This window comes from Streptomyces sp. NBC_00576, assembly GCF_036345175.1.
Lineage (GTDB): Bacteria > Actinomycetota > Actinomycetes > Streptomycetales > Streptomycetaceae > Streptomyces.
Genome location: NZ_CP107780.1, coordinates 919432 through 977102, shown reverse-complemented (window position 1 = coordinate 977102; position 57671 = coordinate 919432). Strand labels below are relative to the sequence as shown.

The following is a 57671-nucleotide window of genomic DNA, read 5'->3' as shown; positions in this document are numbered from 1 at the left end:
CGGACAAGAAATGGTGGGAGGTCAATCGCGAGACCCACCCGGGCGGGAACTTCCTCGACAACGGCATGGAGTTCTACCCCGAGGCCGTCTACGACGCGATCAAACTCGTAGGCGATGAATACGGCTGGACGGGACCGGTGTACATCACCGAGAACGGCACCATCGACGCCGAAGGCGCCGACCCGTTCGACGACCAGGAGCGCATCCGCTACGTCCGCGGCTTCCTGCAGTGGATCGCACGCGCCATCGACGAGGGCGCCGACGTGCGCGGCTACTACCTCTGGTCGCTCCTGGACAACTACGAATGGTCCGCAGGCTTCAGCAAGCGCTTCGGCATCGTCCACGTCGACCCCGACACCCTCGACCGCAAACCCAAGGCCTCCTTCGAGTGGTACCGCGACGTCATCGCGCGCCGCGAACTCGACGTCTGAGCTTGTCCTGCCTTCTCAGCGGGAGTCGGGGACGATCCTTCGTAAGACCGTCGGCCCAGGAGATCCGGGCATTCGTGTCCTGAACGTCGATGGAGCTGGTTGTAGGAGCCGTTCTTGAAGCGAAGCTGTGCTGAACACAAAGGTTGTTGGCCCTGACTCGACGCCTCCCAGGCAGCCGACGACCTCGCCGCCACATGTGCCGAGAATTTCACCGAACACCAGGACGCGGAGATCACCCACCCTCCCCAGCCAGGGTGAACCCACACCCTCTACCAACCCAAGCCCGGACAAGCCCACAGAACACCTCCCGAAGAACGCACAGGAGTTCCCTTGGCCCCCGTACGCATTGGACTGATCGGCTATGGCTTCGGCGGACGTGTCTTCCACGCCCCGCTGCTCGCTGCCGCCCCGGAATACGAGTTCCTGGGCGTGGTCACCAATTCCCCGGAGCGCCGAGCCCAGGTCGCCCAGGACCTGAGCCGGCCGACCTTCGACTCACTGGAGGACCTGGCCCGCGCCGGCGTCGAGGCGGTCGTCGTCTCCACTCCCGCGGCCACGCACGTGACTTTGGTGCAGCAGGCGCTGGAACTGGGCCTGGCTGTCGTCTGCGACAAACCATTCGCACTCGACGCCGCCTCGGCACGTGCGACTGTCGAGCTCGCGGAGAAGCAAGGTCGTCCGCTGACGGTGTACCAGAACCGCCGGTGGGACTCCGACTTCCTCACCCTGCGGACGCTACTCGACACCGGCGGAATCGGGACCGTGCTCCGCTACGAGTCCCGGTTCGAGGTCTTCCGACCCGAGGCAGGTCCTCCTGTCGCGGGCGGTGGCACCCTTGTCGACTTCGGCAGCCACCTGGTCGACCAGGCCCTGGTGCTGTCCGGCCCGGTGGAGCGGGTGTACGCGGAGATGCACCACCGCGAGGACGAGGAAGGACTCGACGACGACGTCTTTGTGGCCCTGACCCACCGCAACGGGGTCCAGTCCCACCTGTGGGGCAGTGGACGGCAGGGTGCGCCAGGACCCAGCCTGCGCGTGACCGGGACCACGGGCACCTTCGTCATCGACCACAAAGACAGCCAGGACCGCGCGCTGATGACCGGTGCGACCCCGCAATCCGACGGCGACAGCTGGGGTACCGTGCCCGAACACCTCTGGGGCCGGGTGCGGCGCGGAGACACCGCCGAGCCCGTCATCTCGAGCCGCGGCAGGTGGGACCTGTTCTATACAGCCTTCGCCGCCGCGGTCCACGGTGAGGGACCTGTTCCCGTCGACCCCTGGGACGCGGTCGCCACCGCCACCGTCCTCGACGCCGCGCGGTCCAGCGCCCGCAACGGCCGGGTGGTGCGCCTGCCCTGACCGCGGAGTGCCTCCGACGTCCGGCCCATACGGTCCGGTTTTCGAGCAACAGGGAAGGCACTAACTTGATCTTTAACCAGTGCGGCGTGGTCGTGGGGTAGTTGACTTCTTCGTCCGCTGTTTCGCAGGTTGTGTCCTGTGGGGTGTGTGCACGTCGTGGCGGGGAGTGGGCCGGGTGTTCTTTTGGCCCGGCGGCCGTCCGGGGCCCGGACGAGAAGGTTTCGGTGCTTGGGCTGGGCAGACCGCTTGTGGGCGGATGTGCCGGAAGTCGCGGCGGACTCGGGCGGGGGTGAGCCTGTCCGGGGAACTGGGTTTCTCCCAAGGGCGACGCCGGTCGGCTGCGAGTGGGCGGGCGAGCCGAAGTTGGGTGTAGGCAGCGAGGATCAGCCAGGTCCATCGGTCGGCTGCCTCGGGGGTGCGGATCTTCGGGGAGGTCCAGCCCAGGGTCTGCTTGAACAAGCGGAAGGTGTGCTCGATGTCGAAGCGTCGCAGGTATGCCTGCCAGAGACGGTCGGCGTCCGCCGGGGTGGCATCGGTGTCTGACCACCACAACCAGACCGGCTTCGGTGTTGCTCCGCTGGGCAGGTGGTCGATGTCCAGGCGGATCACCGTCCCCTCGACGATCGGGAGGGTGCCGTCGGTGGCTGCCCAGGAGGAGCGGTGGGTCAGCTTGGGGTGCAGCCGGTTCCAGGACCGGGCCCTGGCGGTTCCGTAGAGGCGTGTGTCGGTGACCGTTTCGGTGTCCGGAGTGCCCCAGGTGTCGGACTGCCCGAAGACGAACTCGCCGCCGTGCCGGGGCGGGCGGCCCTGGGTGTGCGGCAGTCGGGGCGGGACAGCTCTGCGCAGGACGCGGTCGGATCGCATCCTGGCCAGCACCTGGACCGGCAGGTCTTTGAGGAGAAAGCCGAGGCGGGGTGCGTCGTATCCGGCGTCCGCGACGATGAGGATGTCGGGGTCACCCGCCTGCCACTGCCCCGCTGCGATCAGTCGCTGAAGCAGATCGCGCAGTTGCCGGGCGGTGACGGTGGCGGTGTCGTCCCCAGGCGTCAGACGCAGTGCGTCCAGGGGTGCGGTCCATGAGCTGCGGCCGGGTTCGAGTGCGCAGATGATCGAGTAGGGCCAGCCGGGGACGGGGATGTGCTGATCCTTGCCTCTGCCGTACGTGTGGCACAGGATCCGCTGCGGTGAGGTGTGGGCGTCGGGCCGCAGCCAGCAGGTGACGTCGATGGCTAGGACCAGCCGCCCGTCGGCAGCCCGCGGCAGCGGTACTTCGGCCAGTGCCCGCCGCAGTCGGCCGGCATCGATGCTTCCACGGGCCACCGCGGCATAGAGCCCTCCATGGCCTCGGCGGTGCTCACCCACCAGTGACAGCTCGGCCAGCGACCTCACCGGCCCGTCGCCGCACAGAACAGCATCGGCCAGCTCGAACAACGCGTCCGAACGAGCGGTCAGGCAGGCGTAGAACTCGCCCCGGAAGCATGACAGTTGCGCCAACGGCTCTCGCCGGGCGTCGTGCTGCAGCAGACTCATCCTCACGGCCTTCGTGCTGAATGTGTGTGTTCCTTGGTCGGAGCACATGTTCAGCCGAAGGCCGCCTCCGTGTATGGCAGTTACCGAACCGGGTGATCAAGTTCGACGAACCATTCGACGTCGGACGTTAAAGATCAAGCTAAAGCCTGTTGCAGAAGGCCGTGGTCAGGGCATTTCACTGGCATGGCTGGGGCGTTGAGGGCTGAGGGGGTGTGGGTGGAGACGTTCACCGGATTGCGGGCCGAACAGTTCGGACAGCTGCTGAAGGCGGTCCGTGAACGCGGCGGTGAAGGGTGCGGATGGGTTCCTCCGTGGCGGCTGCCGCTGACCGAGCAGGTACTCCTGGTGGACATCTACCACCGCACAACCTCACGATGCGGCAGCCCGCTAAGCTGTTCGGCATCTCCCCGGCGACTGTGTGCCGGGTGATCCAAAGGCTCGGCCTGCTGCTCGCACCCTTTCTCGCAGAGCGGCTGGACGGACTGGCCGACGAGCCCCGGCCTGGCCGGCCGCCCACGATCGATCAGTATCGATAATGGGGAAGCGGTCGTGGTCACCACGCTGGAACAACTGCCGAAGAACGCCACCCACTGGTGCTGGACATCGATGGCGCAACACAGTGGTCTGTCGAAGTCCACCGTCGGCTGGATCTGGCGGCAGTTCCAGGCTGACCGCCGACCTCCAGAGTTTCGGCGCGCGCCGGTCAGGCGGATTCCCGGACACGGAGCAGGAGCTCGTCGCGGAGGGGTTCGGCGGGAACCTGCTGGCCGTCCAGCGTGTCGACGACCCGGCGGGCCAGGCCCCGCGCGATGGCGTCGGTGTCGCGTACGACCGTGGTGAGCGGTGGGTGTGCCAGCGACGCGCCTGGGATGTCGTCGACGCCGATCACGGCCAGGTCCCGCGGAGCGCGCAGTCCGAGGTGACTCAAGCCTGCGAGCACCGCGAGGGCGACATTGTCGTTGAAGGCGCAGATTCCCGTCACTGGTGGGTCGGCGGCGAGCCACGCCTTCACCGTTTCGGCGGCGCCCGGCGCATCGAAGGGTACGGTCCGGACATCCGGCTCCGGTAGGTCCAGCTCGGTGCACACCTTGCGGACACCGTCCAGCCGCGGTTGGGCCAGGACGTCGAGCCCCGGCAGGTCGGGGTAGGCGTAGCCGAGCCGGCGGTTGGGTGCGGCGAGGTGCCGCGCCTGCAGTGCGCCGATCGGCTGCTCGGACACCAGGGGAGGCCGGGGCTCACCTTGTATCGACCCGTGCATCGCCATGATCACCTCGATGCCCGCTGCCCGCATCGCCTCGGCTTCCAGGTCGTCGAAGCCCTGGAGGGCCAACACCGCCGCAGGGGTCATGGCTTTCCAGATGTCCCGCAGGGGGCGCTTGGGGTGAGCCGACGAGTGCACCACGAAGGTCAGCCCGTTCTCGGCGAAGGCATTGGTCAGCTGCTGGATGAGGCGTCCGAGGACATGCTCGATCGGCCAGTCCGGCAGCAGCCCGAGCACGATCTCCGAGCGTCCCGTGCGCAGGGCACGCGCCGCGGCCGAGGGTGCGTAGCCCAGGCGGGCGGCCGCGTCCCACACCCGTTGCCGAGTGGCATCGGGGATCTTCTGATGAGAAACGGCATTGAGGACATAGCTCACCGTCGCACGGGAGACTCCGGCCTCCTGTGCCACATCCGCGCTGGTCACCCGCCTGCCGTTGGACACCCCGGTCACCCGCCTCGCCTCGGTCGGACCTCCTTTTGAAGGCACACGACCGCGGTTAGCTTAGCGGCCGGATCGCCAAACTGGCACGCGTAAGTGGAACGAGTAGGTGCCTCTCACCCGAGCAGTGCCTGCTCACCGTCGCCCGGACGGTCGGCAGGTGTTGCTGCCGCTGAGACAGCGGTGGCCGTGATCCCCAATCGGTCGGCCACGGGCAGTCCGCAGATTCCAAAAATCTCAGTACAGCTCAACCTGGGCGGAACAGACCTTCCTGTGAACCTTCGGGCAATATGGCGCCGAATCACACACCGGCGCGAGCGAGGGGGAGGTCTTCCCCTCCGCCACGGTCGCGGCGGTTTGCTCGACCGCACAGACAGTCAGGGCCTCGACCGGCTCCTCCCGCGCGGCTTCCTGGGTTTCAGGTTGGGGACCTGGAGGAGACGCAGTTGGTCGCTGATGTGCCGGATCCGGTGGTCGCGGGTCCTCACCTCCCGGGCGGGGGCGGTGCGGTACGGACCTGGAGGCAGTGGAACCGCCGGCGGGGCCGGGACGGTTGTGCCGTCCCGGCCCCGCCGTGGTTTACCGCGCCCCGATGGCGGGCTCGCTGTCGGTGGACGGTGTACCTGCCACCTCGGCTGCGGTCACTGGACCGGGTTCCAGCCGTCGGTGCCGGCCAGGTACTTCTGGGCGGTGTAGTCCTTGGCCTGGGCGTCGGTCAGCTGCGGCCGCTTGGAGTTCACTCCGGCTCCGGCGCCCGAGTTGTGGTACTCGAAGAACCGGGCCTGCTGCCAGGTGTAGTCGGGGACCATGTTGGTCCAGGGCTGTGCGGTCGTGATCCCGGCGGGCAACTCGGTGTCCCGGATCACCGCCTGGGGCGAGGCGGTTGTCGTGTTGTGCCATGGCCGGCCGAGATAGAAGGTGTTGGCGGCCGACGAGGAGATCACCTTGCTGTTGGTGATGAGGAGTCCGTACTTCCTCGCCTGGTCGGTGTTGGGTGCCACGATCGTGCCGCCGACGTGGGGCCAGACGTGCAGGGTGGCCTGGTCGAACACCGCGGTGGCGTTACCGAAAAGGAAGTCGATACTGCCTGCGATGTAGACGTTGCGGAAGTACTGCCGGGTCTGGTCGGTGGCGACCGGCGACTTGGCGAGCACGGTGTCCTGGGTGCTGATGATCCGGACATTGGTGTACACCTGCCGGTCACCCGTGGCGGCCAGTGCGACGGCCTGGGTTTCGTACGGGCTGATCTCCGGGTGGGCCGCCGGGTCGAAGGTGTTTTGGATCGTGAGGCTCTGGACCGCCAGGTTGGGGGCCTTGAAGCTGGCCACGGCGCTGCCCTCGGTGCCGTACTGCGTGCCGTCGGGCTTGAGACACCCATGGCACCTGTCGTACTTGATGACGACGTCCGCGGCGTTGCCGGTGGCACCCTTGATCGTCAGGTTGGTCAGGGTCTTCGGGACGGTGACGACCTCGTTGTAGGTGCCCTTGTTGATGAGGATGGTGTGCGGGTTCCCGTCCGCGGGGACGGCGTTGATCGCATTCTGCACGGTGCGGTACTGGGCGGAGCCATCGGCCGCGACCGTGAGCGACGGCGACGGCGAATTCGATATCGCCATGAAGTTCACCGCGACGAAAGGCATCGCGCCTGCGCCGGGGTCGCGGTCATACCGGAAGTTCAACCGAGCCGAGCTGTTCTTGCAGTTGCTCGTGGTGAACGCGGGGGTGTATACCCCAAAGTCGCCGAAGTCGTCGCCGTCTCCCACGCAGGTGTTTTTGCCGTATGGCTGGATCCGTACCTGCCCGGTGTCCTTCCAGTAGTCCAGTTTGAACCAGTAGGGGGACTGATCGGGTTTGCACGGCGTTACGATCAGTTGTTCATGGGTGGCGTTCCAACAACTCTTGGTTCCATACGGGTTCGTCAGATTGTTCTCAATCATGTAATAACCGGGTTGGTAGCCACTTTCTTCGAGGTGCCAATGAACGTCGGACGTTTGCTGGGTGGATGGCCGGTCAATCACAGTCTCCCCACCGTCAACGATCTCCCCGCCCGTACCGAGGGTTTGTTCGTCGTCGTAGGGAATGAAGATCTGCACATCCGCCCTGGCCATCAGGCGGAAGTAGAAGACCGCGCGATGGTCGGACGAGAGGTCCCGGGAGCCTGAGGAGAGGCCCGGAACCACCTGGTTGGCGACCATGTAGTCGAGTTCGTTGTCGTTCCCGTTTCCGCCGTAGTGAGTGGCCCGGCCAGTCCGGTAGATGTGCATGTTCTGTGCGGTTGACAGCAGTCGGGGCTCACGGTTGAAGTCACCCAAGGCGGCCCAGTGGTCGTTGCCCGACGCCGTGTCGATGTTTTCGAGGAGCTGGCGGGCGTCGTTTCCTCCCCCGGACAGCGCGTGAACGGTCCAGAACCAGGTGTCACCGATCTGGATGCCCAACGACGGCCGTGAGCTGGCGAAGCCGTATCGGTTGGTGAAGGCGGGCCGGGCGACACTGACGAAATCGGCTCTTTGCCTGGAGACGATGGCGAGATTGACCCGGCCCTGGCCGTTGGCGTTGCCGAAGTCGGTTTGCATGTAGTAGATGTTCCAGGTCCCCAGGCGCGCTCCACCCGGTCGATAGTCGTACCGCTGCACCGTCCAGCCCAGGTTCTGGCCCGTGGCCGACCTGCCCCTCAGGCCGAGATGGAAAGCGCCGAAGTCGTGGGCCACTGCACGAGCCCCATTTGCCTCCCTCATCACCATCTGATTGAGGTTGGAATCCCATCGTCCCGCGCTGGCAGGCGGTTCCCCGGTTTCCTGCAGGGCGATCACGTCGTGGTTCTGCTGCATCAGCCCATGGACACCGCTCCCCCACTTGCTGTCCAGCGTGCCCTGGCCGCCCTGCATGTTCCAGTTCGCGGGTCTGAAATCGTCGACCGCGGCGGAGGCCGACTGCACCGTTGCGAAGAAGACCGCGCAGATGACACTGGCGACCATGGCGACGGCAGCCGTGAGGCTGACGAATTTCTTCCTTTTTCGCGCGTGGCGGCCCGCACTGAACAGGCGAATGTTCATCGGTTTTCCTTTTCTGCTGCGCTGCTGAACAGCGCGGATTTTCAGGGTCGTCCTCGCCCGCTGTGGGGGCTGCGGAACGCCCTAGCTTTCGGCTTTTGCGGCTTCCGCGGGCGCGCCTGTGGGCGCCGTGTACGGCTTGATGGTGATCTTGCCGGGGTGGGCCGTCAGTAGCGGGTCCGTGGCCGAGGACGGTGCGTCGGTCTCCACCACCACCCGGTCCGACATGCCGTCGTAGTAGGTCGACACGCCGTACGACACAGCACCTTCGGAGACACCTTCGGGCGACAGCTGTCGCATGACCGCGCTCTGGACGTCCATCATCTGAGCGAGGGTGAACTGGGCGCTGCGTGCCGTGGCCGGCTTCGGCCAGGCCGCGGGCTTCTCCCCGAACGGGGACGTCCAGTCCGGGGGGTTGGCCACGGTGAGGTCGGTGCGGTCCGAGGGGAAGACGAGGACCGGCCCTATGGTGGGGTCGTCGAACGCGGCCAGGGCGCAGTTGTAGTCGCGCAGGGCCTCCACTTGCTGCCACTGCAGATGGGTGCGGTCGTCGGTCAGGCCCCCAGCCGGGGTGGGGGTGAGCATCGACACCTCGGTTGCGGTCCGGGTCGTCGCAGTGCATTTGTCCGCCGGAGCGGTATTCGGGAGCCCCTCGATCACCACTTGGTCCGGGTACGCCGTCTTCAGCGGGTCGGTGACCGATGCGGGGGCGTCGGTCCGCGCCACCACCCGGTCGCGCTTGCCGTCATAGAAATAGTCCAGGTGGTAGGTGGTGTCCTGGATCAGCGTGTCGGAGGTGGGTTGCACCTTGTCGACGATCACGTCCTCGATGTCGTTGATCTGCTGGAGGGTGAACTGGCTGCGGTCCATGATGTCCGGGCTGGGCCACTCGGTGGCTTCCACCCCGTACTGGGACGTCCACTTCGTCGGGGCCACCAGGCAGGAGCCGCACATCTTGTCGCTCGGGGTGTCGGCGGGGAAGCGCATATACGCTCCGGTCCCGCCGGAGATCCCTGTGTCCGCCTGCCACATGGCCAGTGCGCCGTTGTCGTCGGCGAGGGTCTGCAGCTGCTGCCACCGCACCTCGCGCCGGTTGGCCGTCTCGGCCACCTCGTTGGCGGCCAGGGCCCGGTCGTAGAGGCGGAAGTCGCGCATCCGGCCCTTGAAGTACAGGTCGGTGGAGTACAGCGACCGTCCGATGTAGTCGGCGGTCGTCGTTCCGTTACCGATGGCGCTCGGGGTGATGGTGACGTTGGTGTTGCGGGCCTTCTCCACGCCGTTCTCGTACAGGATGCCGGTGCTGCCGGTCTGGGTGTACGTGACGTGCTTCCACATGCCGCGTGCCAGTTGGTACGAGCTGTCCGGCCGGGTCTGCTGCTCGGCGTGGTAGTCGCCGGTGGTGATGCCGGTGCGGAACTGGTTGCCGGTGGAGAACAGGTAGCCGTTGCCGTTGCCGTTGCCGGAGTTGCCCAGCCCGTAGAGGAAGTACGGCTTGCCCATGGCCGGGTCGATCCACACGTCGAAGTCGACGGTGATCGAGTTCAGCCCGGCCATGAGGTTGTCGGGCATCTTGATGTAGGTACTGGAGCCGTTGAAGGTCAGGCCTTCCTTGCCGCCCCAGTTGACGGTTCCGTTGACGGTGCCGTCGCGGTGGTGGCCGGAGGCGTCGGTCGCCACGTTCCCGGTGAACTCGTCCAGCCGGTACTCCAGCATCAGGCCGTTGGAGACGTCTGCCTGCGCCGACGTGGTGGCGCTGAACGTCAGCGCAGCGGCCGTCGTCAAGACCGACAGAGCGGCACCGACGCCGGCGGCAACCCGCCGCCGACGCGGTGAGCTCAGCTCGCGACCGAGTGCGGCCACCATACGGGCACTTACGGCCCCGACCATGATCCTTCTTCGCATGTTTTCCTTTTCCTTTTCTGCGCTGCACAGCAGTTCCTGCGCGGAGCCCGGGCCCCGACCCGTGTTCAGGACTTGAGCCGGAGCACGCCGCCGAGTCGCACGCCGACATGGGCTTCCCGTCTACTGCCGGATTTAACGAACTACCGGTAGCCGGTTTCTCCTGCGCTCGCGGACTGCGCGTGCGCCGCGACGCGGCTGAGGTGGTGAGCGCCGTAGGCGTTGGCTTCGGCTATCCGGCGATGGCTTTGGTCGGAGGTGCCGTCGCGGGTGTCGAGGGCGGCCTGGAGTGTTCGGACGTGGATCCAGCCTCCGAGGACCAGGCCCCACATCTTGAGATAGGGGACGCCGCCGGCGTAGGCGTCGCGTCGGCGGCCCTCGGCTGCGTGGTCCAGCAGAAGGACGGTGACGTCTCGAATTGAGGCGAGGGACCGTGTCATTCGCTCGGACGTCGTGACGGCTACCGGGTGCTCGGCTTCGGCCAGGTGCCGGACATCGGTCTCGATCATGTCGAGCACGCGGGAGGCGGTGCCGGCTCGATCTCGGAGAATCTTGCGGCCGAGGAAGTCGTTGGCCTGGATCGCGGTGGTGCCTTCGTAGATTGCAGCGATGCGGACGTCGCGGTAGTACTGGGCGACGCCGGTGTCCTCGATGAAGCCGGCGCCGCCATGGACCTGGACGGCGTCGGAGGTGATCCCGATGGCTTCCTCGGTTAGCCAGCCCTTCACGACGGGGGTGAGGAAGTCGGTGAGCTCGAAGCTCTCGGCGTCGCCGGCGAAGGCTCGGTCGAGGTGGATGCTGGTTTGCAACATCAGTCCACGCATGGCGGTGATGATGCCGGCCGACGAGGACAACAGGCGCGCTACGTCGGGGTGGCGGGCGATGGGTGTGCCTTCGGGCTCGTCCAGGACTCTGCCCTGGACACGATGGTGGGCGTAGTGATGGGCCGCCTGGTGGGCGCGGTCGGCGATGCCGAGGGCCCAGATGCCGGCGCCGAGGCGGCTGAGGTTCATCATCACGAACATCGCCGGGAGCCCCTGGTTCAGCTCCCCCAGGAGAAAGCCGGTTGCGTCCTCGTACTGCAGGACGCAGGTCGGGCTGCCTTTGATGCCCATCTTGTGCTCGAGTGCGATGGGGGTGACCCCGTTCGCGTGGCCCGGGCGGCCATCGGCGTCGGGAAGGAATTTGGGGACGATGAACAGTGACAGTCCTCGCACCCCTGCCGGTGCGTCCGGTGTTCGAGCGAGGACGAGGTGCACGATGTTCTCGGTCAGGTCGTGGTCGCCCCAGGAGATGTAGATCTTCTGACCGCTCACACGCCATGTCTGATCGTCCTGCGGTCGAGCGAGGGTGCGGATTGCGGCGAGGTCCGTGCCGGCCTGGGGCTCCGTCAGGTTCATCGTGCCGGTCCAGCGGCCTTCGACCATCGGCTCGAGGTAGACGGATTTCTGCTCGGGTGTGCCGGACCAGGAGATTGCGGCGACGGCGCCTTGGGTCAGTCCGCTGCACATGGCGAATGCAGGGTTCGCAGCGCTCCACAGTTCGGTGAGAGCTGCCGAGACGATTCGGGGAGCGCCGCCGGCTTGGACCGGTGCACCTACGCTGCTCCATCCCGCCCCGGTGAACTTCGCGTAGGCCTCGCGCATGCCGGGTGCGGTGACGACCTGCCCGTTCTCGATGCGCGCTGCGACCCGGTCGCCGGAGACGTTGGTGTCCTGCAGGACCTCGGCGGCCAGTTTGGCGGCCGGCCGCAGAATGGCCACGACGTCGTCGATGTCGTATTCGCCGTTGGTCACGTCGGCCAGGTGCTCGGCGCCGTTCATGACGCGGCGCAGGAGGAACTCGTACTCATTGATCGGTGGGGTGTAGCTCATGGCGGTTCTCACCGTTCTCGACGCGTGGACAGGGGCGGTTGGGCACAGCGCCGCACCGTGGGGGAGGTTTGTTCAGGGACCGTGGTGAACCGCGGGCCGGGGTCAGAGCCGGGCGGCGAGCTCGGTGGCCTGCCGGATGGCTCGCTTGGCGTCGAGCTCGGCGGCGACGTCGGCGCCGCCGATGATGTGGACCGGGCGGCCCAGCGCTGCGAGCGGTTCGATCAGGTCACGGACCGACTCCTGGCCCGTACACAGGATGATCGTGTCGACGTCGAGTACCCGTGACTCGGTGGTGCCGTCGCCGACGGCGACCGTGATGTGCAGGCCGTCGTCGTCGATCCGGTCGTAGGTCACACCCTTGACCATCTCGACGCCGGAGTCCTTGAGGGTCTGGCGGTGGACCCAGCCGGTCGTCTTGCCCAAGCCCTTGCCGAGCTCGGTTGTCTTGCGTTGGAGCAGTGTGACCTGTCGGCGGGGCGGCGTCTTGACCTTCATGGTCAGGCCACCGCGCTCCACGGACGGGTCTGTCACTCCCCAGCGCTGGTTCCAGTGCTGCACCGACTCGCCGACGTCGTGCAGCAGGAACTCCGACACGTCGAAGCCGATGCCGCCTGCACCCAGCACCGCGACCCGTTCCCCGACGGTGGCGGTGCCGCGAAGGACGTCCTGGTAGCCGACGACCGATGGGTGGTCGACGCCTGGGATGGTCGGCACGCGCGGCTCGACGCCCGTCGCGACGACAATCTCGTCGAAGCCGGTCAGGTCGTCGACGCCCGCGCGGACGCCGAGGTGGACTTTCACCCCGTTGATCTTCATCCGGTGCGAGAAGTAGCGAATCGTCTCGCGGAACTCCTCCTTGCCGGGTATTTCCATGGCGAGTCGGAACTGTCCGCCGATTTCATCGCGCGCTTCGAAGAGCTCGACGGTGTGGCCGCGCCCGGACAACTCGGTCGCGGCGGCGAGCCCGGCTGGACCTGCGCCGACGACCGCGACGCGCTTGATGGCCCGAGTCGGCGACAGGACCAGCGTGCTCTCGTGACCCGCGCGGGGGTTGACCAGACAGCTCACGCGCTTGTTGACGAAGCCGTGGTCGAGACACGCTTGATTGCAGGCAATGCAGGTGTTGATCTGGTCGGCACGCCCATCGCCTGCCTTCTGGACGAAGAACGGGTCGGCCAGCAGCGGCCGGGCCATCGAGACCATGTCGGCCTGGCCCAAGGCGATGATCTTCTCGGCGACCTCGGGAGTGTTGATCCGGTTGGACGCGACGACAGGAACCGTGACCTCGGCCTTGAGCTTGGCGGTCACCCACGCGAACGCCGCCCGGGGCACGGACGTCACGATCGTGGGTATCCGGGCCTCGTGCCAGCCGATGCCGGTGTTGATGAGCGAGACGCCGGCGGCCTCGATTCTGTGGGCCAGCTCGACGGTCTCTTCCCAGTTCTGCGCGTCGTCGACCAGGTCGAGCAGGCTCATCCGGTACATCACGATGAAGTCGTCGCCGACAGCCTCGCGGACTCGCTCGACGATCTCGACCGGGAAGCGCATCCGGTTGGTGGCGCCGCCGCCCCAGCGGTCCGTGCGGTTGTTGGTGCGCGCGGTCAGCATCTGATTGATCAGGTAGCCCTCGGACCCCATGATCTCGACGCCGTCGTAGCCCGCGCGGCGGGCGAGGACCGCCGAGGCGGCGAAGTCGTCGATGGTCCGGTCGACTTCCCTGGTCGACATCGCCTTGGGGGCTCGGAACGGAGTGATGGGTGATTTGATGTCCGACGCCGCCCGCTTGAACGGATGGTAGGCGTAACGCCCGGCGTGGAGGATCTGCATCACGATCTTGCCGTCGTGCTCGTGCACCGCGTCGGTCACGATGCGGTGCTTGTCGGCAGACCGCCTCGACGTCATCTGCGCTCCGAACGGGAGCAGCCAGCCGTGCCAGTTCGGTGCATAGCCACCGGTCACCGACAGGGCGACGCCACCCTTCGCGCGCTCGGCGAAGTAGGCCGCGAGTTCGGGCAGATGCTTGGCGCGGTCCTCCATGCCGGTGTGCATCGACCCCATGACGACGCGGTTGCGCAGCGTCGTGTGGCCCAGGTCGAGGGGTTCCAGCAAGTGCGGGTACGGGTTCACGGTGCTCACTCTCGGGCGGGTGTCGTGCTGTGGAGGCCGGCGATCGCTTCGGCCTGGATCTGAGGAAACTGGGCGCCCATGGCTGCGGCGAGGGTGGTCGCCGCCGACAGAGGCCGCACCATGACGGTGAACTCGCTGATCAGTCCGGCGTCGTTCGTGCGGATCAGGTCGATGCCGTTCAAGCTCGTCCCGTCCGCAGACGTCTCGAAGAGCAGCGCCCCGCCGTGGCCGTCGGAGTCCTCGAGTTAGCGGACACAGTGGAAGTCGGTGAAAACCCGGCCGACCCCACGCAGGATCGCCGCGACGATCGGCCTGCCCTCGTAGGGCTTGAACGCAACGGGGCTGCGTAAGACGACGTCCTCGGCGAGCAACTCGCCCAGCGCGACGAAGTTGCCGACCCCGACGACGGCACGACAGGCGCACATCGGGTAACTGGGGATGGAACAGCCTTGGGTTTGCCGGTCCGTATCGTGCTGATCGCACTGACGGTCCTGACCTGCCTGAGTACCCTGCTCCGGGGCGTCGGGGCTCATCGGTCCGTCTCCTCGGGCGCCAGCCGCTGCAGAATCTCGTTGCACCAGGCCAGCCCGGTCTCCTCGGCCAGCATTCCCCCGCGCAGCACGAGCCAGGCACCCATCTGGTCCGGGCGCAGGGCGTCGGGGTCGGGATAGAAACGCGCGGCGCTCTCGGCGTAGTAGGCGAGGCGTTGTTCGTGCACCAGGCGGCGGGTGCGGACATCTTCGACGATCGCAGTCGGGTTTCCGAATGGCAGGGCACGCAGTTTGATCGCGAACTCGCTGCGCAGGTTCTCGACCGGCGTTGGCTTGGATGTCCACACACTCAGCTCATCGCGACCAGCCGATGTCAGAACGTAGACCTTCTTGTCGGGTCGCCCGTCCTGGGCCACGGTCTCGAACTCGACCCAGCCGGCGCGCTCCATCCGGCCCAGCACCTTGTAGATCTGCTGGTGGCTGGCCGTCCAGAAGTAACCGATCGATGCGTCGAACCGACGTGCCAGGTCGTATCCCGTGGCGGACTTTTCCGCCAAGGACACAAGAATCGCGTGCTCCAGAGCCATGGGCGCACCGTAATATGCAAATCGATGCTGTGCAACTAGATGCACATGGTGATGTGTGAGGTAGAGCCACGATGCTGGAGCCGGTCTGGAACACGTCCACCGGGAAGTGCTCGAAGGGAGTCGCCCCGGCGGCCTCGGCGAGGATGTTGCGTGCCACGGCGAGCCATTCGACGTTGGGCCGTGCCCCGATGCCGACCACGACGGGGCCGGCGGGCACGGTGCGTCCGTCGCTCGGCTGGACGCCGGCCGCCCGATGTCCTTCCGTGAGCGCACCGCTGACGAGCTCTCCGGGTTACGACGCGTACGCCGTTCTCCCGCAGGATCCGTGTGCCGCGGAGCCGGCCGGCCGGTGTTGCCCTCAGAGCGGCGGGCAGGGTTCGCGGACGTCAGCCGATGGTTCCATGACCGTGCCCACCCCGTAGGTCTCCCCTTCTTTCCCGAGGACCTCAACGGTCCCGGAGGTCGGGGACTCGATCTCGGTCTCCGTCTTGTCGGTGGCCAGGACGTACAGCACCTGTCCTTCCTGCACTGCGTCGCCGGTCTCCACCAGCCACTCGGTGATCTCCCCCTCGGTCATGGTCACGCCGAGCTGGGGGATGCGCAGTTCATGGCTCATGTGCGGGGTGTTCTCCTCTACTGGTGGCGCGGGTCAGTAGCCGATGACGTCGCGCACCGCGGCCTCGATGCTCGGTGGCCCGGGCAGGAAGGCCTCCTCCAGGGACTTCGCGTACGGGACCGGCGTGTCGGGGGCGGTCACCCGCCGTACCGGCGCGGCCAGGTCACCGTGCAGTTCCTCATGAAGCGTGGCGGCGAGTTCCGCCCCGAAACCGCCTCGCCGTACCGCCTAGTGCACGATGACGGTCCGCTTCGTACGTGCGACCGAGGACAGTACGGACTCCGTGTCGAGCGGGTGCAGGGTCCGCAGGTCGATCACTTCGGCGTCGACGCCGTCGGCCGCCAGCTTCTCGGCCACTGCTAGACAGTCCACTACCTGTCGCCCGTACGTCAGGAGTGTTACGTCACGGCCGGCCCGTGCGATACGGGCCTTGCCGAGGGGCACCCGGTAGTCGCCTTCGGGGACCTCGCCCTTCGCCGAGAAGTACAGGCCGCTCATCTCGACGAAAACGCAGGGGTCGTCATCAAAGATGGTCGAGAGGAGCAGCCCCTTGGCGTCCGCCGGGGTGCTGGGGACGATCACCTTCAGGCCCGCCGCGTGCACCAGCGGCCCTTCGAGCATGTCGGAGTGCTGTGCTCCGAAGCCGCCCCCCGTGCCGGTCGCGGTGCGTACCGTCAGCGGGACCGGGGTGCGGCCGCCGGACATGTAGCGCAGTTTCGCCGCGTGGTTGATCAGCTGATCCGCGCAGACATGCACGAAGTTCATCAGCATGATCTCCGCCACGGGGCGCAGGCCGGTGATGGCGGAGCCGATCGCCGCGCCCATGATGGCCTGTTCGGAGATGGGGGTGTGCCGGATCCGCCGCTCCCCGTACTTCTTGCCGAGGCCCTGGTGGACATGGCGTCGCGATATGGCGTACCCGAAGGCAGTTCGCTCGCGGACTGGCCCCTGACCTATGACGATCTCGAACGGCACTACACACGCGCCGAGCAGGAGTTCGGTGTCTGCCGGGACGGACAGGCACACCGGTGCCAAGGCTTTCGCAGCCGTGAGTACCCGATGCCCGCTCAGCCATCGACACGCGAGGCCGACGTGCTCCGCAAAGGCGCCGAGGCCCTCCGCCTCAGCACCGGGCCGGTGCCGCTGCTGCTCAACTCCCGCCCACGTGACGGACGCGCCGCCTGTGTGCGCTGCGGTGAGTGCGTCGGCTTCGGCTGCCCGGTCGACGCCCGCGCCGGTGCCCACAACACCGTCATCCTGCTTGCCCTGAAGACGGGCCTGTGCCGCCTCGTCAGCGGGCATCGGGCACAGCGAGTCCTGGTCGACGGCACCGGACGTGCCACCGGTGCGGTGGTGCGCGACATGGACACGGGTGCTCGGGTCGAAGTGCGCGCCGGGGCCGTGGTCCTGGCTGCCGGCGCGATCGAGACCGCTCGGCTGTTGCTGGCCAGCGCCACCGACAAGGCTCCCGAGGGCTTGGGAAACCGCTCGGGCCAGGTCGGACGGCACCTGCAAGGGCACAACTACACCGGGGCGTTCGGGTCGTTCGAGGAACCGGTGCAGGATCTCCAAGGTCCGGGGGTGTCGATAGCGACCTGCGACTACATGCACGATCTGGGCGGCGACGTGGTGGGGGGCGGGGTACTGGCCAACGAGTGAAGATACCCGTGCTGTTCCGTGCCTGGGCGATGCCACCGGACGCACCGCGTTGGGGGCACGCGGCAAAGGGCTGGATGCGGGACTCCTACCTGCGCACCTCGCACATCATGGGCCCGATCCAGGAGATCCCGAATCCGGCGGCGAGGGTGACCCTCGCCTCCGGCGGTGACACCGTGGTCCGGCTCTCTGGGGTGCAGCATCCGGAAAGTGTCCGGGCCGCGGAAGCGTTGCGCGAGCGGGCTCTGGCCTGGATGCACGCATCCGGTGCGCGCCGAGTGTGGACGACGCCCGTGGCAACGGGGCTGTCCGCGGGCCAGCACCAGACGGGGACCGCCCGCATGGGTGCGGACCCGGCAACCTCGGTGACCGATCCCTTCGGGCGAGTGCACGGCCATCCCGGCCTATGGGTCATGGACGCGTCCCTGCATGTCACTAACGGCGGTGTGAACCCGGTACTGACCATCCTGGCGCTGGCCTACCGCTGCGCCGAGGAAATGGCACTAGCCGGCACGTAACAGCGCGGGCCACCCGCCCGGAGCGTCGCACACCCCGGGCCGGCGGGGCTGATAACGGTGGCGATCTGCCCCACCCGGAGGACGCCGAGCGCCATAGCCTGGCGGACGAGGGTACGGGCTGCCAGTACGGTCTCGATCTCCGTGGGGCAGCCGTTCTCGCCGCCCAGGGTGATACGTGGCAGCGCGGTGCCGACGATCGTGGGTCGAGCATGGCCAGGACCATGCCGCCCACGGCCCCGCGTCCGGATATGAACCCGCCAAGGTGTTCGACGACCCGGTCAACCACGTGGGGAGGCCAAGCACAGTCAGATTGATCCTGAACCGGCCAAGACGAGACCGCACTGCGCGCCTTCCTGGTCTCCGTCCTCGAACCACGCCCATCGACCCCCTCACGCGTGCGGAGGCGGACCGGGACGGGCACCCGACTGCGAGAACTGGAGAAGCTGCAGGCAACAGTGGCCGCTCACCAACCCCCGGGCGGCCCGTCCTTCGGGGCTACGCGCTGGATCCGGGCCATCCGCACCGCCCGGATGATGCGGCAGTGGGCGCTCGACACCGCCGACGCCTGGGAGGAGCGCGGCACCGACTGACTCGCTGTGCGGCGCAATGAGCTATCCGAATGTCTGGTCGCCCGATCACGCCTGGGGATCGGGACGGCAGGCCAAGCCAACTTGCACCTGACGTTGGCGTCAGGTTTTAGCGTGGCTGCTGTTGGCGCTCCGCAGCTCGCTGCGGACCTCACTGCCCTGCCATCAAAGATCTTCCGCGCACGTGGTCGAGGTCGCCGAGGTCGACAAGCCAGTTCCGGGCTTGAGCGAGATTCGCATCAGGGTCCAGGCGGCCACGCTCAACCCGGCCGATGCGGCCGCCTGGAGCCGGGGCTACTTCCCCGCCCCCCTGGAGGGGACGGCGTACGGCCTCGGCTGGGACGTCGCGGGCGTGGTCGACGCGGTCGGCCCGGGCAGCCACTGGACGCCCGGACAGCCGGTCATCGCGTTCAGTCACGGCTTGCCTCTGGGGCTGAACCGGGGGCAGGCCGAGTACATCGTGGTTCCTCCTCAGGCGATCGCCGCCGCGCCCGCGGGTGTCGACCCCGTCCACGCCGCCACCATCCCCCTCAACGGCCTGACCGCGGCCCAGTCCGTCGAACTGCTCGGCATCCAGGCGGGCCAGACCGTGCTCATCACCGGCGCGGAGGGGGCGGTCGGCGGCTACGCGGTGCAGCTGGCCAAGCGCCGGGGAGCCGTGGTCATCGCGAGTGACCTCTCGCCCGACGGCGCGTTCGCGACCAAGGTGGCAGGCGCCGATGTGTACGTACCGGCGTCGCAGACGCCGGCCGAGGCCGTCCGCGAAGTACGCCCCGAAGGGGTCGACGCCGTTCTGGACACGGCCAGGCTGGGGCAGGCCGTCATCGGGGCGGTGGCGGACGGCGGCAGGTTCGTGACCACACGGATTGACGCTCTGCCACAGGCCGAGCGGGGCATCCGGGTTCTGCTGACGCAGGTCGGCCCGGACGGAGCAATGCTTTCGACGCTGTCCGACCTGGCCGCTGCGGGCGACCTGGCGTTGCGCGTGGCCGAGACCTACCCGCTGCAGGAGGCCGCGCAGGCTTACGCGCGCATGATCAAGGGCGGGCTCCAGGGACGTGTCGTCCTCACCATGGAGTGAGCACGACGCCCTCTCGTACGCCTGTGACGCGACCGACCGGGGCGCAGTCTGCGCCCCGTTCGGTCGCACCATCCGCGGCGGGACCGTGCGGTTGCGGACGAGGCGCCAGCTCGTACGACCCTTCGGCCACGGTGAGGTCCGTCGCTGAATCGGCCTGCCGCACACTGCTCGTGAGCAGTGTGCGGCAGGCCGATTCAGCCGGTACTGGGTACCGATCCAGGCGGTGCTGGCGGCGACGCCGGCGCGTACGGGGTGGCTGTGGTGCGGGTGGCTGGGGTCCGTCGCCACCGCGATGATCTCGTCGAGGCGGGCGCGCACTGCCGTCAGGTCGTTGATCTGGCGGTTGATACGGGTCCGTTCGGTGATGAGGCTGTCGGTGAACGGCTGTCCACCCGACCGGTGGACCAGAGCCTGGCCGCAGTCCCTTCCGACCCGGTCGCACGCGAGCGGCGACGCCGTCAGACGGTCGCCGGCGCCTACGCACTGCGGCAGAGCGACCAGCCCGCGGTCACCTTCGCTGTCATGGGCGCCATGGTCCCCGAGGCCCTGGCCGCCGCCGACCGCCTCGCCGCACTCGGCCATCCGGCCGACGTGGTCTGCGTGACCAGCCCCGACCTCCTTTTCCGGGCCCTGCAGAGCAGGCGGGGCCAAGAGGAGGCCCCCACCTGGATTCTCGAGCAGGTCTTCCCCGCCGAGCGGGCGACGCCCCTGGTCACCCTGGTCGACGGGCACCCACACACGCTGGCCTTCCTGGGCACGGTGAACAACGTGCCGGTGACAACGCTGGGCGTGAGCCGCTTCGGCCAGTCAGGATCACTCCAGGACGTGTACCGCCACCACGGCATCAACACCGACAGCGTCGTACGAGCCGCCCTCGACCTCATCGACTGAGAAACCCGCGTCAACCGCTGGCCGAGCCCTGTCCTGCCCGACACTCGGCTGGCGGTTCCACACCCGTGAGAGCAGATGCAGCCTCCGGCCGTAGGGCTTCGCGCGTGAGGCATACAGTGCCCTGCCGCCAGCGTGAAGGCACTGTCATTCGGTGGGCACATGGGACGGTGCCACCTCCCGACGACGACGACCGGGTATCGCTCTCACAGCGCATGATCACCGGACAGGTTGCGCCGCCGTCGTGCAGAGCGTCGAGGACATGGCCCCCTGCCTCGAAGTCACCGCGCCGGACGCGGTCACATGCATCCGCCGCATCGAAGATGTGCCGTCAGCACCGCATGGCGCAAAGCGTAAGTCGAAGAGGTGTCCGACGGGACGGCGGCGCCCGATGCGTCAGCATCCGGCATCTCCGTAGCCATTCAGCACCGCGCCGACTCGCAGACCCTGGAGACGACGGTAGTGATCAACAAAGACGTCGAGCCCTGATCTTCGACCTGGTCGACTACGGCGTGGTCGACGACCTTTTCGAGGTCGTCCCGCAGCTCACCGAGGAGATCAGACCCGTAAGAGCTGAGATGGTCGGACCGGCATCTCGCCTGGTGGCGTCGCCCGGACCGCAGAACTGGAGCGGTTGGCCGCAGCTCTCTACAGTTGACGCATGAGCACGCTGGCTAGCTCTGCTTGCGGACACGGACCACGGGATCACCGAGCCCGAAATTCTCCGGTTGGGCCTCCTGCACGCGGTAGCCGAGCTGGGTGCTCTGGGCGGCGCCGTTCATCTGCACGCGGCTATGTCAGTCCTGCGCCTTGCATCATCGGCCGGCCTGCCCCCGGCGCTGATCCGCTCCTGGGAACTCGTCGACCAGGATGACCCTGTCGTCCCGGCAGTCGCCTTGCGCCACGCTCGCGGCACGTGGGTACCGCCTCAGCCCTCCGGCGCCCCCGGGCGGCCCGCAGGGCTCTGGCCCGGAACCGGCCTCGCATCCGTTCCGGTGTTCGGGAAGGAACACACGACAGGTGCACTCACCGTGCTGATGGGCGGCGGGAGCGAGCCGACCGCGGAGCAGTGGACGTTCCTGCGGGCTGTGGCTGACTGGATCGAAGAGCGATTGCGCGAGGTGCCACCGCCCGCCGCCCCCGAGCCGCAGGAGGAACTAGTCGGGAATCGCCTCCGAGAGGCGATGAAGGGCGTCCCGGTCGGCGCATGGGAGTGGAACATCCCCACCGGCGAGCTGACGTGGGACGAGGCAGCGCTGTCCGTTTACGGCTCCGCACTGGCCGAGTACGGGTTCCGGATCGAAAGCTGGATGAATGCCATCCACCCCGACGACCTGCCGTCGACGCTCGCGGCGGTCGAGAAGGCGATCAGCAACCGGAGCGTCTACGAGGCCGAGTATCGGTTGCGGCGACGGGACGGCAGCTACGGCTGGACGCACGCCCGGGCATCGGTGATCTTCGACGAAAGAGGGGAGCCGGTACGGATGGTGGGCGTCGTGTGGGACGCAGACGAGTCCCGCAGCGTCCGGGACGCGCTCAGCCGCGCCCTACGCCATATGAGCGACGGATTCATCCTGGTGGACGACAACTGGCGGATCACCTTCGCCAACCTGGAGGCCGAACGCACACTGGGCAGCACCGAAGAGGAGCTTTTCGGGCGCGTGCTGTGGGAGCTGCCCGCCGTTCAACGGGTCCCGGACCTGGAGGCCCGCTGCCGGAGGGCCGCCGGTACCGCGCCCGTGGGCTTCGACGTACGGATCGCGGCTGGGCGCTGCCATCACCTGCGGATCGTCCCCGGGCCAGACGGAGTCACCCTCTACCTCACGGACGTGACCGAGAAACGGCGGGGCGAGGCCACGCGTGCCGCCGTCGAGCGAGCCGCGTCCGAGCGCTCGGCCCGGATCGCCGAGCTCACCACGGCGCTCGCCAGAGCGAGGACCTCTCGCGATGTGGTGGACGCGGTCGCCCAGCGAGTGCTCCCACCGTTCGGCGCCTCCGGTTTGGCCGTGATCGCCGTCGAGGGCGACCGGGCGCACGTGGTGGGAGCTGTGGGCTACCCGCGGGCCGTGCTCGACGAGATCAACGGCCACCGGGTCATGGCGGGTGATCCGGTCGGAGATGCCGTCCTGACCGGCACACCGCTGTTCGTCTCCTCCACGCAGGAGTACACGCTGCGCTACCCGCACCATGGCCACAGGCCGGGCCTGGCCGGCAAACAGGCCTGGGCGTTCCTGCCGCTGACCGTCTCCGGGCGCACGTTCGCCGTCTGTACCGTGTCCTTCGACCAGCCACGTCGCCTCTCCCATGACGAGCAGACTCTCCTGACCGCGATCAGCGCCCTCGTCGCACACGCCCTGGAGCGGGCCAGGCTCTACGATGCCGAGCACACACGCTCTCAGGAACTGCAGCGCGGCCTGCTCCCCAGGCGGCTGCCCGAATTGCCCTCATGTACGTCCGCCGCACGCTTCCTCCCCGCAGGGCACGGCATGGACGTGGGCGGCGACTGGTACGACGTGCTCCCGCTCTCCGCCGACCGGGTCGCGATCGTGGTCGGCGACGTGATGGGCCACGGCCTGGCGGAAGCGGCCACGATGGGGCGGCTGCGCACCGCGGTCACCACGCTTGCAGATCTGGAACTGCCCCCCGAGGAGGTCATGAGCCACCTCAACGACATCGTCGGCGGCCTGGGAGAGGACTCGTACGCCACCTGCCTGTACGCGCTCTACGATCCCACCACCAGGGTCTGCACCATCGCCGGGGCCGGTCACCCGCCGCCCGCCGTCGTCGAGCCCGACGGCACCGTGTACTTCCCCGACCTGTCCCGGGACCCACCGCTCGGCGCGGGCGCACCACCGTTTGGAACGCTTGAACTGGAGCTGCCGGACGAGAGCCTCCTCGTGTTGTACACCGACGGCCTGGTCGAGTCCGCGCACCGCGAGGTCGACCAGGGCATGGCCGATCTCGAACAGCTCCTGCGCACAGCCGACCGCACGAACCTGGAAGGACTGTGCGACACCCTGACGGCCGGCCTGCTTCCCCATGGGCAGCCCACCACCACCGATGACGCGGCCCTCCTCGTCGCCCGTGTCCACTCGCTCGCCGCCGACCGGATGGCCTCATGGCAGCTCCCCGAGGACCCCCGAGCGGCCGGGCAGGCTCGTCGGCACATTCGGCAGCAGCTCCGGGTCTGGGACCTCGACGATCTGACGATGACGACGGAGATCATCGCCAGCGAGCTGGTGGGAAACGTCGTACGGCATGCGAAGGGTCCAGTGCACCTTCGGCTACTACGCAGCACGAGCCTGATCTGCGAGGTCTCCGATGGAAGTCTGACGACGCCCCGCATCCGCCGCGCAGCGGAGACGGACGAGGGCGGCCGTGGTTTGCAACTGATCACAGCGCTCTCCCAGCGGTGGGGTACGCGCTACACAGCGGCGGGGAAATGCATCTGGACAGAACAGGCGCTTTCCGGCGACGCGAACGGTCTGCCGTTCAACCCCGCAGACCTAATGGGCATCGCCGAAGTCTGAGCCCGACCCGGGCAGGTACTGAACGGGCAGATCCTTCGGCTTACCGCTGCACTCTGCACCACCGCGAACACTGCTGGCCTCAGCAAGGACAGGCTCCATCGCGCGGCTGCTCGAGCCGCCTGGGAGGCCGAGGTCACCTTGCACCAGGGCAGCAGCAGTGACCGTCCCCGCCAAGGAGGTCATCAAGTCCGGCGGAGAGTAGATCTCCTCGGCGGAGCTGGAGAACCACCTCACGGCGCATCTCGACGCCGCCGTGGTCGCCGTGCCCGACGAGAAGTGGGGTGAGCGCCCGCTGGCCACTGTGGTGTTCCAGAAGGGCGCCCGGCGCACTTCTGGAACTGCGAGCCTTCCTCGCCGACCGGATCGCGTTTCCTGGTCCGGCGCTATGCCTATCAGCGCGGCGACGCTGGAAAACCTCGTACGGGGCGGGGCCCACGGCGCGGGAACGGACCGTGTGGAAGGGCGACCCGTACACGCAGGCATACACCGCTTGTACCGGCACTACACGCAGCTGAGTGTGGTCAGCTTGGCCTGCGGTAAGCCGGGACGCGGCTGGGGCGGGGACGCTGCTCCGATTCGAGGAGGGGGAGGATGCGGGGAGCGACGACCTCGGACAGGGCCATGACACTGGTGGATCGGACGACGACTGGGATGTGGTTGACCCTGACCAGGGCTTCCTGCAGGTGCTGGTGAGAGCGTGCGGCCACGCGACAGTGGATGTCAGCGTCACCGGTGGTTCCGTAGGCATCAAGGACCTCGGGGATCTGGGCGAGCTCGTCCGCGGCCGCGTGGAGGCCGCCTTGCGCGATCTGCAGGTTCACGAAGGCCAGTACGGGATAGCCGGCAGCGGCCAGGTTCAAGTCCGGACCATAGCCGGTGATCACCTCGGCCGTCTCCAGACGTTGGATGCGCGCCTGCACTGTGGCACGTGAGACCCCCGTTTGCCGTGAGAGTTCCAGGAATCCAACGCGGGGATGGTCCCGCAACGCCCTGATCAGCAAGGTGTCCAGCTGGTCCATGCTTCTGTGCTGTTCCGCCATCTCTGCACCCTCTTCCTGCGGTGAGCTATGCGGATTGCACAGCTGGACTGAGAGTGATTGTCGGAGTGTGAAGGTTGGTTGTCTACTGGCGTTTAATCCACACGGTGGTCCGAGCAGTGAGGAAGCAGACGATGGTCCAGTCCGGCAATGAGATCGCCCCGAATCCCCGACGTGAGGTCCAGCCCGACGGTGCGCCTCAGGAGCCGGGCGCCCGCACGCCAGACGGGGATTCGCCAGGAAGCGTCGGCCTGCCCGGCTCCGGCCCGTCGACCACCATCACTCCCGTCGTATCGGACCTCGTCCCGGCACCCTCGATGTTCTCGCAAGCGATGGCCGTCGGGCCGCTGATCGTCACCTCGGGACAGGTCGGGTTGCTTCCCGGCGTCGGAGAAGTCCCTGTGGACTTTGCCGCGGAGGTGCATCAGGCGATCGACAACCTGGAAGCTGTTCTCGCTGCGGCGGGGAGCAGTCTGGACCGGGTGGTCAAAACCATGTGCGTCATTACGGATCTGGCACACGTGGCAGAGTTCAATGCCGTCTACGAGCAGCGGTTCGCCGCCCCGAGGCCAGCGCGGAGCACCGTGCAGGCGGGACTGGCCGGTCCGTTCCGCATCGAGATCGAGGCCATGGCGGTGTTGCGATGAGTTCCAGGCGGGTCGCCGTTGTCGGAGCGGGCATTGTCGGGCTGAGCATCGCCCACGAATTTTCCCTGGCCGGCGACACTGTCACGGTCATCGCTGACCGGTCCGCCGCGGAGAGCGTGTCCGGGGTTGCGGCCGCCGTGTGGTTCCCGTATCGGAGCGGGGCGTCTGTGTCGCTGATGTCCTGGCTCGTCCAGTCCCGGACGCGTTTCGAGCAGCTCGCTGCCGACCACGCCACCGGGGTCGATCTACGGCAGGGCGTGGTGGTCGAGCGTCACCCGGGTGCGGACCGGACCTGGACCGCAGCGGTTCCCGATCACCGCGAGGCTGACCCTGGCGACCTGCCCCTTGGCGCCGTCGCGGGCGTGAGAGCGACAGTGCCGGTCATCTCCATCTCCCACTACCTGCCCTGGCTGCTCAAGCGCTGCGAGGATCTGGGCGTGACGTTTGTCCGCCGCACGGTCGCCCGTGTCGACGACCTGGCAGGGGCGGCCGATCTTGTGGTGGTGGCCGCCGGCCTGCGTTCAGGAGACCTTCTGGACGACGACACGATGTTTCCCGTCCGGGGGCAGGTCGTCCGGCTCGCCAACCCCGGGATCACCGAATGGGTCACCGACGACGACAACCCACATGGCCTCACCTACGTCGTCCCCCGGCGCGATGACGTTGTCTGTGGCGGTGTCGCGCGGGTCGGCTCGTGGGACACCGAGGTGGATCCCGAGACGGAACGGGCGATTCTGCGACGCGCGACAGCGCTCATGCCCGCATTGGCAGGGCTGCCCGTGCTGTCGCGGGATGCCGGACTGCGACCGGCACGGGACACGATCCGCCTGGAACACGTTGAGGAGCATGCGGTCCCGGTCATAGCGTGCTACGGCCACGGTGGGTCCGGTGTCACTCTGTCGTGGGGCTGCGCCGAGGCGGTCGTCGACCTCGCGGGTCCCGCCTGACGTCGTCGACTCTCACGTCGGGACAGCCACGTCTGTGCCACGCTCCAGGCGGTCAGTTGTCCGGCTCCTGGGATGCGGCCGAGAATCACGCGCCGGGCCAGGAAGCCCGGAGATGCGCACTGCTTTGCGGAAGCGTGATGCGGATATGAGCCCCGGACAGTCGTTTCGCCGGACTCCTACGCCGTCGGCACGCTGGTTTGCCGGGATGTTTCCTGGGCCCCGCTGTGGATGCTGTAGGTCGCCACCCCCCACTGCTGATCGACCACGAGTTCCATCCCGTGGCCCGAGAGGGCCGGCAGCAGCCGCTTGATGCGCGCCCTGAGCGCCCGCAGGGTCATGGGAAGGGCGGGGGCCCCAAGGAGCAGACGCAGGTGATGACAGCAGACGGCGGTCCGCCTTCTGGCGAGTACGTCGAACAGCAGTCGCTGGCTCGCGGTGCCCGGGGTGTACGTAGCGGCCACCGGTGCCGGTGAGCAGCGTCGGCGGTCAGCACGGATGCGCCAGGCCAGCTCGACGATGGGTGCCTGGGGATCGAGGACGTCGTATGCCCCGGCGTCGAAGACGACCACGGCGTCGTTGCCGTCGGGTCGCAGGACGGCAACAGGAGCGATGAGCGAGGCGGCCCTGACCAGCCGGGTCATGGTGTCGGTGTCCACCGTCGGCGCAGCCAGCAGAACCATTCCCGGCCTGTGCCGCAGTATGGCCGCGAAGGCCGACTCCCTTCCCCAGCCCGCTGCGCCACCGGGCGCGAGGCCGACTCGTTGAAGGCGTGCCGCCAGCGCCGGCTCCGGATCCCCGGCCGCCAGAAGCAGCGGCGCGTGAGCGTGGGCCGACGGAGTCGGTGGACAGAGGGCTTTCAAGGAGTGAATATGCATACTCTCCTCTCCTTGGTTGGGCCGCGCGGCGCGGCGTGGTTCCTCCTGGTCTGGCGCCGCGCGGCGGGTGGCCGTGCAGGCCGGTTCCTTCGATGCCGCACGCCAGCACGCTGCCGTGCGAGCGCAGCCAGTCCAGCAGTCCCCGGTAGCCGTCTGGGGTGGTCTCGAACTGCTCGGTCGCGAGGTGACGGCCGATGCCGTCGATGACGGCGGCCTGGTGGAGATCAGTGTGGGTGTCGATCCCGCCGATCACCGCTATCTCGTCTGTCATGCTGTTCCGCCATGCCTTTCCGCCTGTCGCGTGCGGGAGGGCACGTGCCGGTCGGGCAGACGGACGAGACAGTGATGGGACCTCTAGCCAGGCTCCTGACTTGTTCAATCGAGCCCAGACGCGCGGTCTGCAGCCGTAGCGTGGCACCGCCCGGCGGGCCGACAATTCCTGCCAAGGACAACCGGAGCGTCCGTCAGGTCACGAGTCAGACCCCCGAGCGGTGCCATGGCCAATCCTCACTGTCAGGTCAGGTCGATCGCGAATTCCGGTTCGGTCCTCATCCGCACCTGGTGCTCCGTCACGTCGGGAGCGAGTTCGCGCAGGAGGAGACCGGAGTTCGTGATGTCGAAAACGCAGAGGTCGGTGATGATCCGCTGGACGACTCGGCGACCCGTCAGGGGCAGTGAACATTCCCGGACGATCTTCGGGGTGCCGTCTCTGGCGGTGTGCTCCATGAGCACGATGACCTTCTTGGCCCCGTGGACGAGGTCCATCGCCCCACCCATACCCTTGATCATCTTGCCGGGGATCACCCAGTTGGCGATGTCACCGTCGGCGGAGACCTGCATCGCACCGAGTATTGCCGCATCGATCTTGCGGCTGCGGATCATTCCGAACGATGTCGCCGAGTCGAAGAAGGAGGCACCCCGGCGTACGGTCACGGTCTCCTTGCCTGCGTTGACGAGGTCCGGGTCCTCCTGCCCTTCGTAGGGGTAGGCGCCGACGCCGAGGATGCCGTTCTCGGAGTGCAGCACGATCTCGACATCGTCGGGGACGTGGTTCGGCACGAGCGTGGGCAGTCCGATGCCGAGGTTGACGTAGGCGCCGTCGCTGAGTTCTGCGGCGGCCCGGGCGGCCATCTGGTCGCGGGTCAGAGGCATGGCCCAGGTCTCCTCGTCTCGGTGGCCGCGGGGACTGCCCGGTGCTCAGCCGTGTCCGCACCAGGTCGGCTGCGGGTGGTGTGGCGCTCGATGCGTTTGGCAGAAGCCTGTCGGGGTGTCAGTGGCAGCACACGGTGGACGTAAATGCCGGGCAGGTGTATGGCGTCCGGGTCGAGGTCACCCGGTTCCACCAGGTGCTCGACCTCCGCTACCGTCACCCGCCCCGCCATGGCGCACAGCGGATTGAAGTTCCGGGAGCTGCGGCGGAAGACGAGGTTGCCGTGCCGGTCGCCCTTCCACGCACGGACCAGGCCGAAGTCGGCGGTGAGGGCCTCTTCCAGGACGTAGCTGCGGGTGACTCCGTCACGGCGGAAATCTCTGGTCTCCTTGGGCGGCGATGCCACAGCCACCCGGCCGTCCGGGTGGTAGCGCAGCGGCAGACCGCCCTCGGCGACCTGTGTGCCGGCTCCGGTCAGGGTGTAGAACCCGGGAATGCCCGCGCCGCCGGCCCGCAGGCGCTCGGCGAGAGTCCCTTGCGGAGTCAGTTCCACCTCCAGTTCACCTGCCAGGTACTGGCGGGCGAACTCCTTGTTCTCGCCGACGTACGAGGAAACGATCCGGCGGATGCGCCCGGCGTGCAGCAGCACGCCCAGGCAAGGACGTCAGGGCCTCGGCCGGCCGGGACGTCGCCGATCTGGAGGTGATCGGCGGCACCCAGGCTGTCCTCCCCGACGACCACCGGCCTGCCAACCTCACACCGCCAGCCCGTCCTTCACGGTTTGACCCGCTGCGCCGGCGCTACGAGGTGCGGCGTCGGCACCACGTCGGGTGCGACGTCCGGCCTGGGGCGTCACGCGCCGTCGGCCGATCGGGCGTCTGTCTGGGAGTGTGAGCGGGCAGGTAGGGTCGCAGTCATGACCGTTTCCGCCGACGCCGCGAAGAGCCGAAAGCCACGTAAACGCATGCACTACGGCGAGGGCCGCGAAGCCCTGCTGAAAGCCGCTGTACGTGTGGTGGCGCGGGGCGGTCTGCGCAGCCTCACCTATCGGGCTGTCGCGGAGGAGGCCGGGGTTGCCCACAGCCTCGTCGTGCACCATTTCGGTTCGCGCGCCGCGCTCATCGAGGAGGCTCTCGCCCATACGGTCCAGACGTCGATGAGTCACAGTATCCTCGAACCGGGCTTCGGTGAGGGAGCGCATGACTCGCGCGGATTGTCCGAGATGGTCTCGGCGGATCCGGACGCCCGGGTGTTCAAGTACGAGCTGCTGCTCGAGTCGCGCCGCAGGCCGGAGCTACAGCCACAGGTCCGCGCGATGTACGACGAGTATTTCGCAGTCGCGCAGCGTGAGCTGAGCCATATGCTGGGCGCTGACGTTGACAAGGCACTTGCTCGGCTGGTCTTCGCCGCACTCGAGGGGCTCGTAATGCATCAGCTCGTCCTCGGTGAGCCTGAAGCCACCGACGCCGCCTTGGAGAGTCTGCGCTCCCTGCTGAGGCACTTCGACGCCGTCAGCGACAAGGCCGGCGAATAGCTGCTGACGCGTAAAGGTGACCTGGTCAGACACCCCATGTCGTTTGGTGTCAAGCTGCATGGGGTTCGGGGTGTGCGTGGTGCGACCAGGCGGTCGCTTCGTCGTAGAAGGTTCGGGTCTTGAGGCAGCCGTGGAGGATGCCGACGAGGCGGTTGCCGACCTGGCGTAGGGCGGGGTTGTAGCCGGCCTCGCGGGCGCGCTGCTTGTCGTAGTAGTGGCGGGCGCCGGGTGAGGCGTGCAGGGCGGAGAACGCCTGACGCTGGAGGGCGTCGGCGAGCCGGTTGTTGCGGATGTAGCGGGCCTGGACGGTGTGGCTCTTGCCGGAGGCGCGGGTGACGGGGCTGGTGCCGGCGTAGTTCTTGCGTGCCTTGGCGGACGCGTAGCGGGCGGGGTCGTCCCCGAACTCGGCGAGCACCCGCGTGCCGGTGATCACCCCGATGCCGGGCATCGAGAGGTAGATCTCAGCGTCCGGGTGCGCGAGAAAATGCGCCTTCACCTGCGCTTCCAGCTCGGTTATCTGCTCGTTCAGGGCGACCAGCAGCTTCGCGTGGGCGGTGGCGGTGGCCGCGTAGGCCGCGGTCACCGGCTCAGGCAGGCCGAGGTGCTGCTCGCGCATCGCGGTCTGGATCGTGGCGGCCTTGGCGCTCCGGTTGTGTCGGCGGTAGCGGGCCAGGACGACGGTGATCTGCGCGCAGGTCAGCTTCGCCGCTGCGGCGGGTGTAGGCGCCTTGATCAGTAGCTCCAGTGCGTCCGGGCTGGTCAGTTCCAGGTCCGCGTAAGCGTTCAGGGCGGCGGGAAAGTACTCGCGCAGCGTGTTGCGCAGCCGCTGGAAGGTACGGGTGCGTTCCCAGATGAGGGTCTGGTGGGCGCGGGCGACGACCTTGACGGCCTGGGCCTGTTCGCTGTCCCCGGCGACCGGCCGCAGCTGGTCGCGGTCGATGCGGACCATGTCGGCCAGCGCATGCGCGTCACCCTTGTCGCTCTTGGCCCGGAGGTGCCGTACCGCTCCTTGAACCGCGCGGCCTGCCGGGGGTTGAGGGCGTAGACCTGGTAGCCGGAGGCGAGCAGGGCCTGTACCCAGGGGCCGCGGTCGGTCTCGATGCCGACGATCACATCGGTGGCATCGAGGTCGTCGCCGCCGTGCCTCGCGATGAGTTCGTGAAGCTTGGTGATGCCCTCCACGCCCTCGGGCAGTCTCGCGGCGGCCAGTTTGCGGCCGGTCGCGTCCTGGACCTCGACATCGTGGTGGTCCTCGGCCCAGTCGTCGCCGATGAGAATCAACTCGCCCTCCCGGTCAGGTAGTTCACTCGGGCAGCCTGCGGAAGACGCGGCACGCTCCCTAATGGATCCAGTGCTCACGCTCTGCTCGGCGGGCACGCCACCCCATCAGCGGTCTGGCCTTCCGGCCGACCGGCAGGGGCACGGTCTGACCACAGAAGTCGGATGCTTCCGGGCTTGTGAGTGCTCACCTGTCGGCGGCTACGGCACCGAGTCTCTCCGACTCGGCAGCTCCCATTAGGGGCTGTATAGGAGTGAGATGCACCCGGTGGCCGTAGTGTTGCCGGATATCCGGGTTCCCGGAAGCCGCGGGGTCAGGGATGCTCGGCGGGATTGAGAATGATGGCGTGGCCGAGCCGGCTGAGGGCTTCGGGGGCGCGTTCCGCAGTGGGCCTGGCCCCGCCAGGTTCCTGGTCAGGGCGTCGGCGCGGACCATGACGGGGCCACGGTGGTCAGGCGTGCGGATCCGCTTCTTCCAGCTCCGCCAGAATCTCCGCGGCGTCGACACCGCGGCCTGGGCGGAGGTCGGCCACCAGTCGTGAGACGAAGTCGGCGACACTCCGGTCCAGATTCGGCACGGCAAGCTTTACCAGGGCCCGATCGTCGGCGAATGTCACGCCTTCGATGCTCTGGAGGAGCTTCACCAGGCGAGTCCATGAGGGTTCGTCGTCGATGAGACTTCGTACGCTCGTCGTCCGCTGGAGCTGTGCGCCGGCGCCGACCGGGTACGGCACCGACCATGAGTACCGTCCGCTGCCGACATGCTCTGGGACTCGGTCGTCCGGAAGCCAGATCTCCGCTGTGCAGCCGGGTGGCACGACCACGGAGAGGTGGAAGGCGCCGTCGTCCAGCCGCCAGGCCACCTCTGCCTCACCGTACGGTGTAAGGTGCCGCGCGGAAGCCCGCGTGAGGTATCCGGGGAGCGGGCGCACGCGCAGGGAGCGGTAGCCGGGAGCAGCGGGGGCCAGACCGGCCAGGGACCGGTGCATCCAGTCGGCAACCGCGCCGAGGGCGTAGTGGTTGAACGATGTCATCCCATCGGGGTTGACGGAACCGTCCGGCAGGAGGCTGTCCCAGCGCTCCCAGATGGTCGTCGCTCCTCGGGTGACCGGATCCAGCCACGACGGTGCCTGGCGCTGGGCCAGCAGCCTGTGGGCCAGATGTGCTTCCCCCGCCTCTGTGAGAGCGTCCAGTATGAGCGGTGTTCCCACGAATCCGGTGGCGATCCGGAACCCGCCGGAGCGCACGAGGTCCGCGAGTCGGCGGGCGGCATGGCGGCGTTGCTCCGGGGTGGGCAGCAGGTCGAAGTGGAGAGCGAGGGCGTAGGCAGTCTGTCCGTCGCCCAGGATCCGGCCGGACGCCGTGACGTATTCACGGGCGAAGGCCGCGCGGGTCCGTTCTGCCAGTTCGGTATAGCGACGGGCTGTCTCCAGTTCGCCGAGCGTCTCGGCGGCAAGCGAGGTGAGTTCCGCCGAACGGACGAGGTAGGCGGTGGCGACGACTTCCGGGGGCGTGCGGCCTGCGCTGGGGGCGTCGGCCGGCGCGGCCGGGTCGAGCCAGTCGCCGAACTGGAATCCCGCACGCCAACAACCGGTTTCGTCCGTTTCCCGGGCCGCGCAGTCCGTCCAGGCAACCATGCTGGGCAGCTGGCGGGCCAGCAGCCCCCGGTCGACGTACCGTTCGTGCAGTACCCACGGGACGACGGTGGCGGCATCGCTCCACGCCGCGGTGGGCGGGCTCGGTGTCGGCATGAGGTCGGGTACGAACCAGGGGACATTCCCGTCCTTACCCTGATCCGCCGACAGGTCTCTGAGCCAGGAGGCGAGGAATCCTCCGACGTCGTAGAGGAAGGCGGCGGTGGGCGCGAACACCTGGATGTCCCCGGTCCAGCCGAGGCGTTCGTCGCGCTGCGGACAGTCGGTCGGCACGGCGAGGAAGTTCCCTCGCATGCTCCACACGACGTTCTCGTGGAGGCGTTCCAGCAACGGGTCCGAGCAGCTGAACCAGCCCGTTCTGCGCAGGTCCGATCCGATGACGACGGCTTCCACGTCGTGTATGGCGAGTCCGGGCGGTCCGCTGATCTCGGCGTAGCGGAATCCATGGAAGGTGAAGCGGGGTTCGAGGACGGTCTCGCCGGTTTCGGCCAGCGTGTAGGTGTCGGTGCTGGTGGCGGTCCGCAGCGGCCTGGTGGCGAGTTCACCGTTCTGCAGCACCTCGGCATGACGAACGGTCACCTCGGTACCCGGCCCTCCGCTCGCTGTGATGCGTACCCATCCGACGAGGTTCTGGCCGAAGTCGACCAGCGTTGTGCCCGATGAGGACTCGGACAGGGATACGGCGGGCAGGGTCTCGGTACGGCGGATGGGGGGACCGTCCGGGGCCGTGAGGATCCGCGGGTCGGTGTCGAGTACGTCGGCCGCTTGCCAGCGGGCGGCATCGTGGCCCGCTCGGTCCCATCCGGCTGGTTCCTTCCGCAGGTCGGCATGCTCACCGCGATACAGGTCGTCGGTAAGCACCGGACCGGGCAGCCAGGACCAGTCCGCGTCGGTGACGACGCGCTGTTCGGTGCCGTCGGCGTAGCGCAGTTCGAGTTGTGCGAGGAGCGCTCGCTGGTCCCCGTAGAGTGCGCGTGCGCCCCAGTAGCCGAGGTACCCGCGGTACCAGCCGTTGCCCAGCATGGCTCCGAGGGCGTTGGCACCGGGCAGGAGCAGTTCCGTGACGTCGTACGTCTGGTAGTGCAACCGGTGGCGATAGCTGGTCCAGCCGGGTGCGAGAACATGGTCGCCGACACGTCGGCCGTTGATCCGCGCCTCGTACAACCCCTGTGCGGTGATGTAGAGGCGGGCGGAGAGCAGGTCCTTGCGGACGGTGAACTCGCGTCTGAACAACGGGGCGGGGCCGTCGGGTTCGCCGGGACCGTCGGCGGTGATGAAGCGGGCGTCCCAGTCCCGCGGTGCCAGCAAGCCGGTTTCCAGCGTGGTGGCCGGACTCCAGGGACTCTCCACTCCATCCTCGCCGGTCACCCGTACGCGGATCTCCACGCGTTCGCGTGCCGCGAGCGGAGCGAACGGCCAGTCGACCAGAACCTGTTCGGCTGAGTCGATCCACCCGGTGGTGTCGCCGTGCTCGGCACCCCGAGCCGTACCGCCGCCCACCCGCCTGATCGCCAACTGGTAGCGCTCCTGGACCCAGTTGCGTGCACCGGTCGTGACACGCCAGGAGAGCCGAGGCCGCTCCTCGCCGATGCCCAGCGGTTCGTCGTGGTGTTCCACCGTGGGGGCCGTCGTACGGACAGCGCCGAGAGAGACGTCGGCGAGCTGCGTCTGTGATGCCCTTGGCGTTGCCGACGCGGGTGGGGTGATGGGGTTCGTCATACCGGGGCACTCCGGATGTGCGTGGGAAAGAGGACGGACGGAGGATGGCCTCGTCGCCCGTCCTCCAGAGCGGACACGGTGCGCTCGTCAGACGACCGGATTACTGACCCGCACTCTTGGCGGTGAGTACAGCCGGCCGGTCGGTGAGGATGCGGAGTCAGCGCACGGACTTGATGGGGATGATCACGACAGCCGCGAGCAGCGAGGCGATCATGCCGCTGACGAAGAGTCCGGGATAGCCGCCGAGCGAGCTGATGAGGACGGCTCCGATGGCCGCGCTGAGCGCCTGAGGCCCCTGGGTGGCGACATTCAGGATGCCGAGGTCCTTTCCTGCCGCTCCTGACCGGTCCGGAAGGAGCTGGATCATGAACGCCGCGTCAGCCGCCATGTACAGGCCGAAACCAAGGCTGCTGATCATCAACATGGTGGCCACGCCGGCCAGGTTGGGCATGATCAGCGGGAACACGTAACTGATCAGCATGAAGAACGACGCGGCGTAGATGAAGGGCTTGCGCCGGCCGACCCGGTCGCTGAAACAGCCACCCAGGAGGCCCAGCGCGGTGGGTATCAGGGCGATGAGGCTGAGGATGGCGATCTTGCTGTTCGCGGAGCCGATGTCCATCTTCACGTAGTCCGTGAGGATGTACAGCTGGAAGGTGAAGGGCAGGTAGAAGCACAGGACGAACAGGAAGCGCGCCACGAAGACCAGGGCGAACTCCGGATGCTTGCGCGGGCTGATCCAGAAGCCCCTGAGGAACGCACGCCAGTCGAACGGGACGCGTTCGAGGTCGGCGGTCGATTCCTCTCTGTTCAGCAGGACGAAGAGAAGCAGCACCACGGTGATGAGGAGGCCGAAGACGGCGAACGCCACATCGAGCTGCGCTGCGAGACGCGCCGCGGCGACCATGCCGAGGACCGCGCCGACGTTGATGCCGAGGCCGATGACGCCGGACGCCGCTCCCAGCCGCGAGGCTGGAATACGGTCCGCCGGCACGGCGGACAGCGGCGCCCCGGCGGCAGCGGCCGTGAGCTGGAAGATCGTCATCACGATGGTCACGGCCAGCACCGACCGGATGCCGGTCATGGCCAGCAGTGAGCCGCCGGCAAGAACCGCGCCGACGACGATCCACGGAGTGCGACGGCCGAACCGGCTTCTGGTGCGGTCGCTCAGAGCCCCGACCAGAGGCTGGGCGAGCATCGAGACAAGTCCCGCGACCGTCGTCGCCAAGGCGAGAGAGCCCACCTTGCCGCTCGGGTCGATCGTCACGATCAGGTTCGGTACGAGGATGGCCATGACGCCGAGCTGCACGAAGAGCAGCCCGGTGTTCACGAGAGCCAGAGAGGGCAGCAGCCTTCGGGGGATGGATGGCGTCAGGCCGACGCCTTCGCTCTCGGACCCGGCGGGCGTCCCACCGGCCTCCGCCCTGGTCGACACGGTGTCCGTCGCGGCCTCATCCCGCACGGCGCTGCCGACAGACCCCTTCGACATCGCGTCGTGAGGTCTCCCGGGGATGTCCGCGGACGAAGAGTCGGGAGAATTCATGATTCTCTCCTCGATTGTGGATGTGTCTCGCAAGTGGCGCGATCTCGTTGCGGAGGGACGCTAGTCCATCTGGACAGTTTTTCCAACGGATCGCGTCAGCATCATGAACCCGCATCCTGATCAGACACTCCAAAAACAGGCTCTGAACAGCGCAAACGCCTCGTCGAAAATCTGTCCATCTGGACTATTCCAATCGGATTCGGCTCTTGCAATACTCCCTCTGAGTCCCTACTGTCCAAGTGTGCAGGATGGCTTGTATCCGTTCGTACGCGTTCCTTCCGCCGTCCAGTAGATCGCTCGGTCCGGGCCTTCAGAGAGCGCAATCGGCGCCGGTCGCCCGTCCGTACCCAGAACCCGAGAAGGTGTTCCATGACCCAGGCCAACCCCCTGCCCGACGCCCCCGTCACGGTCGCCCGGCTCCTCGCGCAGCTCACACTCGACGAGAAGATCTCGCTGCTGCACGGAAACTGGTCGGTTCTGGAGAAGCTCGGTGAGGCGGGCGTCATACCCGGTGTGCCCCGGCTCGGCATTCCGCCACTGCGGCTGTCGGACGGCCCCAGCGGCGTGCGGGTGACCGCACGAGCCACGGCGCTGCCCGCTCCCGTCGCGCTGGCCTCGACGTTCGACCCCGCTCTGGCCCACGCCTACGGCACCGTCATCGGGCGTGAGGGACGTGCCCTGCAGCAGAACGTGCAGCTCGCACCCATGGTCAACCTGGTCCGCACCCCGTACGGCGGGCGCAACTTCGAGACCTTCGGCGAGGACCCGTTGCTGATCTCCGACATCGCCGTGGCCCAGATCCAGGGGATCCAGGAACAGGGCATGATCGCCACCGTCAAGCATCTCGCCGCCAACAGCCAGGAGCACGACCGCCAGACCGTCGACGCGATCGTCGACGAGCAGACGCTGCGCGAGATGGAACTGCCTGCCTTCGAAGCCGCCGTGCGAGCGGGCGTCGGATCCGTCATGGCCGCGTACAACTCCGTCAACGGGGCTTTCGCCTGCGAGAGCCCGGAACTGCTGGACGAGCTCCTGCGCCAGGACTGGGGCTTCGACGGCTGGGTCATGACCGACTGGTGGGCGGCGCACAGCACCCAGGCATCCCTCACGGCCGGCCTGGACATGGAGATGCCCACCGGCAAGTACTTCGGCCGGGCCCTGAAGGAAGCCGTAGAGGCGGGAGAGATTTCGGAGACCCTTGTCGACCGGGCCGTCGACCGGATCCTCACGGTGATGGACCGCTTCGGTCTGCTGGAGGCATCGGCCGACGCCGCGCCGCCCCGGGATCCCGCCTTCGGCGCGGAGATCGCGCGACAGGTCGCCGTGGCCGGTGCCGTACTGCTGCGCAACGAACACGCCACCCTGCCGCTGACCGGGGCCGCGGCGCGTTCCATCGCCGTCATAGGAATGACCGGCTCCGTCCCGTTCGTCAGCGGGGGCGGCAGCTCGCACGTCGTGCCCGACCACGCGGACAGCCCACTGCAGGCACTGCGCGCACGGGCCGGGGGCGCAGAGGTCGCCTTCGCGGCGGGCGTCGACTGGTGCGGCAAGGACATCCCGGCAGAAGACCTCTCTCCCGCTGTCTTGCTGGATGTCACCGGGACGCAGGCCATCCCACCGGGCCGGTCGTGGAGCTACGACGGAACACTGTGTGCCGACGAGGACGACGAGTGGACCTTCGTCCTGCACTGGTCGCACCACGAGGAATGGACCCAGGAGGACGACGCCGTCCCGATCTACAACAGGCCCGCCATCGTTTTCGACGGGGAGGAGCTCTTCCCTGTGCAACCCGGCTGGGAGGAACTCTTCACGGGAGGGCTCGTCGGCACGAGCGCCGACGGACTCGCACTCCGCTCGGCCACCCGGAACGTGACCAAGGGCACACACACTCTGTCGATACGTGCCGATGCCGACGCCGACGGTATGTCCTTCCGGCTGCGCCGTGAGACGCCGGCCACCCGGGCGGCCGACCTGGCCGAGGCCGTCTCCGCGGCGCGCTCCGCCGAAACCACTGTCGTGTTCGCCTGGCAGGACGCCACCGAGGGCAAGGACCTGGAGACGCTCGCCCTGCCGGCCGCTCAGGACGAGCTCATCTCCGCCGTGGCCGCCGTCACCCCCCGGACGGTCGTGGTGCTCAACACCGCCACGTCCGTGACGATGCCCTGGCTGCCAGACACGGCGGCGGTACTGCAGATGTGGTACTCGGGACAGCAGGGCGCGCAGGCGGCCGCGGAGCTGCTCTTCGGCGACGAGAACCCCAGTGGCAGACTGCCGGTCTCCTGCCCCGCCGACGAGGAGTCGCATCCCATGGCCGGGGATCCCGCCCGCTACCCCGGCACCGACGGGCGAGTGACCTACAGCGAGGGCATTCACGTCGGGTACCGGTGGTACGACGCCTACGATGTCGAGCCGCTGTTCCCGTTCGGCCACGGCCTGTCCTACACCGAGTTCACCTACGCGGACCTGCGGACGGAGGCAGCCACCGAAACGGGCGTCGAGGTGTCCTTCACCCTGCGCAACACCGGCACCCGAAGCGGAGCGGAGGTTGTCCAGATCTACCTCGGCCCGTCCCCGGACCTCGGTCTTCCGCAGGCTGTTCGGAAGCTGGCCGCCTACCGTCGGCTCACTCTCGCGCCCGGCGAGGAACAGCGCGTCCGGCTGATGATCGGCCGGCGCCAGCTGTCCAGCTGGTCGCCGAGCGAACACGACTGGGTGCTCGGCACGGGCGAACGCGCGATCGCCGTCGGAGCGTCGTCACGAGACCTGCGCCTTCACGGCGTCATCCGTCTACATGCCTGACCGGAGCGGAGAATCCGCTGGGGCAGGAGACATCGTCGCCGTGGATCGAGCCCCGAGAAGGAGTACCGCACCGGGCTCATTCACTGGCCCAGTGAGGCCGAGACCGCCCACTGAACGCAGGACACGACTACTGGTTCCGCCTCGACGCGTTCAGTGGGTGCCCGCATCGTGGCACAGCGAGCGGCCGAGGACCCCCACCTGCACTACCTGGACGGCCGTGACCTCTACGGCGAGGCTGACGCCGCCGAACTTCCGATGCCGGACGACCTGCACCCGGACGGCGCCGCCCACCGTCGTATCGGCGAACGCTTCGCGAAACTGGCCTTCTCGCCAAGCGGCATCCTCGGCTAGCGGTGCCACGACCACGGGGTCGGCCCGTTGTTCCCTTCGGCCAGAACCTGCCTGCATCGAGTCGACCACACGTACACACCCCACCTCTGTCGGGAGAGACGATGGACATGCCCCCATCCGGAAGTGACCGGCCCGACCTGGACGCTCTGCGACGTGAGTGGCCGGGTCCGGCGTTCCTGCCACCCGTCGCTCCCGCCCAGGAAGCCGACGGATCGTTGCACTACAGCGGTATCAGCTACGCCAACCACCTCGGCTACCGCCCTCTGCAACTGGATCTTTGGGTCCCGCAAGGACATGGACCAGCCGCAGTGGTCGTGTGGATCCACGGCGGAGCATGGCTGTTCGGCGACCGCCGCTATCTTCCCGAGACCCTTGAACACCAGACCGTCTTGAACGAACTGCTGGCACACGGACTCGCTATTGCCTCTGTCGACTACCGGTTGAGCGGGGAAGCGCGATTCCCCGCTCAGCTCCACGACGTCAAGTCGGCCATTCGCTATCTGCGCCACTTCGCGGACGAACTCGGGCTGGATCCCGATCGGTTCGGCGTGTGGGGCGAGTCGGCGGGCGGACATCTCGCCGCGCTGACCGCACTGACCTCTGGTCGCGCAGACCTCGAAGGGGACGTGGGACTCCCAGGTTCCAGTGAACCTGTTCGTGCGGCGGTGGACTGGTACGGGATCGCCGACCTCACTGCCATGCCCTTCACACGGTCCTCCGGCTTCATCGGGCTGCTGCTCGGAGACCGCAGCGAGGACGCGCTGCGTCTCGCCGGCCCAGTCACCCACGTATCACCGGAGGCACCACCCTTCCTGCTCATCCACGGGAGGAAGGACGGACTCGTCCCCGCGGAGCAGAGCGAGATCCTCCACTCCGCTTTGTGCGCTGTCGGAGCCGAGTCCGAACTGGTCCTGGTCGACGACGCCGATCACATCTTCCTCGGCCACACCGACATTCCCGCCCTCGTCCGGCAGTCCGCCGCCTTCCTCGCCGAACGGTTGCGCCCTGATTCCTGAGGGGCCTTGCTCAGCCCCGGCGACGCTCGCCGACACGACTGCGGCCCCATGCCAGGTCCAGGCGAAGGTTCATCGGACTTCCGGGTGATGTCACCGTCGAGAATTTCACGCCTTGCGCCGCAGGTCGGGACAGGTCACAGACCGCTTGCCGCGTCGCATTTCCGAGTGGGAAGGATGGTCGATGACCAACGGATCGGGCCACGGTTTCCATCCTCGGATCCCGCCACGCAACCATGCCCTGGCTGCACGAGCTGTCGAGGACATGGACACAGGCATGGAGATGGTGGGCGCATTGTTCGCGCCTGTCGGCCCACCCGAGGACTGGGACCTGTCCATCGAGGACCAGCAGATCCCCGGGCCGAGTGGTCAGATCCGCCTGCGTGTACCTGTCGTCCGACGGGGGACGCGCCCACCTTGACGGTCATGCGCCCCCGTTGTGCAATAGGTGACTACGCACATATGGGTGGGGCTCATACGATGGAATATCCACTGCTCGCGCTGCTGTCGTTTCGTCCGCTGAGTGGGTACGACCTGCGCAAGTTCATCGAGACCGAGGGCCAGTTCCTGCGGTCGCGGCTGCATCACAGCCACATCTACCGGTTGTTGGGACGGATGGTGGCCAACGGCTGGGTGACCTTCGAGATCGACCCGCGCGAGGGCAAACCGGACGCGAAGGTATACCGGCTCACCGAGGTGGGCCGGGAGGCACTGATGGCCTGGGTGCGATCGCCGTACCAGCCGCCCAGCCGTTTCCAGGACCCCGACTTCCTGACCCGGTTCGCCTTCGCCGCGCCCCTGGACCGGCAGGCCGCGATCAATCTGATCAGGACCGAACTGGACTATCGGTACGCCCAGATCGCCCGCAACCGTCACCGTCACCGCGCCCTCGACTTCATCGACCCGCTGCCCGAGCTGGACCGGGAGCTGGCGGTCGAGATCTCCGAGGCGATGCACCTGTTCGGTGCCTCATCGATGGACCGGTGGGTGGCCTGGCTGGAGGAGATGCTGCGGCGCCTGGAGGACTGGCAGCCCCGTGAGAGCCACGGGGCACAGGGAGAGGAAACTGCCACATGAAGGCGATCATGGTGATGTTCGACAGTCTCAACCGGCGTCTGCTGCCGCCGTACGGAGACGCCTGGACGCATGCCCCGAACTTCGCCCGGCTCGCCGAACGTACGGCCACCTTCGACAACGCCTACGCCGGTTCGATGCCGTGCATGCCCGCCCGCCGCGAGATCCACACCGGGCGGTACAACTTCCTGCACCGCAGCTGGGGGCCATTGGAACCCTTCGACGACTCCATGCCCGAACTGCTCAAGCGTGCCGGCGTGCACACGCACCTGGCCAGCGACCACCCGCACTACTGGGAGGACGGTGGCGCCACCTACCACGGCCGCTACAGCACCTGGGAGTTCTTCCGGGGACAGGAGGGTGACCCGTGGAAGGGGCAGGTCTCGGACCCGGTGATCCCGGAGGACCTGAAGAAGCTGCGCTGGCACGGCTACCGGCAGGACTGGGTGAACCGGAGCTACATGCCGACCGAGGACCGGCATCCGCAGACCCTCACCTTTGACGCGGGGCTGGAGTTCATCGAGACCAACCGGGACGCCGACCGGTGGTTCGTCCAGATCGAGACCTTCGACCCGCACGAACCGTTCTTCAGCCACCAGCGCTACAAGGACCTCTACCCCCACACCTACGACGGCCCGCACTTCGACTGGCCCGACTACAAACGCGTGGTGGAGACGGACGACCAGGTCACGCACGCCCGCCATGAGTACGCGGCGCTGGTGTCCATGTGCGACCACTCGCTGGGCCGCGTCCTGGACGCCATGGACGAGCACGATCTGTGGGAGGACACCCTGCTGATCGTCAACACCGACCACGGGCTGCTGCTGGGCGAGAAGGGCTGGTGGGGCAAGGCCGTCCAGCCCTGGTACAACGAGCTGGTTCATCTGCCGTTGTTCGTCTGGGATCCACGGGCCCCCCAGGCCGCGGGCCAGCGACGCCAGGCACTCGTGCAGACCGTCGACCTCGCCCCGACGATCCTGGAGTTCTTCGGCGTCGAGAGGCCCGACGACATGCAGGGTGTGCCGCTGCCCGTCGAGAGCGACACACCGGTGCGTGAGGCCGCTCTGTTCGGCATGCACGGTGGCCACGTCAACGTCACCGACGGACGGTATGTGTACATGCGCGCCCCCGCCTCCGCCGAGAACGGGCCACTGCTGGAGCACACCCTGATGCCGACTCATATGCGCGAGCGGTTCTCCCCCGCCGAGTTGGTGGACATGGAGCTGGCCGAGCCGTTCGGCTTCACCAAGGGCGTGCGAACGCTGCGGATACCGGGGCGCACCTTCATCAACGCCTACCACCACGGCACGCTGCTCTTCGACCTGGAGAGCGACCCCGAACAGCTGGAGCCGCTCGTGGACGACGCGGTGGAGCTGCGCATGGCCGGGCTGCTCGTGGAGCTGATGCGCCGCAACGAAGCCCCTGAGAGCCAGTACGAGCGGCTCGGGCTGCCCGCCGAGGGGCCCGTCGGCGAGCACCACCTGCTGGTCCGGGCCCAGCGGGCCCAGGCCCAGAGCGCGGCGCGTCCGCTGCCACGGACCGAGGACTATCCCGAGGGGCGCTTCTCGCTGCGCTCGCCCGTCCTGCACCTGCTCGGTGATCCGGCGGCGGCCGAGGTCGTGAAACGGCACCTGCCCGCGATCACCGATTCCGAGCTGCTGCAGTTCCTGGGATCGACGTCGCTGATCGACGTCGCGGCGATGGCCGGCGCAACGGTGCCGGCCGACCGGCTCCGACTGGTCGCCGAGGAACTCGCCGAGCTCTGACGTACACCGTCCAAGGCCGGTGACGGGGTGGCCGCCCCGTCACCGGACCACGCTCCGACCCCATCCGCATCACTCCTGCAGAGAAACGACACAGAGAACGAGGTAGCGCATGCCCGAGCTTATCGAGGACTCGTCCGCAGCGACGAAGACTCCGCCCCCGACCGCCGTACCCGGCCGTTGGCGTCAGCTGTCCCTGGTCGGCGGCACCATGCTCGTCGACAGCACCGAGGCCGGTCTGATCAACGGTCTCTTCCCCGTGATCAGGCAGGCGCTCGGCATCTCGCTGAGCGGCCTCGGCGTCCTGACCGCCGCCGGAAAGATCGCCGGTGTGATCACCGGCCCGCTGTGGGTGTGGGCCGCCCGGCGGTACTCCCGCAAGAGCGTCCTGGCCGTGTCCTCGGGCTTCTGGGGGGTCTTCGGTATCGGGGCCGGCTTCGCCCAGAACTTCACCCAGCTCCTCGTCCTGTGCACACTCCTCAGCGCCGGCTACGCCGCGGCAGGGCCACTCGCCAATGAGCTCATCGGCGATCTCTTCGACAGCAGATCCCGGGGCCGGGCCGTCGGCGTGCTCTACGGCACCCTGAATCTGGCCTCGTCCCTGTTCGCCCCCTTGCTCGGGCAGCTGGCGGGGTTCGAGGACGGCTGGCGGTGGGGCCTGTGGGGCATCGGAACACTCAACGTGCTCGTCGGCATCGCCTTGTGCTTCTGGCTGCGTGATCCCGGCACGGGAGCGTCCGAGGACCAGCTCGCCGGCCTCGACCAGGCCACCCGCACCGCCCAGGCCAAGGTGACCCGTGCTGACGTGGCGGCCCTCTTCCGCATCCCCAGTCTCGTGATCCTGATGTGCTCCCGGCTGCTGTCGGGCCACCTCCTGCTCCTCATCTTCGGTGTCGTCTTCCTGGTGGACGTGTACGGCTTCTCCATCCAGGTCGCCGCCGCTGTCATGCTCCCGATGGGGATCGGGTTCTTCGCCGGCACCCTGCTCGGTGGCGTGCTGTCCGACTGGGCCGTACGCCGCAACCCTCGCAACGGCCTGGTCGTCGTCCTGCAGACAGCCCAGTTCGCCTTCGCCGTCGTCGCGTTCTTCGCCACCCAGATCGACTACGGCGGCATCGGAATGTTCGCCTTCTTCTTCGGACTGATGGGCCTGGTCCAGGGCGTCAACCCCGGCGTCAACCGCCCCATGCTGATGGCCGTGACCCTCCCCGAACTCCGCGGGGCCGCGTTCGCCGTCTACCTCAACGTCTTCGAGGCGATCGCCTGGGCCATGTTCAGTCTCGGCGCCGGATACCTCGGGGAGGTCATCGGTCTGCAGCAGGTGTTCCTGTGGGTCCTCGTGATCCTGATGGCGCTCAACGGCCTCTTCCTGACGCTGCTCTACCCGGTGTACGGCCGCGATGTCGCCGCCGTGGCAGCGGAACTGGACCGACGCCGTGCCCAGACACAGGACCCGGGAGGAACACCGCCTCCGCCGTCGACCACCTGACCCCCGCCCTCACCCGCCTCATTGGAAGTCCGCCATGGAACATCGCCCCTCCGTCAGCCCCTGCTGCGCCGTCTCACGCGGCACAGCAGCCTCCTCCGTGAACCCGCGGATGCCCGTGCGGTCCGTGCGGGGCGGACGGTCGACGGAGGGCATGGTGATGCTGCCCGGTGGCGACTTTCTGATGGGCGCCGAGGACAAGGAGGGCTTCGCCGACGACGGCGAGGGACCGGTGCGCCGCGTTCGCCTTAAACCGTTCCTCATCGACACCTGCGCGGTGACCAACACCGACTTCGCCGCCTTCGTCGACGCCACCGGCTATGTGACGGACGCCGAACGCCTGGGCTGGTCCTATGTGTTCGCGGGCTTCCTGCCGGCCGTGCTGCGCCGCGGGGCAGCACGGCCGGACCGCACTCCGTGGTGGTGCGCGGTGCCCGACGCCGTGTGGAACCAGCCTGAAGGACCCGGCAGCACCGTGACCGAACGCCCCAACCACCCGGTGGTCCACGTCTCCTGGCACGACGCCCAGGCCTACTGCCGGTGGACGGGCAAACGTCTGCCCACCGAAGCCGAATGGGAGTACGCCGCCCGTGGCGGACTCGTACTAAAGCGCTATCCATGGGGCGACGAACTCGATCCCGGGGGCATTTACCGGTGCAACATCTGGCGCGGGCGGTTCCCGTCGCGGAACACCGCCGACGACGGTTACAGCGGCAGTGCTCCGGTGACCGCCTTCGAACCCAACGGCTTCGGCCTGTACAACATGTCGGGCAACGTCTGGGAATGGTGCGCCGACTGGTGGACCACTCACCACTTCGCCCGAGAGACCCTCGCCGATCCGAAAGGCCCCGCCACGGGCAACGCCAAAGTCATCCGCGGCGGCTCCCACATGTGCCACCGCTCGTACTGCAACCGCTACCGGGTCGCCGCCCGCAGCGCAAACACCCCGGACTCCTCCAGCGGCCACGCCGGCTTCCGCTGCGCCCGCGATCTCGACATCCGTCAGTGACGTCACGGGCCGGCTCAGATCGGTCCAGCGGTGGCTCGGGGCCCGGGACAAGGAGGGGTGCCCGACCCGCCGGGTCGCGCCCCCGTCCGTTCGTCCATCGGCTACTTCGATCCGAAAGCCCTGTCGACCGTGTGGTTGCCCTCATGACGTGTCAGTTGCTCATCGCGGTCACCGGCGGCGTCCAGCCGGTCATGATTGTCGCGCTCCCGCTGTACAACATCGACGAAGGGAGGGCCTTCGTTTCCGATCTCCGGTCCGGGGAGGGCGGAGCGCCGGACTGCCAGCCGGGCGGGCACCAGGACCGAAGGGAGCTGGACTCCGGTCTGCAGCCGGGTGACCAAGGCGTCGACGGCCAGACGTCCGCCGGTCGTGGCGCGGTGGCAGACAGTCGTGACGGGTGGATCGGCCGTGGCGTAGGCCGGGTCCTCGGAGAAGCAGGCGATCAGGAGGTCATCCGGGATGCGCAGTCCGTGTCTGCGGGCCGCGTCCAGCAGCAGGAAGCCGATCGATTCGTAGATCGCGTAGACGGCGTCGGGGCGCCCGGCCAGCGCGATTTCGGCAGGGTCCTCACCGGGCTCCCAGTCGACGACCCGCTCGGGGCGTCCGTGGGCGCGGCACCAGGCGCGGTAGGCGGCGACGCAGCTGCGGGTGTAGTGGTCGGTCGCCGACGAAGCGATCAGGGTGATCCGGTGGGCGCCCTGTCCGGCGAGATGATCGAGAACAGCCTTGGTCGAGACGTCGTGGTAGTTGTCGATCCAACTCCCACGCGAAGCGGAGGGGCGTCCCAGGAAGGTGACCGGGATGCCCGCGCGGGCGGCCCCTATAGCGAGGGGATCGTCCCCGGAAGGGTCGAGGATCAGCGCCCCGTCGGCCGAGACCGACTCCCAGCCCGTCGCGCCTGCAGGCAGCACCGTCAGCCCGAAGCCGTGCCGGTGCGCCGCCGCCATCGCCGCGCCGACCGCGGCCCGGTAGTAGGCGATCTCCAGGAAGTTCCAGGGCACGCCGGGGAAGGCCGTGACGCCCAGGGCCAGGGTCCTGACCGGGGTTCGGTAACCGAGCTCCGCGGCGATGGCCCGGACCCGCACCCGGGTCGCGGCGTTCATCCGGCCCGTGCCGTTGAGCGCGTTGGTGACGGTAGCCCGCGACACCTCGGCAGCCGCCGCCACATCGATGATTCTCATCCGCCCCACGGCAGACAGACTACGGATACACGTGTTTCACACGGGTTTCTCCACCGATTTCGAAGACTTCAAGGCCTTGTGGTTGCCAGGGCAACCACGAATCATCTGCGCTCTCGACCCCCGATAGCAGGGAACCTCCCGTGAAGCACCGGTTCGTAAGCCGCCCAGTTCCGGCCGGAATGGCCGCCATCCCCATGACCGCCGCGCTGTCGACCACCGACGCGACGACAGCGGCGGCTGCCTCCGCCGAGGCCGATCTGGTCCTGTGCAACGGCTACGTCTGGACGGTCGACGCCCGCGACAGCATCAAGAAGGCCGTCGCGGTCCGGGACGGCAATATCATCTATGTCGGCACGGACAACGGCGCCGCGCACTACATCGGCAGGCGCACACAAGTGGTGGACCTGGGCGGGCGGATGGTCATGCCGGGCCTGCACGACGGCCATCTGCACAGCCTGTCCGCCGGCAGCGGTCTGCTGAGCCTGGACTTCGCCTACGCGTCGCTGACGGTCGCGGAGTTTCTGGACAGAGTCTCCGTGTATCTCACCAAGACCACCGATCAGGAGCCGGACGGCTGGGTGATCGGTTCGCACTGGTACGTGCAGGCGCTGCGGCCGACCGGAGTCACCGTGACGCGCAAGGACCTCGACGGCCTCGCCACCGAGCGACCCATCGCGATCTCCTCCAGCGACTTCCACACCATGCTCGTCAACAGCCGCGCCCTGGAGCTCGCCGGAATCACCAAGGACACGCCCGACCCGGCAGGCGGGATCATCGAGCGCGACACAGCGGGGGCGCCCACTGGAATCCTCCAGGACAGCGCCACCGCCCTCGTCGGTGCCGTCCTCCCGGCCCCCACCGACGCCGACAACCTCCGGTACGCCGAGGCAGCCCTCTCCGCGCTGCGCGCCCAGGGCGTCACGACCTTCATGGACGCGGCAGCCGACGAGAACATGCTCCGTGCCTATACCACGGTGGCCGAGCAGGGCAAGCTCACCGCCCGTGCCCATTTCGCGCTGGTGGTCGACCTGACCGAGAAGACCCCGCTGCGCCGGTTGAAGCGGCTCCGCCGACGCTACGACGCCGGGGTGCTCAGGGCCCGGCCGGATGTCCATGTCGGCAATGTCAAGGTATTCCTCGACGGCGTGCTGCAGGCGCCCGCTCAAACCGCCGCGGTCCTGGAGCCGTACCTCGTCGACGACGGCCACGGCCACATGGTTCCCGGCACTCGCAAGGGCACCATCTACTGGCCGCAGGACAAACTCGACGCCTTCTTCACCGAGGCGGCCACCTCCGGGTTCGACCCGCACACCCATGCCATCGGCGACCACGCCGTCCAGGTCGCCCTCGACGCCTTCGGGGCGGTCCGCCGCGCCGGGTACAAGCGCAACCGCCTGACCATCGCCCACGCCGAACTCGTCGCGCCCGCCGACATCCCGCGCTTCCACCGCCTCGACGTCGTGGCCTCGATGGGCTTCCACTGGGCCAAGCCAGGCCCCGACACCACCGACAGCGTCGAGCCCTACCTCGGTCCCGGGCGATACGAGAACTTTGAGCCCGAGGGCGCCATCTTCCGCGCCGGCGGCCGTGTCTCCCTCGGTAGCGACTGGCCCGTCGACCCCCTCAACGAATGGGACGCGCTGCGCACCGTCATCACCCGCACCGCCCTCCCCGGCACTCCATACGCCAAGTACGGCACCATGACCCCCAGCCAGCGTCTGCGTCGCCGCGCCGCGATCCGCGCCGCCACCCTCAACGGCGCCTACCAGCTCCGCCAGGAGCACCGCACCGGCTCCATCGAGGTCGGCAAACTCGCCGACCTGATCGTCCTCGACCGCAACATCCTCAAGATCCCGGCCGAAGACATCGCCAACACCCGCGTGCTGCTCACCCTGGTCGGCGGCAAGCCGGTTCACGGCTCCTACGAGACCTTCTCCTAGCAGGGGCATGCCCTGGCGCGGTGGCTGACGCTCCGTTTTCCGTCCCCGGCCCTCCACTTTCTGGTGGACGGGCGCGGAAGGTTCCGGTACGCACCGAGCGCGACGGCCAGCCGCCTTCCCGGGTGCGGCTCGAATCGCCGTATGAGGCCGAGGCCCGCTGGACGCGGCGCGGCAACCTGCTGGACCGGCAGGAGGAGGCGTTCCTCATCGAGGTCCTCCTCGCTGGCCTGCCGTATGACGTCTGCGGGCTGTGGGGTGCGGGGGAGGGAGCCGGCGTGGGGGGCGAACTGCCGTGCGAGGTCGTCCAGGACGCGGCCGAGCGCGTCGGTCTGCGCGCGGGTGGTGATTGCCGGGTCGGGCCCGTCGGTGTCGGTGGCGGTCCGGGCAAGGTGCTCGGTGTGCAGGCTCCGGCGGGACTGTAAAACGTTCGGCTCTGGCAAGATTTTCGGATGCTGTTGGTGATCTTTGGTGAGAATGGTCAACTGCCAGGTTTTGCGGTGCTGTTCCGGCAGAGCCGCTGAAACGGGGTGAGCCGCCGTGCGGGCCTGGGTGGTGCAGTTCCTGGTGGAAAGCATCCGCTGAGTCGGACGACGTTAGCCCCGGCAGCGGTGAGGATGTGTTGTACGTGCACTTTCGCCAGCCCTCGGTAGCGGCATTGGCGCAGGCCATGGGTGTGGACAGTCCCGGATACGGTGGCCTCGCAGCGTGCGCGCATCGCGTAGCGGGCCTGCCATGCATGGGTTTCCTATTCGATGCGCGCGCGGTTCTGGATCTCCTGCAGCGGACGGGGCATCAGGATGAGGTGGCGGCTTCGACCGTCGGCATTGCCGGTGCAGGACTGTCGATCCGCGCATTCTCGGCATGCGGCGCGGGGGAAGAGCACTGAGTGGCTTGTCTGACCGTCGAGGCGGGTCGTCTTCCAGGGCGGGCTGGTCACTCCGCGTGGGCAGGTCGCGGTGTGGCGGTCCCCGTCGATGTGGAAGTCCTTCTTGTCGAAGCCGGGGCGGTGCTGTCGGGGAGAGACCAGCCGGACCGGGCCGAGCACGGTAACGCCATAGGCGGTGGTGGCCCGCAGGATGGCCGCCCGCCGGGGTGACATAGCCGGAGTCCACGAGATGTTCGGCGGGCAGCAGTTCGCGTCGTCCCAGTGCGTGATGGATCGACTCCAGGGACGGAAACGTCCTGTTCGGGGGCCGGCTGCGTGGCCACGTGGACGATGACATTCGGTCCGGTGCCATCGCATGTCTCCGTCTGGTGCTCCTTGTAGCCGATCCAGGCTGCCTTGCCGGGCCGGTGGGCGAAGCGGGCCTCGCCATCGTGCGGCGTGACGATCTCCTCCCGCGACCAGGGCACCCGTGCGGTGCCGATGCCAGGGCTGCCCTCGCCCGGCCCGCCGGAGCGGCGCGGGGCATCGCGGCGGCTGAGCCGGTCGTGACTGTCCTTCGGACCGCGCCAGCCCAACTGCCCCGCCGCGTCGTACCAGAACTGCTGGACCCACACCTGCCGCAACACCTGGACCTGCGGCAGCATCCGCATCCGGGGCGGGGCACCCTCCTGGTGGACCGCGCGGAGCAGGCTCATGCCGTCCTCGCCGACCTGCAGCACATGGGCAGCCAGTTTCTCCTTGGACCGGGGCAGCCGGTCGTAGCGGACCGGGCGCCCGTAGCGTTCCGCCCACCCCACCGTGACCAGCGGCGCCAGCCACTCCTCGTTCGCCTTGGCGAGTTCCTCCAGGGCAGTGCGGAGCGTCTCAGCGACCAGCTCCACCCGGTTCAACTTCCGCACCGCGCCCAGCACCTGAGTGGAGTCGGTACGCATCCGCCCATGCCGCTTGACCAGGCCCGCCGCGGCCAAGCGGTCGACCATCAAAGCGAGCAGCCGGTCCGCGCGGTCGTCCTGGGCCATCCGGTCGCGAAACTCGCACAGGACGGAGTGGTCGAAGCCCGGATCATCCAGGGCAAGGCCCAGGCAGTACTTCCAGTCCAGCCTGCAGCGCACCGCTTCGGCGGCCTGGCGGTCGGTCAGGTTCTCCGCGTACTGCAGGACCGACACCATGGCCAGCCGGGCCGGCGACAGGCCCCGCCGGCCGTCCGCCGGATACCAGTCGGCGAAGTCGTCGTCTGTGAACAACTCGTCCAGCCGGTCCCGCATCCACATCGCCGTTGTGCCCCGCGGGTTGCTCGCCCTGGCCATCCGCACCGTCAACGGCGGAATCCCCCGACCCGTGCCCGAACCCATTGCCATCGCGGTCACCCCTCCGACCGCTCGATCCGCCCCGCTCCCCTCAGCGACCACCACAACGAGATCAACAGGGACAACGACGACGAGTTTCACCCCACCGAGCGAAGATCACCAACAGCATCCGGAAATCTTGACTGAGCCAGGATTCAACCGCCGCCGACACGTTGATGTCCCCGAGCGCAGACCTGCTCCCCGGGAACTCCCGTTGAACCTGTAGACCGTATGAAGCGGTCGTTCTGAGCTATGCCTGAGGACTGCACTGCGGCCCGGGGGTGACCCTGCCCCGCCTGTGAGACCGTGGATGCTGGTCTCTTCAGGACGTCCTGATTGGTCGCGCGCATCCGTCCTGGTTTCCCCGGGTGCGAGATTCACTCGAAAGGGTGAACGCTCCAGCCTGCTGCGAGTGCCGTTTTCAGGCGTCATCGATGCCGAGCGATCGATGACGGCCAGATGCGCTCACTCTCTTTGCATTGCAGGTCTTCAAGTGATCGGCTGATAACCCGGATTCTGCCGGGTGGTCAGCCGTGCGGGGAGTTCCGGGTTCCGATTTCACGATTTTCAGGCAGTACTAGTTGCCCTGGGCATGCGACTAGCGTGCGAGCAGATGCAGAAAAGAGGCCCCGAGTTGGTTGACGTCAGTCTCGGAGCCCCTTCCTGCATGCCCTGTCAACCGCACTGAGGAGTACGAGAAGTGATTGAGCATGCCCGCCGGAAGTTGGCATACCTCGCCCCGGCGTTTCCCGAGATTAGCATTCCGCTCTCAAGCATCCTGCAAACCGGAGTCTGCAGCGTCTTCCTGCTCACATTCCGGTTCAGCTCCGCGCTCGTTGTCGGTGTCGGGATCGCCGGGATTGCCTGGCCGGATGCCCTGTCACTGGAGGTCCAACTGGTGCTGACTGCGGCGGCGTGGTCGGACCGCAGCGGCCTCGCCTACGTGAAGGTCCGCTCGGCGCGCTGACCCCGGGCACCTGCCCGCGCCTGTCCGCCGATATTCTCCCCGTCTCGTTCATCGGGACGGGGGGTGCGCGGAGTGCGCCGGCGATGCTGCTTCGGGCGGTCGGTGTCCTTGTGGCGGAGTGGTTTCGGGGCTTCGTCGTTCCCGGTTTCTCACCTGTTGCGAGGTGGACGACATGCCCGTGCGTCACAGCCCTGTGGGGTTGCGCGCTGATGCCGAACTCGGCCCACTGCGCTGTGTGTTGCCCTATCCGGCCGATGAGTGGAGTGTGCGTGCGCCCCTCTCCTGCACGGCGTTCTGCCGCGATCACTGGCCGGTCTATGCGCGCTTCGGATACGTCGCTTCCGGGTCTACTGTCCGGGGTGCCGACCTTGCCCTCACAGCTTTGCGTGGCCTGGCCGACCAGTGGCCCGCTGTGCTCCGGTAGTTCTTCGCCTGCGGCGCTCGTCTGGGACCTTTTGTCGACAAGCGCGGTGTCCTGGTGGACGGAGCCGGCAGGACGGCTGCACGGGATCCTGGAGCGGCTGGAGGCAGACGCGCTGGTACTGCGCCATCGGCTCGGCCTGTCCGCAGGGCAGGCGGCGCATGCCATGGGGCTGCACGAAGCTGAGTTCGAACTGTTGAGAACCCGGGCCCTGCGCAATCTCCTGCCCCACTCCAGCTGATGAACATGTGTGCGTCGAACGCGGGGAGTGCGCCGGAGTGCGGGTGGCTGGAAAGCGGCTGATCTGCCTCGCCGGGGTTTCGCCCGTTAGTGGATGCGGGTAGCCCTGCCATGAACCGCCCTCCTAGCATGGGTCTCTCCTTCAGGAGGCTGCGGCGTTGCCAAGGTGACGTGCGTGGTCAGGAGCGTGGGGAGCGCCTCATCCTTGATCTCAGCAAACCCAGCGTTGCCAGAATGTACGACTATCTCCTGGGTGGCACGGATAATTACGAGGTCGATCGGGACGCGTGCGGGGAATTGCTGCGTCTGGCCCCGAGTTCCCGTGAATTGGCCTTGGTGAATCGTGCATTCCTTGTGAGGGCTGTGCGGTATCTGGCCCGTGAACACGGTGTCCGCCGGTTTCTGGACAGCGGGTCGGGCCTGCCGACGCGGCCCAACGTCCACCAGGTCGCCCAGGAAATCGATCCGGCGAGCGAGGTCGTCTACATCGACAACGATCCTGTCGTCCTCGCGCACGGGCGGATGATGCTCGCGGAGGACCCCAGCACCACCGCGGTGCTGGAAGCCGACATGCGCGACACCGAACGGATCTTCGGCAGCCCCGAAGTTACTCGTCTGCTGCGTGACGCCCGCCCGGTGGCTGCCCTGTTCGTCTCGGTGCTGCACTGCATTCCGGACGGTGATGACCCCTGGGCGCTGGTGCGCCGTGTCGCGGACAAACTGCCCTCCGGCAGTTACATGGTGATCTCCCAGCTCGCCAGCGACGACGCGGAACTGCGTGCTAACATCACGGACTTCATGCAGAACGTCACCGGCGGTACCTGGGGCCAGGTCCGCTCTGTGGACAGAGTCGACGCCTTCTTCGACGGCCTCGATCTGCTGGAGGTCGATGCTCCGGTCGAGGTCTCTCGCTGGCTGCCAGACAACGATCTGGCCCCCCGGCAGCGGACCGAGGAGTGGATCGAGTACGGTGCCGTCGCCCGGATCAGGTGATCACTCCTTAGGCTGCTCCACCAGCAGGTCGATGTAGTGCTGCAGGCGGTCAAGGGTCTCCTGTTTCGACAGGGCCTTCGTCCACCAGTCGTCCATCGAAGCCTGGAATGTCTCCAGTTCGCTCGGGTCCGCGACGAGTTCGCCGCCACGATTGTGCTGTTCCAGGTAGAGGGTGCGGCCGGTCTGGTCGCTGTACGGCTTGAACAGCGTCATCGCCGGGTGCACCGGGGCGTCCTGGCGGGTCGTTGCCTCAGGCAGGATCCTGATGTGCACGTCGGGCTTGTTTTCCGCGAGGTTGAAGAGATGGCGCAGCTGCTCGCGCATAACGACGACGCCGCCGACTTCCTTGGCCACGACGCCTTCGGCAACGAGAGCCTCGTACGCGGGGGTTTCGGGCTGGTCGAGGAGGTGCTGGCGGCGCCGTCGCATCTCCAGGCGGCGCTCGACCATCGCCAGGTTCTTCTCCCGCTTCTGCGGATCGTGCTGTGCGCGGAAAAAGTGGGTCATCACGGCCCGCGCGTAGCCGGCAGTCTGGAGCATGCCGGGGATGTGGTTCTGCTGGTAGGTCCGGATCACCTTGGAGGTGGCCTCCAGGGCGAACAGTGAGGTGTGGAGGTTCTCGGCGACATCGGTGAAGGTGTCCCACCACCGCTGGCCCTGGGAGTGCCGCATCAGGGCCTCCGCCTCCGCCAGAACCTCCTCCTCCGCCTCGTAGAAGCGCAGCAGGGCCACGACGCGTTCCGGTTTCGGCTCGCCGGAGGCGTTCTCGCAGCGGCTCAGAGTGGCTATCGACCCGATACCCGCAACTTTCCCGACGACGTGGCCCTGGTGAAGCCCCCGCTGCTCGCGCAGGTGCCGCAGCAGAGCTCCGATGAGCTGTGCTGCAGCCTTCGGCGATGTCGGGGGTGTCTGCCCCTCGCGGCCGACCAGAGCGAGAATCCGACCAGGCATGTGAACTCCTTGTACTGAAACGGCAAGCATTCGCCGCGCGCTCAGGATGAACACGATGGTGACCGGGGGCAAGGTCTGGCCGGGTTTTTTCAGACAGTCATGCCGTTGAACTCCCCGCTGGTCGCGCCGTCCAGGAATGCAGCGATCTCGGCTCGGGTGAAGACGAGCACCGGCCCTTCGGGAAAGCGCGAGTTGCGTAACCCGATCTCATTTTCATCCAGTCGGGCAAGTTCGACACAGTCGGTCACCGCGTCGCTCGCAGACGCCTTAATCCATCGCGTTCCCGTCAGTTCACCGGCCAGCATGCCGTTGTAGATACCGCTCATCCAGAGCATTCCTTCCATCCCTGACCAGCGGAAACTGAATCACCGCGGGCCTGTTCGAACGGGACACATCCAACCCGTTCTCACCCCTCGGTGAAAATTTCACCGAGGGGTGAGAATAGGAATGATTCTAAGGTCTGTCGAGGCGTTGTGCTGTCCCTCGAAGGGGTGTTACCGGGGGAGGTGAATACCATCGTGTGATGAAAGGATCGAATGATCAAATGAGGTGGGTTGCTGAGCTGAGGATGGCTGAAGTTGTCCCGTGGCGAATCTTTGAGCGGCGCGCCGAGTTGCGCGCGATGAATGTCGGGTGATGCAGACCGTCGTGATGTGTTTGACCACAGGCCGGAGGCCGGAGGAATGCTGCCTACGGTTTCCCGCAGGAGGACAGCCCGGTCAGCGCCGAGGGACGACCGGAGGCGTGTGCGGTGGCGCTGCGGGCTGGCATGCGGTCGTGACCCCGCTGGCATTCCGGACGGCCTGGTGGCGGTGCGCCTTTCGGATGCCGCTTCCGTGGGCGATTTCCTTGGCGAGGTCGGCGAGGAGACCGTCCGGGGTGGAGGCGGAAGCACGGATGGCCCAGGTGAGCTGGTCGATGCTGGGGCCGGCCCAGACGGTCCAGGCAGAGCGAGGGCTGTTCGGGTTCTGGGCGGCGAAGGCGTCGAACTGGACTCCCGCGTCCTCGGACGGGTTCGTCCAGCGGATCCAGCGTCCGTCGACAGTGTGCTTCCACCCCGCGTCCGTGAGGGGTTGGGTGGCGGCACCGACGGTCTCGTCGGTGACGGGGCTGCCGATAACGGTGTCCCAGCCGTCCCCGTAGACGAGATGGGTCAGCAGGGTCTGGAGCATGGGGGTTGGGGTCCAACCGGTCGCGGTGAGGTGCCACATGCGGTCGGAGACGGGTGTCTCGTACGCGGCCACGGTCCAGGCGGTGTCGCGGGGGTGGGCTTCGTGCACGTGCTCGATACGCAGGGTCTGCGATTCGTGGATGGCGTGGGTGGTGTCGTCGGACCAGGTGCGGTACTTCTCCCAGTCATTGTTCTCGGTGAGGAAGTCGTCGAGCATGGCTTCGTGGTCGCCGGGGTCAGCTGCGTAGGCGGGCACATTCTCGATGGGCGGTGCGGCCGGGGCCTGCGTGGTGGCAGGTGCGTTCAGGGCCGTGCGGGCTTGGGCGGTCTGGCGTTCGGTGTCGGTCATGGGGGCGGCTCCGGGGCGTAGGGCGTCGAGGCGGCTGCGGGGCATGGCAGCGGACTCGATTCGAGTCCGGGCCCGGCCGCGGAGGCTGGCCCGGCCCGGTGGTTGAAGGTCATCGGTGGGCGCGCGCGGCGGTGACGGCCGGGCGGTGTGGCGGCCCGGCCCGGGGACGCGGTGCGGACCGCGCGGGTGCACGGGTGGAGGGCGCGGGTGCCGGTGCGGTGGCGCGGTTCCAGCGGGTGCGTAGGGAGTGGAGGTCGGCCAGGGCGCGGCGGCTGCCGGTGATCAACTGGTGGGGGGTGTTGGAGGGGTCGTCGGTGTAGGCGGTGATCCGTGCGGCGACGGTGTGGGCGCGGATGAGGAGGGCGCGCTGGAGGATTCGCTCGCCCCAGTACTCGGCGGAGCCTGCGGGCGTGGAGATCAGGGCCATCAGGTCGCGGGGGGTGAGGGAGTCGGTGATCAGGCCGCGGTGCTGGGCCTCGCCGAGGACGGTGACCGGGTCGACCATGTCGCCGCGGTGGACCAGCGCCGTGACGGACTGTCAGAGCGCGGCGTGCAGCGGAACGATGAAGTCCTCCGCGGCCAGCCACCGCATCTGCTGCACTTCCTCCGGATGTGCGGTGGCGGTCGCCAGGAGGAGGCGTTCCTCGTCGAGTTCCTCCTCGCCGGCCTGCCGTACGACGTCTGCGGGCTGTGGGGTGCGGGGCAGGGAGCCGGGGTGCGGGGCGAACTGCCCGGCGAGGTCGTCCAGGACGCGGCCGAGCGCGTCGGCCTGCGCGAGGGTGGTGGTTGCCGGGTCGGGGCCGGCGGTGTCAGTGGCGATTCGTGCAAGGCGCTCGGCGTGCAGGTGCAACGTCCGGCGGGCGTGGTCGGCGCGGATCATCCGGGTGTACGCCGCGACGTGCTTGGGGGTCGGGCAGAACTGGATGAGGGCGTGGAGGTAGGGGGCGCTCAGGCCGGGAGCGTGTGGGCGGGCGAACTCCAGGACCTGGCTGAGCCAGGCGGTGTCCTTGGCGTGGTCGGCGGGGTCGGGCGGCGGAAGAGCACGGATCGCGGTGAACAGGCTGGCGTGGGAGCGATTGTCGAAGTGGCCGGCTACCAGCGTCCCGGTGTCGGCCAGACGCGGGGGTTCGAGGAGGAGCGCGCCGAGCAGCGCCTGCTCGGCGTAGTGGACCGGCTTCGGCGCCGGTACGAGGTCGAGGTCGTCGTCCTCGTCGGGATCAGGGGTTCGGGGCATCAGGCGGTGAGGGTGAAGTCGTCGGGGTTGAAAGGTTTGTTGAGGTGCGGGGCGAGCAGGTGCGCGGCCAGTCGCGGGGGGACTGCGTTGCCGATCTGCGAGAACTGCTGCCCTTTGTTTCCCTGCCACGGGTAGTCGGCGGGGAAGCTCTGCAGCACGCCCGCTTCCCGGGCGGAAATCTTGATCGGT

44 protein-coding genes and 9 pseudogenes (2 of these 53 only partly in view) are annotated in these 57671 nt (G+C 67.9%); 26 read left to right on the top strand and 27 right to left on the bottom strand.

The window, feature by feature from the left end; genetic code table 11:
• Positions 1-431 carry the end of a GH1 family beta-glucosidase gene (locus OG734_RS04225; protein ID WP_330286109.1) on the top strand. The gene continues 934 nt to the left of window position 1, outside the view, so the window shows 431 of its 1365 coding nt (coding positions 935-1365); its start codon lies beyond the left edge, outside the window; it ends in the stop codon at positions 429-431.
• 330 nt (positions 432-761) lie between these two features.
• Positions 762-1790, top strand: coding sequence for a Gfo/Idh/MocA family protein (locus tag OG734_RS04220; protein ID WP_330286108.1), 1029 nt, complete (start codon positions 762-764; stop codon positions 1788-1790).
• Positions 1791-1862: 72 nt separating this feature from the next.
• Here OG734_RS04220 and OG734_RS04215 read toward each other — a convergent pair whose 3' ends face one another.
• Entirely contained in the window at positions 1863-3320 is a 1458-nt protein-coding gene (locus tag OG734_RS04215; protein WP_330286107.1) for an NF041680 family putative transposase, read from the bottom strand.
• A gap of 183 nt (positions 3321-3503) precedes the next feature.
• On the opposite strand from OG734_RS04215, the pseudogene OG734_RS04210 reads away from it, so the two are divergent.
• Positions 3504-3775, top strand: a pseudogene (locus OG734_RS04210) (helix-turn-helix domain-containing protein); the annotation flags it as partial.
• 248 nt (positions 3776-4023) lie between these two features.
• Here OG734_RS04210 and OG734_RS04205 read toward each other — a convergent pair.
• From OG734_RS04205 to OG734_RS04165, 10 genes and pseudogenes are all read right to left on the bottom strand, one after another.
• On the bottom strand, positions 4024-5031 hold the full coding sequence (locus OG734_RS04205) for a LacI family DNA-binding transcriptional regulator (protein ID WP_330286106.1): 1008 nt from the start codon (positions 5029-5031) through the stop codon (positions 4024-4026).
• Positions 5032-5660: 629 nt separating this feature from the next.
• Positions 5661-8072, bottom strand: a complete 2412-nt coding sequence (locus tag OG734_RS04200; protein ID WP_330286105.1) for a pectinesterase family protein — start codon at positions 8070-8072, stop codon at positions 5661-5663.
• Positions 8073-8153: 81 nt separating this feature from the next.
• Entirely contained in the window at positions 8154-9971 is a 1818-nt protein-coding gene (locus OG734_RS04195; RefSeq protein ID WP_330286104.1) for a LamG domain-containing protein, read from the bottom strand.
• Positions 9972-10111: 140 nt separating this feature from the next.
• Positions 10112-11842, bottom strand: a complete 1731-nt coding sequence (locus OG734_RS04190; protein ID WP_330286103.1) for an acyl-CoA dehydrogenase — start codon at positions 11840-11842, stop codon at positions 10112-10114.
• Between the two features lie 102 nt (positions 11843-11944).
• The gene (locus OG734_RS04185) at positions 11945-13969 is read right to left on the bottom strand and encodes an NADPH-dependent 2,4-dienoyl-CoA reductase (RefSeq protein WP_330286102.1); all 2025 of its coding nucleotides are present in this window, start codon (positions 13967-13969) and stop codon (positions 11945-11947) included.
• Between the two features lie 5 nt (positions 13970-13974).
• On the bottom strand, positions 13975-14151 hold the full coding sequence (locus OG734_RS47860; protein WP_443064821.1) for a hypothetical protein: 177 nt from the start codon (positions 14149-14151) through the stop codon (positions 13975-13977).
• 63 nt (positions 14152-14214) lie between these two features.
• Positions 14215-14502: a hypothetical protein gene (locus OG734_RS47855; RefSeq protein WP_443064820.1), complete on the bottom strand. Its 288-nt coding sequence runs from the start codon at positions 14500-14502 to the stop codon at positions 14215-14217.
• Entirely contained in the window at positions 14499-15047 is a 549-nt protein-coding gene (locus tag OG734_RS04175) for a PadR family transcriptional regulator (protein WP_330286101.1), read from the bottom strand. Before OG734_RS04175 ends, OG734_RS47855 begins: the two co-directional genes overlap by 4 nt.
• A 358-nt stretch (positions 15048-15405) precedes the next feature.
• The gene (locus OG734_RS04170) at positions 15406-15663 is read right to left on the bottom strand and encodes a biotin/lipoyl-containing protein (protein WP_330286100.1); all 258 of its coding nucleotides are present in this window, start codon (positions 15661-15663) and stop codon (positions 15406-15408) included.
• 33 nt (positions 15664-15696) lie between these two features.
• Positions 15697-16638: pseudogene (locus OG734_RS04165) on the bottom strand (alpha-ketoacid dehydrogenase subunit beta).
• Positions 16639-16722: 84 nt separating this feature from the next.
• Between OG734_RS04165 and OG734_RS04160 the strand changes: the two are divergent.
• The 8 genes and pseudogenes from OG734_RS04160 to OG734_RS04125 all read left to right on the top strand — a co-directional run.
• On the top strand, positions 16723-17322 hold the full coding sequence (locus OG734_RS04160; protein WP_330286099.1) for a GMC family oxidoreductase N-terminal domain-containing protein: 600 nt from the start codon (positions 16723-16725) through the stop codon (positions 17320-17322).
• Entirely contained in the window at positions 17319-17837 is a 519-nt protein-coding gene (locus OG734_RS04155) for a GMC family oxidoreductase (RefSeq protein ID WP_330286098.1), read from the top strand. Before OG734_RS04160 ends, OG734_RS04155 begins: the two co-directional genes overlap by 4 nt.
• Positions 17838-18232: 395 nt before the next feature.
• Positions 18233-18427: a hypothetical protein gene (locus OG734_RS04150; RefSeq protein WP_330286097.1), complete on the top strand. Its 195-nt coding sequence runs from the start codon at positions 18233-18235 to the stop codon at positions 18425-18427.
• Positions 18428-18647: 220 nt separating this feature from the next.
• Complete coding sequence (locus OG734_RS04145; RefSeq protein WP_330286096.1) at positions 18648-19505, top strand: NADP-dependent oxidoreductase; 858 nt, start codon at positions 18648-18650, stop codon at positions 19503-19505.
• Positions 19506-19886: 381 nt separating this feature from the next.
• Positions 19887-20396 (top strand): annotated as a pseudogene (locus OG734_RS04140) (transketolase-like TK C-terminal-containing protein); the annotation flags it as partial.
• Positions 20397-20792: 396 nt separating this feature from the next.
• A pseudogene (locus OG734_RS04135) lies at positions 20793-20956 on the top strand (electron transfer flavoprotein subunit alpha/FixB family protein); the annotation flags it as partial.
• Between the two features lie 432 nt (positions 20957-21388).
• Positions 21389-23923: a SpoIIE family protein phosphatase gene (locus tag OG734_RS04130; protein WP_330286095.1), complete on the top strand. Its 2535-nt coding sequence runs from the start codon at positions 21389-21391 to the stop codon at positions 23921-23923.
• A 157-nt stretch (positions 23924-24080) separates the two neighbouring features.
• A pseudogene (locus OG734_RS04125) lies at positions 24081-24254 on the top strand (AMP-binding enzyme); the annotation flags it as partial.
• 190 nt (positions 24255-24444) lie between these two features.
• On the opposite strand, the gene OG734_RS04120 reads toward OG734_RS04125, so the two are convergent.
• The gene (locus OG734_RS04120) at positions 24445-24942 is read right to left on the bottom strand and encodes an Lrp/AsnC family transcriptional regulator (protein ID WP_330286094.1); all 498 of its coding nucleotides are present in this window, start codon (positions 24940-24942) and stop codon (positions 24445-24447) included.
• Between the two features lie 152 nt (positions 24943-25094).
• Here OG734_RS04120 and OG734_RS04115 point away from each other — a divergent pair, with 152 nt between their 5' ends.
• Positions 25095-25607 carry a RidA family protein gene (locus OG734_RS04115; protein ID WP_330286093.1) on the top strand — a complete coding sequence of 171 codons (513 nt, stop codon included), beginning with the start codon at positions 25095-25097 and terminating at the stop codon, positions 25605-25607.
• The gene (locus tag OG734_RS04110) at positions 25604-26554 is read left to right on the top strand and encodes an FAD-dependent oxidoreductase (RefSeq protein WP_330286092.1); all 951 of its coding nucleotides are present in this window, start codon (positions 25604-25606) and stop codon (positions 26552-26554) included. The genes OG734_RS04115 and OG734_RS04110 overlap by 4 nt, the downstream gene beginning before the upstream one ends.
• Positions 26555-26730: 176 nt before the next feature.
• On the opposite strand, the gene OG734_RS04105 is transcribed toward OG734_RS04110, so the two are convergent.
• The 3 genes and pseudogenes from OG734_RS04105 to OG734_RS04095 all read right to left on the bottom strand — a co-directional run.
• Positions 26731-27234, bottom strand: a complete 504-nt coding sequence (locus tag OG734_RS04105; protein WP_330286091.1) for a hypothetical protein — start codon at positions 27232-27234, stop codon at positions 26731-26733.
• Positions 27235-27942: 708 nt separating this feature from the next.
• Positions 27943-28581, bottom strand: a complete 639-nt coding sequence (locus OG734_RS04100) for a CoA transferase subunit B (protein WP_330286090.1) — start codon at positions 28579-28581, stop codon at positions 27943-27945.
• Positions 28572-29234: pseudogene (locus OG734_RS04095) on the bottom strand (CoA transferase subunit A); the annotation flags it as partial. The pseudogene OG734_RS04095 and the gene OG734_RS04100, both read right to left, overlap by 10 nt.
• 261 nt (positions 29235-29495) lie before the next feature.
• Here OG734_RS04095 and OG734_RS04090 point away from each other — a divergent pair.
• Positions 29496-30113, top strand: coding sequence for a TetR/AcrR family transcriptional regulator (locus tag OG734_RS04090; protein ID WP_330286089.1), 618 nt, complete (start codon positions 29496-29498; stop codon positions 30111-30113).
• A 49-nt stretch (positions 30114-30162) separates the two neighbouring features.
• Here the strand turns inward: OG734_RS04090 and OG734_RS04085 are convergent.
• The 3 genes and pseudogenes from OG734_RS04085 to OG734_RS04075 all read right to left on the bottom strand — a co-directional run bounded on the left by OG734_RS04085 (position 30163) and on the right by OG734_RS04075 (position 36308).
• Positions 30163-31394: pseudogene (locus OG734_RS04085) on the bottom strand (IS110 family transposase).
• A gap of 449 nt (positions 31395-31843) precedes the next feature.
• Entirely contained in the window at positions 31844-34765 is a 2922-nt protein-coding gene (locus OG734_RS04080; RefSeq protein WP_330286088.1) for a family 78 glycoside hydrolase catalytic domain, read from the bottom strand.
• A 157-nt stretch (positions 34766-34922) separates the two neighbouring features.
• A complete protein-coding gene (locus OG734_RS04075; RefSeq protein ID WP_330286087.1) occupies positions 34923-36308 on the bottom strand; it encodes an MFS transporter in 1386 nt (461 codons plus the stop codon).
• A gap of 369 nt (positions 36309-36677) precedes the next feature.
• Here OG734_RS04075 and OG734_RS04070 point away from each other — a divergent pair, with 369 nt between their 5' ends.
• The 7 genes and pseudogenes from OG734_RS04070 to OG734_RS04040 all read left to right on the top strand — a co-directional run bounded on the left by OG734_RS04070 (position 36678) and on the right by OG734_RS04040 (position 45803).
• Positions 36678-39107: a beta-glucosidase family protein gene (locus tag OG734_RS04070; protein WP_330286086.1), complete on the top strand. Its 2430-nt coding sequence runs from the start codon at positions 36678-36680 to the stop codon at positions 39105-39107.
• Positions 39108-39266: 159 nt separating this feature from the next.
• Positions 39267-39458, top strand: a pseudogene (locus tag OG734_RS04065) (lipase); the annotation flags it as partial.
• A 101-nt stretch (positions 39459-39559) separates the two neighbouring features.
• Positions 39560-40474: an alpha/beta hydrolase gene (locus OG734_RS04060; protein WP_330286085.1), complete on the top strand. Its 915-nt coding sequence runs from the start codon at positions 39560-39562 to the stop codon at positions 40472-40474.
• A gap of 477 nt (positions 40475-40951) precedes the next feature.
• A complete protein-coding gene (locus OG734_RS04055; RefSeq protein WP_330286084.1) occupies positions 40952-41548 on the top strand; it encodes a PadR family transcriptional regulator in 597 nt (198 codons plus the stop codon).
• Positions 41545-43311: a sulfatase gene (locus tag OG734_RS04050; protein ID WP_330286083.1), complete on the top strand. Its 1767-nt coding sequence runs from the start codon at positions 41545-41547 to the stop codon at positions 43309-43311. The genes OG734_RS04055 and OG734_RS04050 overlap by 4 nt, the downstream gene beginning before the upstream one ends.
• Before the next feature lie 109 nt (positions 43312-43420).
• The gene (locus OG734_RS04045; protein ID WP_330286082.1) at positions 43421-44797 is read left to right on the top strand and encodes an MFS transporter; all 1377 of its coding nucleotides are present in this window, start codon (positions 43421-43423) and stop codon (positions 44795-44797) included.
• A gap of 109 nt (positions 44798-44906) precedes the next feature.
• Complete coding sequence (locus OG734_RS04040) at positions 44907-45803, top strand: formylglycine-generating enzyme family protein (RefSeq protein ID WP_330293556.1); 897 nt, start codon at positions 44907-44909, stop codon at positions 45801-45803.
• A 101-nt stretch (positions 45804-45904) separates the two neighbouring features.
• Here OG734_RS04040 and OG734_RS04035 read toward each other — a convergent pair whose 3' ends face one another.
• Positions 45905-46984: a LacI family DNA-binding transcriptional regulator gene (locus OG734_RS04035; protein WP_330286081.1), complete on the bottom strand. Its 1080-nt coding sequence runs from the start codon at positions 46982-46984 to the stop codon at positions 45905-45907.
• Positions 46985-47163: 179 nt separating this feature from the next.
• Between OG734_RS04035 and OG734_RS04030 the strand changes: the two genes are divergently transcribed.
• Both OG734_RS04030 and OG734_RS04025 read left to right on the top strand, forming a co-directional pair.
• Complete coding sequence (locus tag OG734_RS04030) at positions 47164-48924, top strand: amidohydrolase (RefSeq protein WP_330286080.1); 1761 nt, start codon at positions 47164-47166, stop codon at positions 48922-48924.
• 122 nt (positions 48925-49046) lie between these two features.
• A complete protein-coding gene (locus tag OG734_RS04025) occupies positions 49047-49346 on the top strand; it encodes a hypothetical protein (RefSeq protein ID WP_330286079.1) in 300 nt (99 codons plus the stop codon).
• Between the two features lie 56 nt (positions 49347-49402).
• Here OG734_RS04025 and OG734_RS47850 read toward each other — a convergent pair.
• Both OG734_RS47850 and OG734_RS04020 read right to left on the bottom strand, forming a co-directional pair.
• Positions 49403-49861 (bottom strand): annotated as a pseudogene (locus OG734_RS47850) (transposase).
• A complete protein-coding gene (locus OG734_RS04020) occupies positions 49858-51168 on the bottom strand; it encodes a transposase (RefSeq protein WP_330286078.1) in 1311 nt (436 codons plus the stop codon). Before OG734_RS04020 ends, OG734_RS47850 begins: the two are co-directional and overlap by 4 nt.
• Positions 51169-51856: 688 nt before the next feature.
• Between OG734_RS04020 and OG734_RS04015 the strand changes: the two genes are divergently transcribed.
• The 3 genes from OG734_RS04015 (at position 51857) to OG734_RS04005 (ending at position 53777) form a co-directional block, all read left to right on the top strand.
• Positions 51857-52123 (top strand): hypothetical protein, encoded by a 267-nt coding sequence (locus tag OG734_RS04015; RefSeq protein WP_330286077.1) that lies wholly within the window; start codon positions 51857-51859, stop codon positions 52121-52123.
• Between the two features lie 470 nt (positions 52124-52593).
• On the top strand, positions 52594-52785 hold the full coding sequence (locus OG734_RS04010; RefSeq protein WP_330286076.1) for a hypothetical protein: 192 nt from the start codon (positions 52594-52596) through the stop codon (positions 52783-52785).
• Positions 52786-52913: 128 nt separating this feature from the next.
• Positions 52914-53777 (top strand): SAM-dependent methyltransferase, encoded by an 864-nt coding sequence (locus OG734_RS04005; RefSeq protein WP_330286075.1) that lies wholly within the window; start codon positions 52914-52916, stop codon positions 53775-53777.
• Here the strand turns inward: OG734_RS04005 and OG734_RS04000 are convergent, their stop codons facing one another.
• The 6 genes from OG734_RS04000 to OG734_RS03975 all read right to left on the bottom strand — a co-directional run.
• Positions 53778-54728 carry a helix-turn-helix domain-containing protein gene (locus OG734_RS04000; RefSeq protein ID WP_330286074.1) on the bottom strand — a complete coding sequence of 317 codons (951 nt, stop codon included), beginning with the start codon at positions 54726-54728 and terminating at the stop codon, positions 53778-53780.
• A gap of 89 nt (positions 54729-54817) precedes the next feature.
• Complete coding sequence (locus OG734_RS03995; RefSeq protein ID WP_330286073.1) at positions 54818-55054, bottom strand: DUF397 domain-containing protein; 237 nt, start codon at positions 55052-55054, stop codon at positions 54818-54820.
• 393 nt (positions 55055-55447) lie between these two features.
• Positions 55448-56248, bottom strand: a complete 801-nt coding sequence (locus tag OG734_RS03990; protein ID WP_330286072.1) for a DUF317 domain-containing protein — start codon at positions 56246-56248, stop codon at positions 55448-55450.
• A gap of 109 nt (positions 56249-56357) precedes the next feature.
• Positions 56358-56753 carry a hypothetical protein gene (locus tag OG734_RS03985; RefSeq protein WP_330286071.1) on the bottom strand — a complete coding sequence of 132 codons (396 nt, stop codon included), beginning with the start codon at positions 56751-56753 and terminating at the stop codon, positions 56358-56360.
• Positions 56754-56786: 33 nt separating this feature from the next.
• Entirely contained in the window at positions 56787-57482 is a 696-nt protein-coding gene (locus tag OG734_RS03980) for a DnaB-like helicase N-terminal domain-containing protein (RefSeq protein ID WP_330286070.1), read from the bottom strand.
• A protein-coding gene (locus tag OG734_RS03975; protein WP_330286069.1) for a DNA cytosine methyltransferase crosses the window boundary here: on the bottom strand, positions 57482-57671 show its 3' portion. The gene runs 1100 nt beyond the window's last position; 190 of the gene's 1290 nt are visible here — the last part of the coding sequence; its start codon lies off the right edge, out of view; it ends in the stop codon at positions 57482-57484. The genes OG734_RS03980 and OG734_RS03975 overlap by 1 nt, the downstream gene beginning before the upstream one ends.

Excerpts from the sequence above, each read along its gene's own strand:
- OG734_RS04120 (WP_330286094.1), bottom strand. The coding sequence starts at position 24,942 with ATGGACCAGCTGGACACCTTGCTGATCAGGGCGTTGCGGGACCATCCC.
- OG734_RS04215 (WP_330286107.1), bottom strand. The coding sequence starts at position 3,320 with ATGAGTCTGCTGCAGCACGACGCCCGGCGAGAGCCGTTGGCGCAACTG.
- OG734_RS04075 (WP_330286087.1), bottom strand. The coding sequence starts at position 36,308 with ATGAATTCTCCCGACTCTTCGTCCGCGGACATCCCCGGGAGACCTCAC.
- OG734_RS04035 (WP_330286081.1), bottom strand. The coding sequence starts at position 46,984 with ATGAGAATCATCGATGTGGCGGCGGCTGCCGAGGTGTCGCGGGCTACC.
- OG734_RS04190 (WP_330286103.1), bottom strand. The coding sequence starts at position 11,842 with ATGAGCTACACCCCACCGATCAATGAGTACGAGTTCCTCCTGCGCCGC.
- OG734_RS04045 (WP_330286082.1), top strand. The coding sequence starts at position 43,421 with ATGCCCGAGCTTATCGAGGACTCGTCCGCAGCGACGAAGACTCCGCCC.
- OG734_RS03995 (WP_330286073.1), bottom strand. The coding sequence starts at position 55,054 with ATGAGCGGTATCTACAACGGCATGCTGGCCGGTGAACTGACGGGAACG.
- OG734_RS04050 (WP_330286083.1), top strand. The coding sequence starts at position 41,545 with ATGAAGGCGATCATGGTGATGTTCGACAGTCTCAACCGGCGTCTGCTG.
- OG734_RS04195 (WP_330286104.1), bottom strand. The coding sequence starts at position 9,971 with ATGCGAAGAAGGATCATGGTCGGGGCCGTAAGTGCCCGTATGGTGGCC.
- OG734_RS04090 (WP_330286089.1), top strand. The coding sequence starts at position 29,496 with ATGACCGTTTCCGCCGACGCCGCGAAGAGCCGAAAGCCACGTAAACGC.
- OG734_RS04030 (WP_330286080.1), top strand. The coding sequence starts at position 47,164 with ATGGCCGCCATCCCCATGACCGCCGCGCTGTCGACCACCGACGCGACG.
- OG734_RS04175 (WP_330286101.1), bottom strand. The coding sequence starts at position 15,047 with ATGGCTCTGGAGCACGCGATTCTTGTGTCCTTGGCGGAAAAGTCCGCC.
- OG734_RS04105 (WP_330286091.1), bottom strand. The coding sequence starts at position 27,234 with ATGGTTCTGCTGGCTGCGCCGACGGTGGACACCGACACCATGACCCGG.
- OG734_RS04160 (WP_330286099.1), top strand. The coding sequence starts at position 16,723 with ATGCCCGCTCAGCCATCGACACGCGAGGCCGACGTGCTCCGCAAAGGC.
- OG734_RS04005 (WP_330286075.1), top strand. The coding sequence starts at position 52,914 with ATGGGTCTCTCCTTCAGGAGGCTGCGGCGTTGCCAAGGTGACGTGCGT.
- OG734_RS03985 (WP_330286071.1), bottom strand. The coding sequence starts at position 56,753 with ATGGTCGACCCGGTCACCGTCCTCGGCGAGGCCCAGCACCGCGGCCTG.
- OG734_RS03980 (WP_330286070.1), bottom strand. The coding sequence starts at position 57,482 with ATGCCCCGAACCCCTGATCCCGACGAGGACGACGACCTCGACCTCGTA.
- OG734_RS04070 (WP_330286086.1), top strand. The coding sequence starts at position 36,678 with ATGACCCAGGCCAACCCCCTGCCCGACGCCCCCGTCACGGTCGCCCGG.
- OG734_RS04055 (WP_330286084.1), top strand. The coding sequence starts at position 40,952 with ATGGAATATCCACTGCTCGCGCTGCTGTCGTTTCGTCCGCTGAGTGGG.
- OG734_RS04100 (WP_330286090.1), bottom strand. The coding sequence starts at position 28,581 with ATGCCTCTGACCCGCGACCAGATGGCCGCCCGGGCCGCCGCAGAACTC.
- OG734_RS04000 (WP_330286074.1), bottom strand. The coding sequence starts at position 54,728 with ATGCCTGGTCGGATTCTCGCTCTGGTCGGCCGCGAGGGGCAGACACCC.
- OG734_RS04115 (WP_330286093.1), top strand. The coding sequence starts at position 25,095 with ATGGTCCAGTCCGGCAATGAGATCGCCCCGAATCCCCGACGTGAGGTC.
- OG734_RS04040 (WP_330293556.1), top strand. The coding sequence starts at position 44,907 with ATGCCCGTGCGGTCCGTGCGGGGCGGACGGTCGACGGAGGGCATGGTG.
- OG734_RS04110 (WP_330286092.1), top strand. The coding sequence starts at position 25,604 with ATGAGTTCCAGGCGGGTCGCCGTTGTCGGAGCGGGCATTGTCGGGCTG.
- OG734_RS03990 (WP_330286072.1), bottom strand. The coding sequence starts at position 56,248 with ATGACCGACACCGAACGCCAGACCGCCCAAGCCCGCACGGCCCTGAAC.
- OG734_RS47855 (WP_443064820.1), bottom strand. The coding sequence starts at position 14,502 with ATGAGCCCCGACGCCCCGGAGCAGGGTACTCAGGCAGGTCAGGACCGT.
- OG734_RS04200 (WP_330286105.1), bottom strand. The coding sequence starts at position 8,072 with ATGAACATTCGCCTGTTCAGTGCGGGCCGCCACGCGCGAAAAAGGAAG.
- OG734_RS04060 (WP_330286085.1), top strand. The coding sequence starts at position 39,560 with ATGGACATGCCCCCATCCGGAAGTGACCGGCCCGACCTGGACGCTCTG.
- OG734_RS04020 (WP_330286078.1), bottom strand. The coding sequence starts at position 51,168 with ATGGCAATGGGTTCGGGCACGGGTCGGGGGATTCCGCCGTTGACGGTG.
- OG734_RS04080 (WP_330286088.1), bottom strand. The coding sequence starts at position 34,765 with ATGACGAACCCCATCACCCCACCCGCGTCGGCAACGCCAAGGGCATCA.
- OG734_RS04170 (WP_330286100.1), bottom strand. The coding sequence starts at position 15,663 with ATGAGCCATGAACTGCGCATCCCCCAGCTCGGCGTGACCATGACCGAG.